Genomic DNA, 57671 nt, shown 5'->3' with positions numbered 1-57671 from the left:
ATTTATTTTATAAAATGATACTATTTATTAAATAATCTGTCAAGTCAAGGATCTCTAACAACATAGAAAACTATCATAATTTCGCTAATCAATTAGTTGACCCCTAATGCTGAAGTGGTTTAGTATCAAGTGGATTGGTCAGGTTCAAAAAAACGACCACGCATTTGTAAATTAAACCGACTGATTTCTAGCTCAAGGGCGGTTTATTTCTTTTATTCCTGGAAAATTACCTTCACTTCAGGATAGGGGGAGGACGGTCTGTCAAATAGGGTGTCTGTTTTTCCTTTTAAATGTTTGTCGAAAAAAGCTAGTGTGTAGTCATTGATGATACTATGTGCCTGACGCGGAGGCATTTGATGATTCCATGAAAAAAATGGCGACAGTAAATACAAATCTGTAAAACTCAGATGATCTATCTTGTCTATCATCACACTGTAACCATCGTTTTTGAGTAGATTGTTTTTGCGCATCGGAATTTCTTTAGCTATAAAGTCATAATCCTCACGGGTCATCCCTATCCTTAGCAACTCCTCTTCGTTCGGTTCATCGGCGCTGTTAACTTCTGGTGTTTTCACGTTCATCATTAAAAACGGCTGTTTAAGTCCGTCTTTCAAATCCCCTTTTCCGAACAGCGTTCCATCCATATTCATCCCCGCCTTAAACCGCGGATCCGCTAGCAGCGTTTGTGCTGCAGCCGCACCGCCGAAAGAGTGCCCAAACATCCCCACACTTTTAAGATTGATTTTCCCCTTCAAAATGCCGTTTGGATCTTTGGTGTTTAGCTGTTCTATTTGATCCAGCACAAATTTTGAATCTGGAACCCAAGTATCGGTGACTATTTGATCCCAACTATCCCAATCATTCATCTCAGGTAGATTGTCGCTTAATAAAACAAGCTTTCCATCAGGAAACACAGTCTCTATAGAGTGATAGGTGTAGTCGATACATGCGACGATATAACCGTGACTGACCAACTCCTCCACTTGCGACGTATTCGTATAGCGAGTTCCCGGAAAACCATGTGCAAACAGCAGCAGCGGATAGTTCTGCTGAGCATTGGAAATTTTCGCTTTAATGCTGGCGTGAGTGTTTACGTTGCGAAGGTAGTCTAGGAAGAAACCAGGTACCCCGTACTTTTGTTGAACAGCCATCTTCAAACCGGACAAGTCTGGAATGTAGGGAGCAATCTTTTCATCTCCGGACGTTTCTGCTGGATACCAAATTTGCACCATCAGCTGTCTTTTGTCTACAGGATCTTTAGTCAGCTTTTCCTCCCTTTTAACATCTATCCAATGATAAGTGGCTGTTCCGATCGCGTAGGGACCGCTTGGCTTAGCTGTTTCAAAAACAGGCAGCAACACCGGAAGTCCAACCGTAATAACGACGTATAACGCTCCAAAAATAGCAGCGGTAACCTTTAAGGCACGATGGCGCAACCTGTATGTATGACTACGCAACTGCATGGCAGACCATAAAAGCAAAAGAAACGTTAGCACATAAGCAGGCACTATCTGCCATCGGAAATGCTCAACGGCAAACTGCAGAACTAAGAGAATTAGAGCTACTCCGCTTAACGCAACGAGCAACTTTTTTGCTTTTCCCCTTTTCCATAGGAGTATGACCAGTGTCAGTACATTGAGGCTGAGCAATAAGATTTCAAAGATTCTCATTGGACTTAGAGCACTCTCCTTATACTTCTGATTGTTTGGAACACAGTTTCTCTGCCACATACATTTGCAAATTTGGCTTCGAGAGATGGCTCGTTGCTTTATGTTGTGAAGATCTTGCTATAGCAGTATCTTTAGTAAAAAAAGTCCTTTTAAAACTGCACAACATTTTCAATATATTACCTAAATATTGACTATGAATGACATTATTTTAAAAAGAGTGTAAATTTTACATGTATAGCTAAATTTTCAACTGTGTGAAGCTACAAATACGCCATTAAAGACTGACTTAAAAGGTCCTTGAAAACGACTTTTTGAGCCATCCTCTACACAAATATAGTTATTTTGAACTAAATCTTACCATAGATTTTGAATTAAATTACTTCTCCTTTGTCAATAAAAAAACCGAAATCCCAACCTTTTCGTTTTGAAGGACGATCAATTTCTTAACTTGATAACGATATGGCAGCTTCAGAGTAAAACCCTGTTTTCCAATATATTTTTTAAACAAATATGTGACTTTGAATGCCCCAGCTGCACAAGCGAATCTTGAAAAGCTGCAAGCTCCTCTACCGATGCAGTTTGTACCTTTAGGAGATAATTAAATTCTCCACTTATACGAAATAAATCGGTTACTTCCCTTGCCTCTTTACAAAAATCAACTAATGCTTGACAATGTTCAGTCTTTAATAGAATAAAAGAGGTCGTACCTCGGTTTAGCTCGCGCAAATTAAATACTGTACTATATTCGGAAATAATCTTTTTATCTTCCAGCTTTAAAATCCTTTCTTTAACGGAAGGTTGAGACATAGAGATTTGTTTACTTATTTCCGAAATAGGCATTCGCGCATTATGCTGAAGTAATTCCATAATCTTTTTATCAATGTCATCGATTTGATTAATCATATTCAGTATCCTCCCAAGTTCTATAAAAATAGGCTTTTTTCGTATAGATTGTTGTTATGTAACCCGCAGCCTGAATCCACTTCGCTTTCCGCGGACGAGTGCCGAGCCTCCTCGTCGCTATGCTCCTGTGGGGTCTCGTCTTTCTCGCTTTTCCCGCAGGAGTCTACGTGTATTCAGTCTGCTCAGTGCTTCAACCATGTTTATTGTTTTATTCAAAAACAACAAACTTTTAGAAAACAACCAAAAAATAAGATAATTATGATAAATAAACTTATATTTAATAAGTATTTTATCATTATCTCCTCATATTTCGTATGTATTTCGCTGATTAATATTACTATAATGAAAACAACTTATTTATAAGGGGAGAATCTATATGAGTGTAAACGGACTTGCCCATATTGCTATCCAAGCGAAAAATTACAAAACAACTATCGATTTTTATACTAAAGCCTTAGGATTTAAAGTAGGTCATCATTGGAGTCTACCTTCCTTTCAGATCAAAGAGGCTGCCATGCTTGTTTCACCTGACCAAAGAAGCTGCATTGAAATATTTGACAGCGAAGCGGTTATCCCTGCTCAAGGAAAAAAAGCCTTATCGGAAGAAGATATTGCTTACGGAGCGTTATTACATGTCGCATTTTATGTGGATAATGCAGAGGAAATGTATCAAAAAGCCCTTGCTCATGGAGCAAAGGCATATATTGAACCGAATCAACTTTCCCTTGGCGAACCACCTCTTGTGGTAAAAAATGCTTTAGTGTACAGTCCTAATGGAGAAGTTATCGAATTTATGGAAGATATCGATTTTAATATGCTATTTAATAAACATAAATGGAAACAATCATAAATGGCCAAAATAATGTGACACTTTTATTAAGAAAGCAATTTTATCTCTTCTAGGCCATTAATATGTTCACATGCTGGAGTAATTTTTGTAATAATTTTATCTTTAAAAATATGTTTTAGCTCGCATTTCTTTTGTTTAGCTAATGTTAATTGATTTTTATCAGAGAAGAAAATCAATGATTGATTTTTAAATTGCTGACCTTTTCTAGTTGTTGGGTCATGTAAGTCAAAAAATAATTCTAATAATTCATTATAGGATACTTTCCAGGGATTAAACCATATTTCTACTACATCTAGATTTGTCCCGCTTAGATGTCCTATTCGAACATTTTCAATACCACGAGAACCTGTAATAAAAGCTTTTTGACTAAAAAACTCGCTTGCACCAAACACTGCTCTTTCCATATAATTTCGCTCCTCCTGAGCGATAAGCCTCTATCCATTTAAAAAACCTCTCTTTGTTTAAAGAGAGGTTCGTATTATTACATACTTTCCTCTCATCTTTCAAAGGTTAACACCTTTGCAGGAATTAGCACCGTTCAAGACAATATTTTGACTTGATGGTTGCCGGGTTTCATAGGGCCTGTCCCTCTACCACTCTGGATAAGAAGTTATCGCTATTTATTTTTGTTTAATTACTTTATTGTTACTGATACTATCATTCTATTATCTAAAATTCAAGTATTATTTTGAAAATAATTGAATTTATCTATTATTCTTTTTCAACAATTCTTACTTCCGAATATGGCAATTTAGTAAAATAACAATAATTTCACTGTAAATGTAACAACTTTATTAATTTATCTTTTATATGAACATTGAAACCTAAGAGAACCGATTCTCATAGCGTAAGGCTGTTTTCGTATAGATTGTTGCTTTTAGTCTCACAGCCTGAATACACTTCGTCCGTTTAGCGAGCGTCGAGCCTCCTCGTCGCATACGCTCCTGTGGGTCTCGTCTTTCTTGCATTCCCACAGGAGTCTACGTGTATTCCGTCTGCTGAGTACTTCGTCTCCAATTTTTCATGTGAAAAACAACAAACTTTGAGAAAACAGCCTAGCGTAAAAACAAATGAAAAATCGGATTTTCGTCTTACTTAAACAGAATTTCCAGATTATAAATGAGATCCGCCTGTAGCGTCGAGCATTTGTGCTGTAACCCATCGACCATCAGAGGATGCAAGAAACGCAACAATGTCTGCAATATCTGAGGGTTCCCCAACTCGTCCTAGTGCAGATATTTCCGTTGCATGTTTTTGTCCTTCAGGAGTATAGAGCCATGAAGCGTTGACGTCTGTATCGACGATGCCAGGAAGAACTGCATTCACGGTAATCCCTCTTGGTCCAAGCAGCTTTGCAAGATGGAGAGTGAACGTATTGATTGCTCCTTTTGTAAGGTTATAAACCATAATATGTGGATAGGCAATCCGCGTCACACCAGACGATATATTGATAATCCGTCCCTCATCGCGTAGACGGGATAATGATTTCTGAACAAGAAAAAACGGTGCTTTCACATTGACAGCAAATATCTCGTCAAAAGAATCCTCTGTTGTTTCTTCCAACGTTTTTGAAGTACCGATTCCAGCATTGTTAATCAAAATATCAAATTGGTTGCTGCCAGTTCGTTGATTGAGTTGCTTATCCAGCGATTGAATCAATTCTTCAACACTTGCAATCGAGTTAAGACTTGCACCTATAGCAAATGCTTGACCCCCATTTGCTTTAATTGTACTAACAACTTCCTCCGCTGCGGCAAAGCGACTACCATAATGGACCGCAATCAGCGCTCCTTCTTCCGCCAATCGTAATGCAATTCCTCGACCGATTCCTCGACTTCCACCTGTCACTAATGCAATTTTTCCTACTAAACGATTCATTTTTTTCACTCCTTGTTGATTGATTGATTTGACTTTACACCTTCAACCATAGGGGAGAGTCAACATACATAACAAAAAAATCTTTCATTATCCCATTCGAAATGGAATGATGAAAGATTTTTTTGTTTTTTAAATATTTTCAACAGGGATAAGCAATTCAGCCATTCGAAGTTTCCCATACAGATCTTTATCCACTGTTAGATAAATTTCTCGGATTGGTTCCGTATTGCTGGGTCGAAATCCATTAGATGATATCCATGCTGCCAACTCAGATAAGGCTGGACAAGAAGAATGATACGGATCACAATGGTGCACAAGTGAGGCAGCTTTTTTTAACTCAGGCCAGACGTGAATTTTCACTCGATTACTACTTGGAATTTCTTTTGTAATGGGTAAAGCGACCTCTACATCGATCGCATCATCTTCGAGTTCACTATTATGCCATTGAATACTCAATGGCCGATTTTCGTCCTCACCATGCAGACGTACATATTGTCTGATTTCGTCCAATAGCAGACATAGGTGTGTACGTGGGATAATATCTCGAATCGAAGCAACAAATTGAGACTTTACATCCCGTAGAACGATTGAATAAGTCGAAGATAAATTGTTCAAATCTCCAACACGCTCTAGTCCTGAATTAATTTCCTTTAACTGACGCTGTGCTTCCTCAATTGTATGTTGAAGCTCCAATTGTTTTATGATCAAAGATTTTTTAACATCCTCAGGCAATGCATCTTCCGCTAATAATAACTTGATCTCCTCTAGTGTAAATCCCTGTTTTTTTAAAGCGATGATACGTTGTATGGTCAACAGTTGTTCCGCCGAATAATATCGATAACCAGAAAATTTATCAGTTGTAGATGGTTTTAACAAACCTCGTTTATCATAATAACGCAGTGTTTTGATTGACACTTTACTTAGTTTAGAAAATTCGCCGATTTTAAACATTCTTCAAAGCCCCCTCTAATACCAGTGCTCACCCTTTTTTAATCTATTTCTCAACTTCAAATCTTCTTCTTTTGAACATAAAAACACCCTTTTAGATAATCATACCTAAAAGGGTGAAACATGGCGACTTTCTTTAAAGCTGCTTCTCTTTTTTATAAACGTATTAACTTTATCTCTATTATTATGAAATGTATACGTTAACAGATACTATACCTTCATTTTTCATTCAGTATTATGTTTAGCGCTGCAGCCGCTTTAGGCCATCCAACGTAAAAGGCCATATGTGTGATCAAAGCAATTATTTCCTTTTCGTTCAGTCCATTCTTTTCAGCCAATTGCAGATGAAATGGTAGTTGCTCCGTATTGCCAATACTAATTAGAGCAGAAAGTGTAATTAAACTTCTTTCTTTTGATGTTAAAGTAGGCTCTCTCCATACTTTTTCGAATAATATATTTTCACTATAATCAACAAAATCGGTAGCATTATCTCTCATTTTCTTTGGTATATTTAATTCAATACGATCATTCACTATTCTTTTTCCTCCTTCTTATTAACCATTTGTGCTATTCCTTGACCAAATGACCAGTTTTCAGCAGATGTCTCGTTTAATGTAATAAAAATATCAGTTGTAGAGATGTTTAAATGATGATAAAAAGCTTTCGCGATGGATTGATACAAGTTCCTCTTCTGAATTATTGTTCTTCCAGGTGCACATGTAATGGAAACATGTATCAAATGATCTGTTCTTTTTTTCTCTCCTTCTAACAGATAATGCGGGTCGTAAAAAAATTGATTAGATGGGTAGGGTAAACACATGTGAAAGTAATCGTTTTCTGGAATGTGAAAATGTTCAATTAATGAATGATGAATACTATTGCTTATTATTTTTAACCCTTCTTTATTCCATTGCCTTTCTGGATAATAAACATGAACAAACGGCATCTATTCACTCCCTTTCTTATAACTTTATTGTACTTCCGTGATTTTGATTTGTATAATTGAAAAAATATTATATAATTATCAAAAAAACCGATAGAGATTAGGTGTAAAAATGGAAATAAAAGAGTTAAATACTTTTAAAATGATTGTAGAAGAAGGTACTTTTTCACTTGCGGCAAAAAAATTAAACTATGCTCAGTCAACCGTAACTACACATATAAAAAAACTAGAAAATGAACTTGGTTTTCTTTTGTTTGAACGAGGGTGGGATGCCAGGTTAACAGATGAAGGTACTTTATTTGCAGAGGAAGTAGATAATTTGTTAATGCATTGGGATTATTCAATATCTCAAGCGCAGCGTATAAGCAATGAGGAGAAAGGAACATTAAGAATAGGACTAACAGAATCTGTTGCAGAAAAATTAATTCCGTCTATATTAAACTTTTTAAACAATGAGAAGCCTTATATACATTGTGATTTTGTTGTTGGAAACACAGCCCTTTTATCACAAATATTAGATCAAAATAAACTTGATTTTGCTGTTTGTGGAAACAACAAAAATAGTTCTAATGTTAAATTTACTACCCTTTTCAAAGAACAAATCGAATTTATCGTCAATAATCCTCATCATCCAATTTTGAAAAAGGAGTCAGTTGAAATATCTGATATTATTGATTACCCCATTTTGATTGGAGAGAATAGTTGTTATTATAATCAATCTGTGAATGCTTTCTTATCAGAAAACAATTTATCCTTTAAAAGAGTCTACAATTGTAGTGCACTCCATCTTATTCCACAAATGGTTTTTGAGAATGCAATAGGCATCATCCCTAAGGGAACTAACTTAAAACAAAGTAATATATCATTTAAGGTTAAGGGATTTAATCCCGAAATACCTATAGGATTATTAATTTCTTCTAAAAAAAGAAACTATTTAAGCCAGACAAAACAACAGCTTATGAAATTGATTGAATCGTTGTTATAATTTTTCGATTTCTATTTATCAAAATAAATAAGATCAAAAGTCTTTATAAATAAGATTAATAAAAAGAAATAGTTAATCTATTATTAGCAATGAACAAAAAACCTCTATTTTGAAATAAGCGTTTTTTATTGAATATATCTCTGGGTAAGGATCGATATTATCAGTTGAATACTTAATGAGGATCTATAAATTAGCGATCGAGCACAAAGGCAATTATAATCCGGTATCGATTCTACGACTGCGAACTGCTCTTTTTTTCAGTTTATTGACCATGGACACCTGGATAACCATCATCGCAAGTACTGTGAAAAAGGTTACAATGTACATGGAAAAAATCCAGATATTTTTCGTGTCTGTGCCGCCCATCATTCCATGGGAAAACGCAAGCAGGTAAAGAATATAAGCCGAAAGATGAAAGGTGCGCCAAAGTTTAACAGACATTTTTTTCTTCAGATCGGTCGTAATTAACAAACAGCAGTCCGTAGAGTGTAATGGTGCCGAGCCCGTAAAGAAACGGTTCTTTCGGAGCAGTAAACGGAATAAGCAGCTGTGTCCAGGAAAAAGTTACATAGGCATCAATAACAAGCAGCATCGGGTGAAGTGCCCCTATAAAAACACCGCACGTATTAGCGAAAAAATGGAGGGACATAATATGGGAACGTTGCTTTTGTTTCCCCTTCCAGATGGGCATTCCATAAAATATCCCGAGACAAATGCCGAAAAAAAGCAGGAGATACGCAGTAATTCCAAGCGTTCTCGTAATCAGCCATGTCGGAACGGCTGCAAGCGGTGATCCAGACCGGCGAATCACTTCAATAAAAGCAGCATAAATGAGAATCAAAACGATGCCAATGACCCATTTTAACCGTTTATGTTTTTGCTCTATAATGAAACACCCCTTTCATCTAATGGTATGGTAATTTGTTCTACCAACTCTGCTTTATGGCAAAATTGATCAAGGTTTGCAGATGCAAATACTCGCCCCTGTCTATTAACAAAAATATAAGCAAGATCCGGTCTGTGTGAGGTTAACCAGTCAGGCCCATTTTTGCAGCCAATGATGATAAAGCACTTGGCATAAATCTCACAAGGAAGAAGTGTCCGGCCAATTACCGTCACCTGCAGACAATCCGATTGTACAGGAAGACCGGTACGCGGATCGATAATATGATGCATGTTGTGGCCATTTAGTTTCCAGCTTCGTTTTATGATGCTGCTTGTCGCAGCACAAGTCCAGTCATTCAGCCATAGTTTTGCAATGTTTTCATTATCCGAAAAAGGATGTGAGACACCGATCAGCCAAGGTTCTCCGGATGACTGCCATGACATAAGGTCACCCCCAGCATCAATTAGTCCCTTTGCTCGTCCTCTTTTTATCAACGATTCGGCAATTTGCTGTACACTCCAACCTTTGGCAATCCCTCCGAAATCAAGTAAATTAGCCGGATTGATTTTTACTGTGCGGTGATCAAGATCAAACACGATTGGATGTTTCGTATCAGTGGAGGGAAACGGTTGATTATGCGGCTCGACATTATCCCGGTTTATTTTTTCAAAGGATTCCCGGTAGCCTGATTGTTCGAGTTCATTTCTCAGAAAAGGTGTGAAAATGCCGCCTGTTTCATTAAAATAATAGAGCGATTCATAGAAAAGCTGGGCGAAAAGCTGCGATACCTTCGTTTCTTTATCTGCATTCCTGTTAACTAGACAAAGCTCACTTCCAGGTAGAAAGCGCGAAAATTTTTCTTCGACGGTTGTGAGCCATTGAAACACTTCTTGTGCATCGGCAGCACTGAGTCCCGCTGTAAGAATATCCGTATTCATCGCTTTGCTTTTATAAATTTCCATTTTTACGACCCTCTAGTATTGGTGATGGTTTCCTGTTCGACAGATGCAATACTTTTTCCAGGTGCAAATCCGGCACTTACACTTTCAAGAAGCGTGCCTTCAGATTTAGCATTTTCCGGTATGTATTCAGCAGTGGCATCCTTCTGGTTTTGCTCACTTCCAACAGAAATTTCACCGCTATAAATGACACGGTTCTCCCAAAGAATATTTCCTTCTATTTTATACACATAAGTTCCCGGCTGAACAGGCTGACCGGAAGCATCCGTACAGTCCCAATAAACGACATGCATACCTGTCTCCTGCTCTGGAAGACTGACCCTCTGTATTTCTTCTTCTGATGCATTCTCCAAATTAGCGGCCTCGCGCCATTCCGGGTGGCTCTCTGGTCTTTTTTTATAGCCGCCGTTCGCAGTAAAACTTGATGCTCGCAAAGTTTTAATATAGTTTCCATTATTGTCTTCAATCCATATCGCGATCTGGTTGCTGGCAAGTCTGTTAAGATGATAGAGTTGGTAGTGGATATCAACAAGGCCTAGTGTAGTTACTTCCGGATTGATTGATACTCCGGAAGAAGCGGTATTAGAAGCGGTGCTAGAATTAGGTTGGGAAGCAGAAAAAGGATTATCTGCTTGGGCAAAATGGGACATACCTGAAATGATGATAACACCTGTACCGAGCGTTCCGACAACAGGTATTAATACTTTTTTAATATCTTTCATAAGTATCACTCCAACCAATGCTTTAAGAAAGCAATTTTTATAGGAAGATGTGAAAATAAATATTGTGCTTCATTCATTATACTGCTAGCGTAAATTTTTTTCAAAAGAAAAACTGAATTGCGCAAATTTTCTTATCATGTGGGAAAATAGCATTTTGGCGAATTATCATCATCCTTTTCCAACACATGCAATCATTAATGTATCAGGCTTTCCCTTGCATTTAATCAATCGTTTGTTTAAACAACATGCCAACGATTCGCCTAATAGGCAGACACCATTTTAAAGTATTGAATAACTAATCGTATAAAAAGTGTTACTATCCTACATTAATGTGCGTACTTTTAAAATTACTTCCAAATGTATAAGATTTATTTGTAACATTTTATTCTATAAAAATACGAGGTGAAAATGGATGAAAAAGGTAGCAATACTAGTGGGAGAAATGTATCATCAAGAAGAACTGCAGGTTCCTGCTGCAGCTATGCAAGAAATTGGATACGAGACAGTATTAATAGGAACGGAAGCAAACATAACTCTGCAAGGGGTTTATGGAGGCAGCATTAAAACGGATGTAGGAATTGATGAAGCAAATCCAGATGATTTTAATGCCCTTTTTATTCCTGGAGGATTCTCACCAGATATTTTGAGAGCTGATAATAGATTTGTGTCATTCGTTAAGAAAATTTCGTATTCAAACAAACCAATATTCGCCATTTGCCACGGACCACAACTGTTGATTACTGCTGAGGTTTTGCAAGGCAAAAACATTACAGGATATAAATCCATCCAGGTAGATTTACGTAATGCTGGTGCTACTGTTTTTGATGAACCTGCAGTAATCTGGAATGACTTGCTTGTTACAAGCAGAACGCCAGATGATCTACCTCAATTTACACAAGCTATTCTAAAAGTATTAAAAAAACAAACGGAGCTACAATTATCATAGTTTTTTCATTCAGATTATAAAAAGGATGTTTACAACCTATCGTAAACATCCTTTGTTTTTTCAATGGTTTCTTTTATTTAGGCTGTTTTCTAAATGTTTGTTGTTTTTTACGTAAAAAAATGAGAGAAAAGTATCCAGCAGACTGAATACACGTAGACTCCTGTGGGAATGCGAGAAAGACGAGACCCCACAGGAGCGTATGCGACGAGGAGGCTCGACGCTCGCTAAACGGACGAAGTGTATTCAGGCTGCGAGTTTAAAAGCAACAAACTATACGAAAACAGCCTTTATTTAATAATCTCCAATAGGAATACTTAAAAACTTTACAAAAGAGAAGGACATATTTCTATGAACGATAAATCCCTCTCTTTTTACATTTATATTTATACCGTTACAAGATCACGCTTTAAGGATTAAATAGCTTTTTGGATAGACAAAAGATGTTCAGATAACTTTTCATAATCTTGATTATTTATTGCTTTTTGTAAGCTAATAGCAGCCTCTTTCCATTTGTTCTTATCTTTCAATTTTTGAGCAGCAATGCAAGCAGTATCAGCAGAAAGCAGACGCTGAGCCCATCCAACTAGGGGGTGAGAACGATCAATAGGCATAACAGCAATATGATCTAATTCTTGAATAGTATTAGCTAATTCATCTACTTTATCGTCTCTTAATTGTGTAAAGAGTAAATTACGCTTCTCATTATCTTCAGGTGTTATACTCGTTTCAAAGTACATGCGATCTAATCTACTTAACAGCATAGAGGCTTGTCCTTTCACGCTGTTCATCGCCTCTTCTCTAATTTCTATTATCTCAGAAATATTTTCTTCCTTAAAAGGACCATGATATCCAGTATCTTTATCCATGTATCGAAGAATTTGCGCTCCGCCTAATCCTATACCATCAGTACCTGTATAAATAACCTGCGGCAAGTGATGAAATCTAAAACCTGCGGAGAAATAGGTGAGCAATCCTTTTTCATGCGCCTTATGAACTAATGTCAAGGCTTCAGAAAAAGTCAGTTGTTCAATGACACATTTACTTGGATAAGTATTCGCTGTACCATCCCAGGTCACTTTATCAAATCCGCCTTCTTTAACTAATTCAATTCCTAACAATCCAATCTCAAAGCGATCTGTAATCAACTTTGGCTTACCATTATTCTCTTTCAGTGTTTTCTCACGATCGTCTAAAATAGGTGTATTAATATTGAAGGCAGCTGCAAGTGCCTGGGTATGTTGATTTCTCCGAATATTTCCTGCCATATATTTCATAAATTTAATCGCTTCAACTGCTGTCATACGTTCTATGGCCAATTTACACTCCGTTAAACCATCCATAAAAATAGCTGAGCATGCTGCAGCCCAAGTATGAATCGTTTTTACTGCAGATGGTTTAAAATCACTTTCAAAGATCGGCCTGCCTACATATGAGGAAGAGGGAGCATCTTTTCCAACACCCAATTTTACTTTTCCTATTATGTTAAAGTTAGGGATGCGATATGGCTCTACTGCTTCACGATCTTGATCGCTTCCTCTTTCAAGATGTTCAATATGAACAATAACACCTTTTAAAAACTTGTTGGATTTCAGCGTTCCATATAAGTGCCCAATTCCAGGATCTGTAATAGAAGCGTATGTTTGAATATCGCGGAAACCTGAGTTCCCCCACGGAATGATTGATCCATCGTATCGATGGCCTTTCGATAATAATTCATAAGCTAAACGAATCGCAATTCTTTCCTCACAAGTCGGCAATCGTTCTTGCTTTCTTAAATCTGCTAAAAGCTCACTAATTACATTTAAATAATCAGACTTTGTTAATTTTTCTGTTTCAGTGAAATCAGAATTTTCGCCTTGTAATTGTAATTGTATACGCAGATAATAAACATCATCTTCTACATATAACTTACAAGTGTTATATGCACTATCCTCCCATGATCCTAAATAAAGGTTTACTATCGAAAAAATTTGATTGTAATGATCTAATAACTGATTAGAAGCTGTTGTTAATTCTAATAATTTATTTAATTCAGGAATAAGGAGCGTTTTAAATCCTTTTAAATCTGGGAATTCCTGAACTAATAACTCAAGTTCACTTTGAATCCGTTCAAATAATTCATTAAGATTATAAAATTCACCAATATCATAAGGTATAGTTTTTACAAATTCGTCATCTGTTGGAGATTGCTCTTTTATTTTTTTTATTCTAAGTTCTTCCATAGCATCCAATAGTTCAGTAAAAATAGCTCGTTTAAAGGTGCCCTCATGAAAGCCTAAATACCCATGTTTTAAAGAAGAAATACTTAATATAGGGTTGAGAATAGTTTTTGTTGTAGCCATAAATCCAACCTCCAGATTTTTGAATTATTTAAATATTCAGGTGTTTAGTGAAACAAAAATCTTGCAACAGCGTATTGAAAGTAATAAAATAAAACTAACACAATAAAAGAAAACGCTTCCATTTGTCGTTGTCTCTCATGCGGCCAAACATTCAGAGATAACGGCATAACCAACTATTCTTTCATTAAACCTCTAAAAAATTTTATCCCTCCTTATTATATTTTTCGCCTTCCTTGCATTACCTAATTGGAATTTTTTATTTAATCAGGTAATGTATACCTATTATATTATTATTAAATTTTTTTGAGAAGTAGTTACATTCTCTTATGATAACCACATGCATTATACATAGTTACCTATTAGTAAGTTGGAAACAGTAGAAAGATGGATACGTCAATTAATCGCTTCCTGCTCATCTATATATTATACTTTTACATGAAGTGCTTATTTAACATTAAACAAAATTATAGGCTGTTTTCTCAAAGTTTGTTGTTTTTTACATAAAATTATATTTGGAAAAGCGTTTCTTAGCAGCCAGAATACACGTAGACTCCTGTGGGAATGCGAGAAAGACGAGACCCCGCAGGAGCGTATGCGACGAGCGACGAGGAGGCTCGACGCTCGCCCACGGAAAGCGAAGTGTATTCTGGCTGCGGGTTAAATAACAACAATCTATACGAAAACAGCCAAATTATATTACGTAGTTTTTAAAAAGCTGCCGTAATTGAATGCTAATTAATAGAGTATTCGTTAATAAGAAACGAATACTCTATTAAAGCTCTCCCATTTTTTGTTTAAAGATGTAAAGACTAGTAACTTTATTTAGTTTTCCAAATGCATATAAATTCTTTTTATGAAAAATTCTTCAAGATAAATTCAAGAATATAATTTTAGGATTTTTTTGTTGTTTTGTTAATAGGAGGGATTTTATGGACGATGAGAAAAAAAGCATTGATTTACTAAGTGTAGAAAATAAGTGCCCAATCAACAGTGTATTAGAAGTAATTGGAGGGAAATGGAATTATAAGGTTATTTTATGTTTAAGTAATGGATGCAAGAGATTCAATGAATTATTAAGATGTCTTGATGGTATAAGTGCGAAGACATTAACTTGTTGTTTAAAAAGATTAGAAAAAAAGAACATCATTAAGAAAACTATTTACCCTGTTGTACCTATGCATGTGGAATATAAATTAACTAAAAAAGGTAATGAATTGCAAAAAATTTTTGAAGAGATGCGAAAATTAGGAAAAGAATGGGACGATTAATCACTAATTATATAGTTATCATGTACCAATACAATAGCTTAAATTTCGACATAGAGGTTAAACAAGTATGAGAGTACCTACAAGACAACAGCTTATCCTCTATGTCCATTTGAAATGAAAATGCTAAAAATACATGGGGTGCATACACCATTGTCTATCATTATAAAAAAGAACTATATGATCATAATATAACTATCTCTTAATCTTTTAATAGGATGTTACTAAACGACGTTTCTTATTATTTTGCTTCCATTTTTTTAACTGATTTTTTATAATTTTCCCCCCAATCTCTCATTAACAAAATAATAGGCTCCAGAGTTTTTCCAAACTCGGTTAGTGAATATTCAACTTTAGGTGGAACTTCGGGATATACTTTTCGTTGAATAACACCGTCTTTTTCTAGCTCCCTTAATTGAAGTGTCAACATTCTTTGTGTAACACCCGGCATTAAATTTCTCAACTCATTAAATCTCTTTTTGCCTTCGATAAGGTAAAACAAAATGACCCCTTTCCATTTGCCGCCTATGACATCTAGAGTTGATTCTACTGGGCAGCCTTCTGGACAGCCATATCCACTTTTCCTGTTTCTCATCGTTTAGTACACCTCACTATAAAGATTGTTATTCCCTAAAATATAAATAACATAAATGGTACCATAATACAATAATGTGCCTACTTACCAGTTCTTTTATCCCTCTCTATAATAATAACTGTAACTCAATTATTAGGAGGAAGATAAAAATGAAAGCGATAGGATTATACAAATATTTACCAATCAATCATAAGGAAAGCCTTCTTGATGTAGATTTGGAGAAACCAGTACCTACCCAAAGTGATTTACTTGTTAAAATTAAAGCTATTTCCATTAATCCTGTTGACGTTAAGGTTCGTGCACCAAAAGATAAACAGGAAGAGACACCTAAAATTCTTGGATGGGATGCTTGTGGTGTAGTGGAAGCGGTAGGACCAGACTGCACTTTATTTAAAGTTGGAGATGAAGTTTATTATGCAGGGAGTATTACAAGACCTGGTACATATAGCGAATACCATTTAGTAAACGAAAAAATTGTCGGTAAAAAACCTCAATCATTAAATGATGCCGAGGCAGCTGCACTGCCACTAACTGCTATCACAGCATGGGAAGGACTATTTGATCGCCTAGAAATTGATTTTAGTAATATAGAAGAAAATAAAAAGAAAACCATTCTTATTATTGGGGGAGCAGGTGGAGTCGGATCGATCGCTATTCAATTAGCCAAATTAGCAGGTCTAACTGTTATTGCAACTGCTTCTAGGGAAGAAAGCATAAAATGGGTAGAAGAGCTTGGAGCAGATTATGTAGTAAATCACCACCAACCATTCCTTCCACAATTACAATTAATTAATTTTAATGATGTAGATTATATTTTCTGCCTTAATAATACTGATCAACATTGGAATAGCATGGGGGAAATCATTGTTCCACAAGGAAAAATTTGCTCTATAGTAGAAAATAGTGAACCTCTTGATCTCAATGTTTTAAAAAGTAAAAGCGCTACATTTGTGTGGGAATTTATGTTTACTCGTTCCATGTATCATACTTCCGATATGATTAAGCAGCATGAACTTTTAGAAAAGGTTGGCAAATTAATTGATGAAGGTAAAGTTCGTACCACTTTAAAAGAGGTTTTATCCCCTATTAATACAGATAACTTAAGAAAAGCACATGAGATGGTAGAAACAGGGAACATGATTGGCAAGATTGTATTAGAAAAATTCTAGTTTTCTAAGTTCTTTTTAAACATAGTGCCATCTCTAATTCTAGCATCTTAAATATAAGCTATTCTTAGTATCAAGATATTAGCCAATTAAAATGTATTTGTTATGCTAAAGAGGAAAAGTCTATTGAAATACACAAGCAACTCATTCAAATCAATTTTTAGATAATGAATCAAAAGCTTTAATAGAGCCTATACACATTGAGAAGTATTTCAGCTAAACCCGTGTATATCAGCCTTGAAAAGCCACAGTCAAAAATTTTGCAGCTGTGGCTTTCTTAATCATTGTATTTGTTAGGAGAGAATTGATTTTGGATAAAAGACAGATTATTACAGGAACTATACTGTGTTTCATTACTGTTCTTTCTTGGGGAGGACAGTTTCCTATTATGCGAAATGCACTCGAACAAATTGATCCATTTTCTTTTACTGCTATGCGATATACATTAGCTTCCATCATTTTTGTGCTGCTCCTTGTCCTTATTGAAGGAAAACAAACATTAAATTTTGATGGGAAACTTAAAACTTTATGGATTTATGGTACGATCGGCTTTGTTGGTTTTAATTTCTTAATGTTTTCAGGTCAACAATTAGCAGGCAGTTCTGGCGCTTTATTAGCGTCTATTATTTTAGGATTGATGCCAATCATTAGTATATTTGTTATCTGGATTATGGAGAAAAAACGACCGCCTTTCTTTGTCATCGGGGTTGTCTTATTTTCATTATTTGGTACTCTGCTAGTCATTACAAAAGGAGACTTTAAAGCATTCTCTTCAAAAGGTAGTAGCTTATTACCCATTTTCTGTATGTTAATAGGGGTTACTTGTTGGGTTGTGTACACAATGGGAGCGAGAAAGTTTAATGATTGGTCTCCTTTACGTTATACAGCGTTAAGTTGTATTTTGGGTACATTTTCAATAAATATTATTGTAGCTTTTTTGTATATAATCGGATCCTTAACAGTGCCAGAGCTTTCTATCATTAAAAGCATTACTTTAGAATTAGGATATATGATTGTATTTGCTGGAGTTTTAGCTGTTTTTTGCTGGAATGCCGGCAATAAAGCACTAACACCTGCAAACGGAGTACTTTTTATTAATCTTGTTCCAATCACTACTATTGTCATTTCTGTTTTTCAAGGCTATCAAATAACAGGATTAGAACTATTAGGAACACTTATTATTATTAGTTCGCTTATCATGAACAATTTCTATCAAAGAAAAATTGTCCAAAAACCATTCGTAAAGCTTGATAGCCATCCATATAAACAATTAAAGTAAAAACATAGTAAAACAAATATATATACGCAAAAATGAAATGATCATTATTTATAGCTAAACGTTTTTTACCGTTAATTCTGTTTTACTAAAATTAATAACTTTAATTCTTTTAAATAATGAATGGCTATATTATTTACCTACCGCGTAGTGCAACTGAACGACACCACTGCCAAGGGGCTTGCAATCTAACAACTGGACATCCTTGTATTGGTAGTTGGATGTGTCAAGCAAAAGGTTGAGCCCCTTACCCTCCAATACAGGTACAACATTGAATATAATCTCGTCAACAAGTGCTTGCTCTAAAAATGCATTATGCAGATCGGCACCGCCTGAAAGGAGTACTGTTTTATAGCCTTTTTCCTGCAAGTAATTTAGGGCTTCTTGAGGCGATCCTACAATCTTAATGCCAGGAATTTTTTTAACACTCTTAGAAACTACAACTATATCAATATCGGTAAAATTGCCACTGCCACTTGCCTGAAATCCCTCAAATGTTTTACGTCCTACTATAAAGTTGCCTGCAGCTTTTGCATGTGCAGCAAAGTCGGCTAGTGCTTCTTTTTTAGGCGGGTGCTCAGCGCTTGACTGTGCATAGTTGCCATTTCCAGTCAATGTTGCCCAAAGAATTGTTTTCATCAATAACTCCTCCTAATTTACTTATATGGTTATAATAAATACACGTTGATCTTACAGAAAAACACTCTTTTTTAAGCATAACTTCCTTTATTTCTGAGAGGTTCTTTCAAAAATTCTTCGAATGGCTGCTGCAACTCGATCCGGCCGATCCTCTTGAACATAGTGGGAGGCATCACTTAAGGGCTCTGTTTCATTCAATTTAAGGTAGCTCTGCCATTTTTCCATTTCTTCATACGGAAAGCCTGCGCTATCTTTCGTTCCCCAAAGTATTTGCGCGGGTAAATCAGATAGCACTAGCAGTTTCGATTCAATTTCCGCGAGCCACGATCGCGCCTTCAGAATCTGTCTAGGGAAAATCCATGTCGGTATTCTTGATTTTGGTGTTGGAAACGGGTCGATATAGGCCTTTCTCAAGCTTTTCGTGACTTTTTCAGAATGGTAAATTCCGTGTGGAACAATGTTTTTGGCGAAGAAATTGCGCTGTGTCTGAAGCCAGTATCCGAGAGGCCATCCCCCCATTGCCAAAGAAAAGAGCTTCATTGGAAGAAGAGTCGCTGGCCATGCCCAGGTGTTCATAATGACAATGCCGCGTAAGTTTTCTCGATGCCGAACTGCGTAATTTACTCCGATGGGTCCGCCCCAATCCTGGACCACTAAAACAAAATCCTTTAGTTCCAAGCGATGGATTAAATCTGCGACCACATCCGATTGCTCTTGTGGCGTAAAACCATAGTGAGAAGGCGCTTTTGACATACCAAATCCAGGGTAATCCAAAGCAATAAGACGATAGTCGCTATGAAGCTCCTTAATGACATTTCGATAGAGGTACGACCACGTGGGATTCCCGTGAAGGAGAAGAACCGTCGGCCCTTGCCCTTCATCAATGTAGTGAATATATCCGTCACGATAAGGAAGCCAATGGTCCTTAAATGGATACTCCGATAAATCCACTTCAAATGGTCTTTTCATTTCCTCCTCCAAGTTTTTCACTCTCCTTTATTATTGATAAATATTTCCGTTTTTCAGCTAGATTTTGGTGCACTTACCTCTATCAAACTGAAAATAGTAATCCAACAGACATAACAGCAAATTTCCCACCTATTGATTCTGTTGATGGTGCTGAATCACAGCTTCTTCTCTCTTTGGCGAACCTGTTCGTTCATGTTGTACAGCATCTTTTTTAGCAGGGTAAGCATAAGCTCATATTCCTCGTCATCTATACCAACCCGGCTTTTTCGACTGATATCGTGCAATACTGCCGCTACTTTCGGCAAAACTTCTCTGCCTAATTCCGTCAAATAAAGTAGATGATAGCGGTTATCAGCAGGATTTGTTTCCCTTCGCACATACCCTTCTGCTTCCAGTTTTTTGATCGCCTTCGTCGTCGTTGTCTTGTCAATCAAAAGCTCCTCGCTTAACGCTTTTTGCGAAATCCCTTCTTTTTTCGCAATCGTCAACAAAAAGATATACTGCCCACTTCCAATTCGGAACGGCTGAAGCTGAGCTGTTATAAGGATTTGCAGATGACGGTATATAGCTGAAATATATTTCCCAGGCGGCGCCCCAGTGCCCATAGAGGGCCTATTCATATCGTTTTCCATAAAAACATCAACTCCAAATAAGATGTTATTGCAACTATTTATAGAATAATCCATATAGGATGCTATTGCAACTATTTATTTTAAAAAAACAAATGATTATATTTTTATATCATGATAGCATTCGGAATGTAGTAAAGATTAATACAGAAAGGAAAAAGAAAAATGAATATTAAGATTGAAGTTCTTCCAAAATATCGTATCGCATACGTGCAACAAGTTGGTCCATACGGTCCTGCCAACGTTCAACTAATGCAAAAGTTGAAGAAATGGGCTGCGGCAAAAAATCTACTCTCCAAAACATCAATAATCCTTGGAATTTCACATGACAACCCTGAAACAACTCTGCCTAATAACTGCCGCTATGATGCCGGCATCGTCATTTCAAACGATTATCAAATTGACGATTTCGTTGGCGAAAGCGAAATTTCCGGCGGAAAATATGCCATTTTCAAAGTCAAACACACAGCGGAAGACATTCAAAAAGCGTGGAGCGAAATTTTTTATACGCTGTCAAACTGTGGTTATCAGATTGACAGCCGGCCAATTTTTGAAAGATACATTAAAGAGATGGTTTCCAATCATTATTGCGAAATCTGCGTGCCCATAAAATAATTTTTTATTATTTGAATTATTTTCCAACTTATTAACCTTTGATTGAGCCTCAAAGCAAGAGCAATCTACTTCCATATAGGTTTGGATAAGTAATATACTGTTTTTGTATCGATAAAAAGAAAGGGAGAGTAGCAATGGGAAAACAAGTATATATTATCCATGGATACGGAGCTTCACCAGCCAATCATTGGTTCCCATGGTTAAAAGAAAAATTAATAGCAGATGATTATCAAGTTTTGGTTCTTCACATGCCAAATTCGTCTGACCCCAAGAAAGAAGAATGGTTGGAAACATTAGCTAATAAAATAAAAAATTTAGATAACAACACTTATTTTGTAACACATAGCTTAGGGTCTATCACACTATTGAACTATCTAGATCAATTAAATCCGCTACCTAGCTTTGGAGGCTTTATTCTTGTTTCTGGCTTTTCTGAACCATTATCATTCTTACCTTCTATAGATCCTTTTACAGTTAAAAAAGTGGATGATAAAAAAATAATTTCTGCAGCTAATTCACGTGCTGTTATTGCTGCAAAAGATGACGGTATTGTTCCTTTTCAATTAAGTCAAAATTTATCAAAACAATTGGATGCATCATTTTATCCTGTTGAAAAGGGCGGTCATTTTTTAGAAGATGATGGTTTCAATACTTTCCCATTGGTTTATGATATTTTAAAAAATATGATGAAAACTGTATAAATAATGAAGGTGTCACCTTTTTGTGACACCTTAAAACTAAAAATGTTCCTTAAACAATCTGGCCCGTTTGCAAGAAAAACTCTGCATTTCATACAGGATTTTTGATCAAACTTTTTTTAAAACGGCTCAACTTTTTATCAGTTCTAAATCCTCTTTTGATGTTATTCACCTTAAAAAGCGGATATAAGACTTTTGAACATTTAGTTTGACTGATTGAAATATGCAGCGGGATTGAATATTGAACTGGTGATCATTTGTTCTGGATCTTGAATATGCTGCCCATCGGTATATGACAATATTTCCTTGTCTATTTTTCTTAAGTCTTCCTCTATTAATTGGTATGATTGATTGTTCTGTTGTAGTTCCTGTAATTTACTTTGGAGCATCTGCCTAGTCTCCATTAATATATATAAATTTTCAACCTTTTCAATATAGGTTAATGGCTTTTGTTTCATTGAATTAACCTCCACAGTCAAACATTATAATCCAGCTCAATGGTTATTCGATTGTTTATCTATCATTTCGTTCCTTTCTCCTCCATCTGAAAGCTCCTCAGAAAACTCATGATTTCTTTGTTTTTTTATATCTGGATTGTTGCTTTCATTTTCATTTAAATAGCTATTTTCACCTGGTGCGTATGAAATATTTTGAAGACTGAATTCATCCTGTCCTGAATATTTCATTTGATCCTCTTTTTTTATTTCTCTTTTATTTTTTCCGCTTTTGTTTTCTTTCATTTCATTTACACTCCTGCCAAATATAAATACTTTCCTTATTAATTTGTTCTTTCTTTTTCATCATATTCACAATGAGTTATATTTTAACTTAAAAATGAACCAAGAAAGTTCACCATATTTTTGAGCTAATTAAAATGATTAATGTGGAGAATAAAGTGACCCCCATTTCTTATGAAGTAAATGAGGATTATTATTGAATATTATCTCTTTTTTTAAAACGACTTTATTGTACTTAACAACGCAATGCAGTTGTTGTTGGATAAAAAAGACTCTTCCTACTAGAAGAACCATCTATTTTCTTATTTAATATTTCTAGGTAGTTATTACAATTATTTGCTACTTTCAACTTAGTTGTCCTTAGAATGTTTTTCTACAAAATCCAAGATTCTAGCATTAACTTCGTTAGAGAATTCACCGTTGATCGCGTGAGATGCATTTTTCCAGTTAACGATATCGATATCTTTAACATATTTTTCCCCAGTTTCAACTGCTTTTGCTGCATCGTGCATTGTACTTTTTTCAGCAATTAATGCAAGTACTGGAACATTGATATTTTTTAGTTCCTCTTTAGTAAATAAATCAGGAGCTGGTGTTTTAAGTTTATAATTACTCATACCCGACTCGATTAATTTAGAAATAGGCTCATCGTCATTTGCTTCTGCTTCTCCAGAGACATAACTTAACATTTTTTCTCTTATAAACTTAGGTACAATAGGGACCGATGCTGGAATAGATGCTAGAATCATCTTTACGGGCATTTGCGCAAAAACAAAGACAGGGTCCAATAAACTAGCCGAAGCAATATGCTCAGGATTATATCTGGCTAAATTCATTGTTGTCCAACCACCAACTGAGACACCTACGATGTGTACTTTTTCTAAACCTAATCCTTCAATCACTTCATTTAACCATTCTGCTTGTTGCTTTTGGTTTTCAATCATCTTTGTTTGTACACTCATTCCAGGTTCACCAAGTAAATCTATCGTATAGACAGGTCTTTCCTCTCTTAGTCCTTCTAAATTTGGTACCCACATTGGAGTAGATGCACCACGTCCAGGTAAGTAAGAGTATTGGTTCCTTATGTTTGTTTTCTTCTTTAGTAAAGTAATAAGCACGAACTGTGCCATATTTAGTTTTAATATCTTTGGTATCATTAGGCTTTGGAAGAAGTGCCATTGATTCATCGTAGGCAATTTGAAAGTCTTCCTTGCCTTTTTTAGATGTAAAGTGACCAAGCTTGTTATCATCCCTAAAAATAAGGAAATCTCCACTACATATTACAAAAATTGATAAAATAATTATCATAATTCTCTTCCTTCTCTTCATTTTAATTCCTCCTCTTATTGAAAAAAATATTGATGAGCTTTATCAATATAATCATCACAATAATTTATTAATAAATTATCTTCAGCATTTCATTTTGTTGATCAAAATACTTTCACTTTAATTTAGTAAATTATTACAATCTTTCCTTTTAGTACAAGTAATCCAATCCAGTCAAATTATGTCCTATAGTGGCCCCAGTAATATTGCCAATAAACTTACTAAGAAGTAAGTTTATTTCAATTACTCACCTCCTAAATTGATTAAATCACACGACGTAACGTCACGTGCAAGGGTAAATTATATTTCTATTTTTATCCATCTCCTTACTCCATCTCTTACCCCATATTCTTAAAAGCTGGAAAAGTAATCATCTTTTGTTGAAACTATTATGGAGCTGCTACACAAAAAAAAAGCGTTCCTTCATATTGAAGAACGCTCAAATTCACAATTAGTGTAATAAAGACTTCAACTGAGACTTTAATTAAACATTGCGTTAGTAGAATAAGAGAATGATTTTTTACGCAAAATAAAAACCCCTAATACTTAATAGCATTAGAGGTTACCTTATAGTCTTAGTAAAGAACTTTTTTATCCATTTACTGTTTAATGACAATCTTTTGTAGCTTTAAAATAAAGTTTGATCATTTTCTACCTTTGATCTTAAACAATATCTGCGGAAGACTTCCTTATTTTTATTTAGCGAATTCCTTTTCAGGCAACCCCAATATGTCTGTATTTTTAGGTATATAGCCAAGTAGACGTAGCATTGCTACAATTTGCCCTTTATGATGCGATTCATGAGTAATTGAATGGATTAGTAATTGATGTGGCGTTTTTCTTACAAACCCACTGCCTGCTTTCCAAGAAGGCTCTTTTTCGATAAACTCATCAAATTTGTTTTTGAATTGTTCAAGTACACTCTCTACATATACATCAGCTTGTTGAAAATAGCGTTGAATATCATCTATCTTCATATTATTAATTACTTCCTTCGTAAATAATGGTGATGATGTTTCTGAAAGTACAAAAGAGCCTAGCCAAGCATGATAGCAACCTGCCACAAGAACTAAAGAATCTCTAATACTCAGAAAACCAAATTCAAACTCTTTAGTAAAGTCATCTTCATTCAATTCTCTACACTGGTCTAATAAAATCTGACGTGTTTGTTTTACCCATTCATATTCTAGCTTTTCCATAGCATCCTCCCACCCCTTAGATATAAAGGGAAATTTTTCTTTTTACTATACACCAAGTTACAATTTCATTTTACCTAATTAGTTTTTTTATTGAGCTACCCTAAAGGTTAATAACACTCCTTCACAATCCCTTCCTACTTTAGCAAAATATTCTTCATTCGTTATGCTACAATCTGGCCCGTTTACTGAAAAAAAATTCCTGCATATCAATACAGGAATTTTAACCAAACTTTATTATAAATTATCGAACTTTTTTACAAATTATCAGACTTTATTTTAAATTAACAAAATTTGTCGTTTGGAATAAAGTTTGATCAAAAATGTTCGACAAACCCATATCTTGCGGAAAAATAAAAAAATCCATTTTGAAAAAAGATTGATCAAAATGGATTCTTATCCAGTAGATTTAAGTTTAGTTTTTATAAAAAAGTTTGATCATTTCTGTGATCCTTCCTCCATTAAAGCGCCCCATTGTTGAAAGATTAAAATCATTTAATGATGGAATAAACGGACTCCTGAGAAGGCCATTACTATACCATATTCGTTTGCCGCATCAATTACTTCCTTATCACGGAATGATCCGCCAGTTTGTGAGATATATTTGACGCCTACTTGTACAGCACAATCAATATTATCTCTGAAAGGTAAAAACGCATCAGAAGAAAAAGATACATTTTTAAGTCCATTTAGGTATTCTCGTTTTTCATCTCGAGTAAGCCTATGTGGAATTTCCTCAAAACACTCTTCCCAAGCTTTCCTTTCTGGCATTGTGAGATCATCCGTAAGCCACATATCGATTGCATTATTTTGTACAGTACGTGAAATACTGTCACGGAATTTCATCGTCAGAGCTATTGGGTGCTGCCTTAAGTACCAGTTTTCTGCTTTTGTTGCAGCTAGTCTCGTACAATGAATGCGAGATTGTTGTCCTGCTCCTACCCCAATCGTCTGTCCATCTTTTGCAAAACATACAGAATTGGAGTGCGTATACTTTAGTGTTATTGCAGAAACTAATAGATCCCTCTTTGCTGAATTGGGCAAAAATTTGTTTTCAGTCACTATATTGTTTAATATCTTTTCAGTTATTAGCACATTGTTTCTTTCCTGAACAAGGTTAACCCCAAATAAAGTTCTTTCCTCTAATGGCTCAGGCTCATAATCCGGATCAATCTCAATAATTAGATACTTTCCATTTTTCTTGGACTTTAGCATTTCCAAGGCATCCTCATCATATCCTGGTGCTACAACCATATCAGAGACTTCTCTTTTTAAAATTTTTGAAACAGAAAGATCCACGTTATCACTCAGAGCAGCACAATCACCAAATGAAGACATTCGATCTGTTCCTCTTGCCCTGGCATAAGCAATAGCAAGTGGAGATAATTCCAAATCATCTACAAAATAAGACCTAGCCAGTTCATTACTTAATGGATTATACACTGCTGCCCCCGAAGGACTTACGTGTTTAAAAGAAGCAGCTGCTGGTTCTCCTATTGCTAACTTAAGTTCTCTTACAAGTTGATAAGAGTTAAAAGCATCAAGTAAGTTGATATAGCTTGGCTCTCCATTAAGAATTTTAAAAGGTAATTTTTCAAAGGATTTAACCTTGGCATTTCCTTGATGAGGATTAATGCCATACCGTATTGTTACTTCTTCCATCTACACATTCACCCTTCCATATAAATAAAAAAAGCGTTTGATTCATTCAAACACTTTGCCCAGGCGAACGGCTTATATACCAATGTGTTCCCTCGTGGTTATCCACGTTTAATCGCCAGTACACATTGTAATGTTACTCATGTAAATTTTACCAAAACACCCTTCTACCTACAAGAAAATAATGCTTTTACTTCAAGTTTCGAGAGGTTTAAATTAATAACCTTATCGAATTTAATAATCTCTTAGCTATAGTAAAAACCCTCACAATATACCGATTTTCTTTAAATGTGTTATTCCAGAAAATGGCCCGTTTGCTGAATAAAAAAAATCCTGCAATACAGGATTTTTGATCAAACATTTACAGGTTTATAATCCGAGCTTATCCCAGCCCCTCGTCCCTCTTTAATCCATTTATCAACTTTAGATTTTCTCGTTCTTTTGGACATAAAAACACCCCTTTAGACAATCATATCCAAAGGGGTGAAACGGTTTAACTTTTTTATAAACGGTTCAACTTTATTTCAAATCTAAAAAATTGTAGCTTTATAAATAAGATTGATCAAAAATAATCTATAAACGTTGATTTATTAACCTTCATAATATTAGTTTTTGAAAAAAAGATTGATCAAAACTTTAGGTTAGCTATATTTTAGAACACGCATTTTAAAATAAAGTTTGATCAAAAATGTTATAGAAACCTTGATTTATCAATATCCTCATAAAAAAAAGATTGTATTTTAATCAAACTTTTTTACAAACGGTTAAACTTTATTTCAAATCAACAATCTTATTCAACAAACGCCCCCTTTACTTTAAGTGCATTTTTTCACAAATTAGTACCTTTTTGTAGTAGTTCTTTTATTAAAGGAATGCTGAAGCGTTTGTCACATACAAAGACAGTTACCTTATTGGCAACTGCTTTGTAAGGAAAGCATATTAATGTGTAAAAAAGAGTTTTTCCGCTCACTTAAATTCTAGATTCGAAAGCTAATATAACTTTACCTTGTGAGTGTCCTGAAGATACTTTTTTAACGCTTCGTTAATATCAGTAAATTTATATATTGAGTCTATAAAAGACTTAATATTTTCTTTTTCAATAAGTGTTGTGATTTTTTGTAATTGGCTGCCAATACTTTACACAAATAAAAAATGATATTCCTTTATAATATTTTCGTACTAAGAAATCCACACGAGCACCAACTAATCCAAATAATAAAACTTTATCAACTTAAGAATGTTATTACAATTTCGACAAACTCTTTTGGATATTGAAATAAGGACCCATGTCCTGCATGGTCAAATATTTTCAACTTACTATCAGGGATTCTATTTGCCAAGTCATATGAATTTTCTATTGGAACCATGCGATCATGATTTCCGTTTATTATTAGTGTTGGCTGAACGATTTTGGATAGATCCGAAGGCTTCTCTTTTCCCCATTTAATGATTGCATCTAATTGCATTCTATACGCTCTTAAACTGATTGTTTTATCTCGATGTTTTTTCCTTTTTTTTATTTGAATTAGAAATTCTTTAGCCTTTTTCTTACCATTCTCTGTGTTTGGAAAAAAAAGATAGGTCTTGACGTCTTTGAAAGTCAAAGTTGCACGGACAAGATCAAGATTAGTAATATGCATGACATTGGAAATACCTTTTCCTCCTCGAGGTCCCGTACCAACTAATACCAGCTTTCTAACTAAGCTTGGTTCCTTTAAGATTAATTCTTGAGCAATCATTCCTCCCATTGACAAAGCTATCAAATCAATCTTTAAAAATCCTAATAGTTTAATAAATGTGATTGCATCATTTGCCATTTGAGGGATGTTATTTGGTACTTTACCATTGGATAGTCCTACCCCTATGTTATCAAATGCGATGACCCAATGGCTTTTAGCAAGACCATCGATAATCCTAGGATCCCAATTATCAAGATTAGCTGAAAGATGTGTCAATAAAATAATAGGGATTCCTTTTTTTTTCTCCCAATTCTCTATAAGCATACCGTTTACCATTCTGATGCTGAATGAATAAGTTAGGTGCGTCAATGTAAGAATAATGAATTGACATTGCTACTTCCACTCCTACTTTCCTTTAAAATTTAATAACTACTTTTCCTTTTGTCTTTCCTTTTACTACTAAATTTAATGCATCATTAATGTCATAAATTGTAAAGTTGGTAGGGTCAATAGCTGGAACAATATTGTTTTCTTCAATGATTTTTGTAATTTTTTCTAATTGTTTTCCATCAGCTCTTACGAAAATGAAGCGATATTGAACGCCTTTTTTCTTTGCTTTCTTATCAAATTTCGAGCCAACTATTCCAAAAATAATTTGCTTCCATTTAGGAAGACCTTGATCTATTGCAAACTGTTTATTTGGTGCAGTACGAAGACTTAGTAACCGACCGCCTGGTTTTATAATGGATAACTCCCGTTCGAATTCATCAGCACCTAGAGTATCGATTACAAAATCAACTTCGTCTAGTATTTCCCAATAATTTTCCTTTGTATAATCAATATATTGATCTGCACCAGCATTCAACGTTCTCTCTTTAGCGGAAGGACTACCAGAAACAATAACCTTTAATCCCATTGCTTTAGCTATAGGAACAGCCATTTGGCCAAAACTTCCTGATCCTCCTGGAATAAACACTGTTTGTCCCTTTTTTGCTTCTAACTCTTCTATTAAGCCTTGATATGCCGTCAAACCAGTTAAAGGTGCACCAGCTCCAGTAACGAAATCTAAATTTTTCGGCAAATGCCATATGGATTTAGCATCAACTGCAACATATTCTGCAAATGCCCCAATTTTTTCAATAGGGAGTCTTGTATAAATAGGATCTCCAACCTTAAAACCATATACATGATTACCCACTTTTTCGACAATCCCTGTTAGTTCATTTCCTAATACAAGAGGCATATCATAGTCTTGTATTAATTTTACACTTCCTGTAATATTTAATATTTCAAGTGGATTTATTGCAGCAACTTTTACCTTTACCAGTACTTCATTATCTTTAATACTTGGTATAGGGATATCAACAATCTGCGCTTCAATGTTTTTCGAGTATTTTTGTATTTGAGCAGCTTTCATATTCTTAATCTCCTTCTAAAAAACCACCAATTCTTACATTGATGGTTTTTTATCATTCGTTTATTTCATTCATTGATAGTCTAGTCTGTGTATCCTAAAGCACCATTATTAACCTAAAATGTTTTGTCGATTCCGTTAACTGTTAAACCTTGCCTGTTTTATTCTTTTAAGAACGGATAGTCTGTATACCCTTCCGCTCCTCCTGCATAAATCGTATTTCTATCCGGAGTATTTAGTGGGGCATCCAATTTCAATCGCTCGACAAAATCTGGGTTGGCTATCATCCAAGTCCCTACAGTTATAACGTCCGCAAGTTCATTATCCAAGTCTACAGTAAGTTGGTCTAAAGTACGTCCTGCTCGGTTAATAAGAAGTGCTTGTGACCAAAGTTGACGGATATCTTGTAATAATGATTCGTTTCCGAAGTGCATGATGTGTAGATATGCAAGGTTGAGCTTATCTAACTCGCTGATTAAATAGCGGTACATTTCACTACTTGATTCTCCCTCTTCTATTCCATTTAGTGTTCCTTGAGGAGAGAAGCGTATGCCTGTTCGTTCTGGACCAATCTCATCAACAACTGCTTTTGCTACTTCAATGGCAAATCGCGAGCGATTTTCAATCGTTCCACCGTACGCATCCTGACGTTGATTAGCATTTTCACTTAAGAACTGTTGAATAATGTAACCATTTGCTCCGTGGATTTCAACCCCATCTGCACCAGCTTCTACCGCTGCTCGTGCTGCTAAGCGAAACTCATTTATAACGTCCTTTATTTCTCCTTCACTCAACGCTCTAGGTGTAGGAATCTCCTTCATCCCTTGTGCTGTAAATATTTCTGTATTAGGCGCAATAGCAGAAGGCGCAACAGCTTGACGGTGATGAGGCGTATTGTCAGGATGTGATACACGGCCTACATGCATAAGTTGAACAAAGATTCTTCCTCCTTCGTTATGCACTTTTGATGTAACCTTTTTCCACCCCTCAATGTGTGATTCTGTATAAATACCAGGTGTATTAGAATACCCCTGACCATCATCTGAGGGTTGAGTGCCTTCACTTATTATTAAACCAACAGATGCACGTTGGCCGTAATACTCTGCTGCCAAATCACTAGGTGTGCCATCTGGCAGTGCTCTACTCCTTGTCATTGGTGCCATACCTAAACGGTTTTTTAGCTCTATGTTTCCAATTTTGACTGATTCAAATAACTTGCTCATATAACTTCCTCCTTTTTAATCGTTATCAATTTTTTATAGAGATGTTGAATTCAGGAACGAATTGACGTTCTCAGCAAATAGTTCTGGAAATTGGAATAGGTGTCCGTGACCAGAATCAGGATATATAATGAGTTGTGCTTTTGGTAAGCGCTCAGCTAAAATATAACTATTTTTGGTTGGAACCATAACATCGTTATCACCATTTGTCACAAGCACAGGGTGTTTAATGTTCTGTAACCAATTGTAATCATTATTGGATTTTGGTTGAGACCACTTTGCCAAAGCCTTTAATTGGGCATGTTGTACTTGGTCAGAACTTTCAACCTTTTTCTGATTGATAATTCTTTGTAAAGATGCCATTCCAGCAGATTTACTTGTTTCAGTTGAACGGTAGAAGAAAAACATGAAGTCATCTAAAGCATTCTCTGCATTCCCACCGTGTCGATTCATCCTTTCAAATATTTCCATATCAGGATTAATTCCAGATTCTGGTCCAGTACCTGCCATGATGATTCGTCTAATTAAATTCCCTTCTTGTAATGCCAATTCTTGTGCAACCATTCCACCAATTGAAAAACCGAGAATATCGACTTGATTTAAACCAAGTGCTTTAATAAATTTCCCTGCATCTTGTGCCATCTCAGCTATCGTAGCAGGTGTTTGCCCATTCGTCTCACCAACCCCTTTGTTATCAAATAGGATAACTGGACGTTCCTTCGCTATTGGACCAACCATATTAGGATCCCAATTTTCCATCGTTCCTCTAAAGTGAACTAGAAATACGACAGGTACTCCCGTTTTTTCACCAAACCTTCTATAAGCATAACTAGTACCTTCAACTTCAATAAATTCTGATTGAGATGGTATGGTAAATGTTGTCATTTAAGTTGCTTCTCCTTCGAACATTGAGTTCTAAATTTTTTAATATAAATTAGCTGAATGACATACCTTTTTTAGAATGAACATTCTAAAAATTCATGTGGAAAGAAAGCTAACACAGCATTTAAAGGGTCAGATTATAACCCTTTCTATTTTTGTAGTTATAAGGAGTCTTTACTAAGACCCTCAAACCTACAAGGATGTTTTGAAGATAAAGGGAGCAAACCCAAGGTTATGTTCATTCGAGATTTCAAGTTTATACTGTCCTTGTTATTAGTAGATTAAACTAAAAGATTATCTGTACTGCTGAAATATATTTGTGATTATTTGGGCAACAACGGCTAAGTTAACAGTCAGACACCCTTCCAAATATTAGAATCTAAAGGTTATTAAAAACTTAACCTCCAATTATTGGATAAATTTGATTTCTTATTTTAAATTCATAATTTTGGTCTACAATACCTACGACCGCATTACTATCATATATTTCCATCATAAATCCAGCTACTTGCTTAGCTGTGTGGTACATAGGCAAATTTTCTTTGTAATTGAAATTATCCAAATTAGTTGCATTTTTAGCAAATTCTGTTTCCGTCATAGCTGGTGCTATAACTTTTGCTTTTAATTTTGCACCTTTCAATTCTAGTTCTTTTGCAAGACCTTCAGTGAAGGCACTAACATAATATTTAGATGCAGAATAAGTTATAGTCCCAACAGCAATTGCATATCCGAGTGCCGATGATACGTTAATTAACTGAGTTCCCTCTTTCTCTGCATAATCTCGAACAAATAATGTAGAAAGGATTGTCAAAGATTCTATGTTAACCCGTAACAGTGTTTCAACTTTGCTTAAATTTTGATCTGCTACAAATGCGGATTCACCAAGACCAGCATTATTAATCCAAGTCTCAATTTCATACCCTTTTAATTTGTTGTACAGGTTATATGCCTGATCTGTTACAGATAAGTCAATTGAGCAAATAATAACATCTAATTCAGGATTTATATTATGAATTGTGGATTTTAGTTCCTCTAATTTATCTAATCTTCTAGCAACTATAATTAAGTTTTTCCCCCGAGCAGCAAATGCTAATGCTGTCTCATATCCTATACCTGAGCTTGCTCCTGTAATAACTGTGTATTTCATATTATCTCTCCTTAAATTAAAGTAATTTGAATTATCATTTAGTTTTTTTCTGTTTTATTGAATTTTTGAATAAATATCAAGGCAAGCTTTGCTTGATAGCTGACAAGTGAAGTTCAGCTAGATTGATTACTAACTTTTTCGGGAATGAACGTTCTTAAAAGGGTAAAAAAATTAATCTAATACAGAGAGTGTTATATCAATAATATTATTTAATTTTTCTATATCATCGGTAGTTTTGGTCATAACACGTAGTCCTACTAAGGAATTATGAAGAAATTCCGATATTTTTTTTGCATCATGATGTCTAGATATTTCTCCAGATTTTTGACCACTCAACACTAGATTGTTTAGCAGTAATTCGGTCTTAGAAAAACTCTCCACAACCTTTTCTGCTGCTTGATCATCATGTAAAGACAACTCAACTGCCGTATTTACCGTCAAACATCCAATAAGTTGTTGTTTATCCCTGACAATTACCATTTCAAATAATTGCCTGATAGCATCCTTTACCGATTCCAGCTGGTTTACTTCATTCTCTATTCTAGTTCTTATTATTTCATTATAATGATCCAACGCTTTTATAAACAAAGTATGTTTGTCGCCAAACGTATCATATAAGCTACGACGATGGATACCCATATACTTCACTAAATCTTGCATGGAGGTTTTTTCATAGCCTTGTATCCAAAAAAGTTCCATAGCTTTTCGTAATACTTCATTTTCATCAAATTCTTTATTTCTAGCCATACTATCATTTCCTTTGAGTAATCTTAGAGTAACCAGAAAATCTTAATGATAACTTCAAAGATATCCATCATTCAACAAGGTGAAGAATATTGATTTTCTCGTTCCTCGCCAATAATATCATTTTAAGAATGAACAGTAAATATCAGCTTAAAGAGTTACTACCAATTTTACCGATTGTGTGTATGAACCATACGTTTTAACAGCTTCAGCTCCTTTAAAAAAGAATTTTCAATATGTTTCTGTAAACTTAAGATAGTGCTAAGTGATGTTTTTAGAATGAACATTCTCATTATGACAAAAATTAGCTAATAACCTTACAAATCTATAGTATCATTTCGAGAACGATTGGTAAAGAAAAAGTTTTGGATTTTTTTTAACATTAGGCGAGATAAAAGTGCATAATTTTAAATTCTATATTACGGTTTAATAATTCATTCTATAACATGTGAACAATAAACCTTTTTATTTTTAATTTGAAAGAATAGTTTAAATCCTTATTCAACAAACCTGCCCTGATAGTTCCAGAAGAAACCCGCGAATCCTTCTTGAATCAAAGCTCCCGTTAGTGGAATAAGAACCTTTCAAAAATAATAAAAGACTACCCAGTTATGAGCAGTCCTTTTCAATATTTGTATATGTTTAACAAGGCACATGCAGCATTAGTAACGATGTTTGAAGAACTCGAATCTTAAATTTTGTTTATTGGCAGGGCTAGCCCTACCAATAAATAAAATCAATCCTTCGAGCACAGTTATTATTATACCAAAGGTGACATTCTATCTAAACAGGTTGAAAAGTCATTTACACAAAAATATTGACAGTACCATTTTTTAACTCTAGGTCACAGTGACGCCCCGAAATATGGCAATTAATCGCTTCCTGGTCATCTATATATTATACTTTTACATGAAGTGCTGATTATTTAACATTAGACAAAATTATCTTATGTATGAAATATTACGGAGTTTTTAAAAAAGCTGCCGTAATTGAATGCTAATCAATAGAGTATTCATTAATAAAAAACGAATACTCTATTTAAGCTCTCCTTTTTTTGTTTAAAGATGTAAAGACTAGTAACTTTTATGAAAAATTCTCCAAGATAAATTCAAGAATATAATTTTAGGATTTTTTTAATTGTTTTGTTACAATAGGAGGGATTTTATGGGCGAAGAGAAAAAAAAGCTTTGATTTACTAAGTGTAGAAAATAAGTGCCCAATTAACAGTGTATTAGAAGCAATTGGAGGAAAATGGAATTACAAGATTATTTTATGTTTAAGTAATGGATGCATGAGATTCAATGAATTATTAAAATGTCTTGACGGTATAAGTGCGAAGACATTAACTTGTTGTTTAAAAAAATTAGAAAAAAAGAACATCATTAAGAAAACTATTTACCCTGTTGTACCTATACATGTGGAATATAAATGTAAGCGTCAAATTTCTCCCACATATTAATCAACAATAGATTATGAGATAATCTCTTCAAATAAAAGTTTGAGGAGGTTTAGTTTGAAAGAGTGGTGAACTTTCCATCAAACCCGTTGTAATAGGAAGGAAAAATTGGTTATTTAGTAATACACCAAGAGGTGCGCAAGCTAGCGCAATTCTTTATAGTATCGTGGAAACAGCAAAGGCTAATGGATTAAATCCCTATTACTATCTTCGTTATCTATTAGAGCAGCTTCCCAATTTGGATAGGACAGATGAAAATGCCATTGATCAATTACTTCCTTGGTCAACGACTCTTCCTGTCACTTGCATCGTATTTAACAAGTTATCTAAATAATACGCCAATTCCCCGCCAGAATACAGGTGGGGACTATTTACCGCTTACGTTCCATAAACGGTCGTTTTTAGAACTTGTTAATTGAATATATTTTATTGAAAAATTACAGTTGACTATAAAACCAATATCCGATATATTGGTTTTACGGAAAAGGATGTTATTAAACCCATTATACGTATGTCATTTAGAGATGAAGTATATCTAACTTTGAAAAAAGCAATTGTTACATTAGAGCTACAACCAGAGCTACGCTTAAATGACAAAGAGTTAGCAGAAGAATTGGGAATTAGCCGTACTCCGGTTAGAGAGGCGTTGAAACGTCTTGAAGATGAAGGACTAGTTGAATCTATTCCTGGCTCAGTTACACGCGTTGCACCATTAAACCTTGAGGAGGCGAAACACGCATTTACCGTGATAGCAGTTTTACATTCGTTAGCTGCTCGATTAGCAGTGCCATTATTAAAAGAGTCGGTTATTCAAGAATTAGAGTTCAGTAATAAAGCCTTACTATTATCTATTGAAAAAAAAGATATTATAAAAGCAATTGAAGCCGATGAGTTATTCCACAATGTTTTTTTAGATGTGGCAGGAAATCCTGAAATTATTCGTGCGTTAGAACAAAGTATATCTAAGATTCAACGTCTCGAAATTTCTTAGTTCACTTCTATAAATGGTTTAAAATCAGTAGAACAACATCAGCAAATTATAGAGGCGTGCAAAAATAAAGATAAAGAAACAACAGCACATCTTGTAGACAAAACTGGTTAAGTCTGGGGAATTTGCTGACTTATGAGACAGATTGAGGTGAGGAATTTGCGCCCTATTTTTTTAGGTATATGTGCTGCTTTCTTTTTTGCTTTCACGTTTATATTGAATCGAGCAATGGAATTATCAGGTGGTAGCTGGATATGGAGTGCCTCACTAAGGTTTATTTTCATGCTTCCATTCCTTTTACTTCTTGTTATGAGTCGAAAAAAATTAAAAGTATTATTACAAGTTATGAGAGAGGATTTAAGAACATGGTTTTTATGGAGTTTTGTAGGATTTGGTCTATTTTACGCTCCATTATGCTTTGCCGCTGCACATGCACCAGGATGGATAATTGCTGGGACATGGCAAATTACTATTATATCAGGATCTTTGTTAGCTCCTCTTTTTATTCAAACCGTTCAAATACCAAATGGAATTCTTAAGAAAAGAGGAAAAATCCCAATGAAGGGTATGGGTATGTCATTGATTATTCTTCTTGGTATTTTCCTTATGCAAATGGAACAAGCAAAATCGCTTGCTGTAAAGGATATTTTGTTAGGTATTATCCCTGTTATTGTAGCTTCTTTTGCTTACCCGCTTGGGAATCGTAAGATGATGGAGGTTTGTGGAGATCGTCTAGATGCTTATCAACGTGTCCTTGGAATGACATTAGCTAGCTTACCATTTTGGTTTTTACTATCCTTGTACGGTCTTTTTACAGCAGGAGTGCCTAGTAAAGAACAAACTATGCAATCTATTTTAGTTGCTATTTGTTCGGGTGTAATTGCAACTATCTTATTTTTTAAAGCGACTGATATGGTTAAAGGAGATATGCAGAAACTTGCAACTGTTGAAGCAACACAATCCATGGAGGTTCTTTTTGCTGTTATCGGAGAACTAATTTTATTACATTCTTCATTCCCCTCTATTTTATCTTGGTGTGGTATGTTTGTAATAATGTTAGGAATGATAGCACATAGTTATGTTTCTCATAAAGGTGAAACAGCGCATAACCAAAATATTAGTGCTTAATTGGTATTTTAAAATGTACAGTATGAACCCTTTTCTAGTTAATATAGGTAATTTTATTACTTTTTTTAAAATGTATTATTATAAGTTTCATGTCAGAAATTGATTAAGTAAAAGAATATGAACAAAAGCCGATGCCCTTAATATATAGGGAAATCGGCTTTTTCTTTATAAAATTTTGCTTAGTATACGAAATTCGCGTTTTGTTGATGCTCCCCCATATACCCTGTCTAATAGATCGTAGAATTTTAGATATCAAGCACTTTCACATAAAAACTTTTGATCCTTTTCTTTATCATTTTCATGAAGGATCATCAATGGATTCATTTTCCATATATATACCAGATAATTACGGCTAATAATAATGATTGATCATTACATTTCCCAAGAAAAAACCGGTACTTTACTCTTAGAATTATGGTAAATGGTGATCAGACAATTTGCACTTAAAGGATGGTTTTATGTGGAAAACAATCATTTCCTATCTTCCAGACTGGGAAATCTTCATTCAAGGTTTGATTGTATTATTCGTCCCGTTAGCCATTTCAAGATTTTTTAATTGGTTCCGTACATTTGAGGAAGAGTGATGAGAATGAAATGGATGAAATCAAACTGGAAAAAACAGTTTTCAACCACTCAAGGTGAAAACAAGCAAGATTTTTCATATGATCAAGCAACAATAGGTCAACAAATAACAGGGAATTTAGACAGAGATTTGAAACATATTAAGCAAGTAATCGGCCATAATTCAGATGTCCATTTTCGGGAGTTTCACATAGGCTTTACAGGCGTCAGAGCTACTATTATTTTTGTTGAAGGATTATCCGATAAAGATTTCATCAACAAACAGATTATGAAACCGTTGATGTCAGAACTAGCAAAAGAGTATAATCAGGAGCAAACTTTTGTAAAAGGAAACTTATCAAAAGAGTTTTTAAAAAATCATATTTTTTCAATAAGTGACTTAAAAGAAGTACACAGCATAAACAATGTAGTGTCAGAGGTATTGATTGGATCGACTGCACTAATGATCAATGGAACACTTGATGTCTTCATTTTTGATACCACAAACGTAAAAGCGCGGAATTTTGAAGAACCAGTATCAGAGGCATTAGTAAGAGGTCCACGGATTGGCTTTAACGAAAAGTTAAGCGATAATACCGCCCTTTTACGAAGCCTTGGCAAAAATGAGAGTTTATCAATCATTAATTTCCAAGTAGGAAGCCGGGCAAAAAAAGAGCTGGTCATTGTCTATATGGATGGGATCGCAGATCCGGATTTGATGGAAGAGGTAAAGAAACGAATCAAGAAAATTGAGATGGATAATTTGGCTGATTCAGGTTACATAGAGCAGTTTATTGAAGATAATTACCTTAGTCCTTTTCCGCAAGTGCAGAGTACAGAGCGCCCAGATCGCGTAATAAGTGCCCTGATGGAGGGACGAGTGGCTATTTTGTTGGACGGAACACCATTTGCTTTGATTGTTCCGGTTACATTTAGCATGATGCTACAATCACCCGAAGATTATTATGAACGTTGGATTCCCGGAACACTCATCCGTCAATTGCGTTTTGGAGCAGCCCTTATTTCTTTATTGGGGCCTTCCTTGTTTATTTCGTTTATTTCGTTTCATCCCGGATTGATCCCAACCAAGCTAGCCATTTCAATTATTGGTACGAGGGAAGGCGTTCCATTTCCTGCACTTATTGAAGCGCTTTTTATGGAAGTAGCTATTGAAATCATGCGGGAAGCAGGACTTCGACTGCCTAAACCGATTGGTCCAGCAATTGGGATTGTCGGAGGACTGATCATTGGAGAAGCTGCTGTACAAGCAGGGATTGTAAGCCCCATCATGGTAATCGTCGTGGCCATTACCGCTATATCCTCCTTTGCAATTCCACAGTACAGTGCAGGGATTTCATTACGCTTCCTTCGTTTTGGTGCCATGTTTTGCGCAGCTGTATTTGGATTGTACGGGGTCCTTTTGTTTTTTCTCTTGCTTTGTAGTCATTTGGTAAGACTTAAAAGCTTTGGTATACCTTATGTCAGTCCGGCAGTTTCATATCGCTTAAGTGACTGGAAAGATTTTATTGTACGCATGCCGTTCCAGATGATGAAACGCCGTCCAAAAATGCTGCATCCAACAGATTCCCTGCGCAAAAAATAGTATTAGACGAAAGGATATGAACCAGCGGGCGATGATCGGGCCAAAAGAACAAATTACCACACAGCAAGTTGCTGTCATCCTCATTAATACTTTACTTGCTGTAGGAATCCTCACTCTGCCTAGAACTTCTGTTGAGAAGGTAAAAACACCAGATGTGTGGATATCCGTCATATTGGGCGGATTAATAACGATACTGGCAGGAATCGTCATGGTGAAGTTAAGTCAGCAATTCCCCAAAAAAACTGTTTATCAATATAGTGAAGACATCGTCGGAAAATGGGTAGGTAGGTTGGTTAGTCTTGTAATGGATATTTACTTTTTTACGGTTTCTGCATTTGAAGTCAGAACACTTGCAGAAGTAACCGGCTTCTTGTTGCTGGAAGGCACTCCTTCATGGGCTGTTATCATGCCATTCATATGGGGCGGTCTCTATCTCATCATAGGCGGCATTAATCCGATGGCCCAGTTGTTTGAAATGATACTACCTGTTACTGTTATCCTTTTTTTGCTGATTGCGATGATGAGCTTCAAACTTTTTGAAATTGATCATTTACGCCCTGTATTAGGAGCAGGAATTATCTCTGTACTAAAAGGCGTAAAGACAACTACACTTGCATTTACCGGACTAGAATAAATGCTCTTCCTTGTGGCGTTTATGCAAAAGCCGGACAAGGCCGTAAAAGTAATGTTAGTTGGCATTGCAATTCCCATGTTCTTTTATGTAATAACCGTAGTGATGGTCATTGGAGCATTTTCTATCGACGGAATGGTCTCTAGAACATGGCCTACTATTGATCTCATGAGGAGTTTTGAAATTCCGGGACTGATCTTTGAGAGGTTTGAGTCGTTACTGCTCGTGATCTGGATTATGCAGATTTTTACTTCCTTTACATTTGTCTTTTATGTTGCTGTTTAGGACTTGCTCAACTTTTTAAGAAGAGCATTAATCCTTTTATATATGGTTTAATTCCGGTTATCTACATCATTTCCGCAATTCCAAGAAGTATCGATGAGTTATTTAAATTAGGCGATATCATCGGCAATGCTGCATTGTACTTATTTGGTCTGATTCTTCTCATTATTTCAAAATGGAGGGGTAGAAAGCATGAAGCATAATAAAAAGGTTCGTTTCATTTTAAGCACTCTATATGTTTTTTCCTTCCTTACACTAACTGGATGCTGGAGCAGCCATGAACTTGAAGAAGTCGGCTTAAGTGTGGGCTTGGCATTAGATCAAGGAAAGGAATCCTCTTTTGAGAAAAAGCTCAAGGAACAGGAAGGATTATACCCCAAAAGGGATATTCTAACCTTGACCTATCAATTTGTTAATCCTCTTGGAACGGGATCAAATAGTGAAGGGAAAGGTCAGCAAAAAGCATTTATTAATATTTCTGAAACTGGTGATTCCGTTCATCAAATGACTCGGGAATTTTCATTAAGAAGCCAGCTTCCGGTTTTTAGCCCGCATCTTAAAGTCATTGTCATAAGTGAGAACCTAGCACGAAAATATCGTTTAGAACAATTACTTGATCAGTTTCTCCGTAATAATGAGATTAGGCCCAGCTGTTTATTGGTCATAAGTAAAGGCCAGGCCAGCGATACACTGGAATCAAAAGATGCCAAAGAAATTCCAGCGTTTCGACTCATTGGTATTTCTGATAATGAATATCGAACAACAAGGATTTTAGCTCCGGTAACACTTGCAAAATTAATGGGAAAACTGCAATCAGATTCCAGCTTTCTGGTGCAAAATGTGATTTCAGCAAACGGAGAGGTGAAATTTTCAGGAGCAGCAGTGATTGAAGCAAAAAGCAGCAAGCTTCGAGGGTTTTTGAATGAAGAGGAATTGGAGGGCTTAACATGGATTACTGGCAAAGGCAAAGGCGGTCTAGTAAAAACCTATGATAAAGAGACTGATCAGCAAATCATCTATGAAGTAAAAACGATGAAAAGTAAAATCACCCCCCATATTAAAGGCAACACCATCTCTTTTGATGTGAACATAGAATCTGAGGGGCGCATATCTGAAAATTGGACAGTTTCTGAAAAAACGTCTTTAAAAACTGCTGAAAAAGCAGTCGAAGAAGAGGTGAATAGATTGGTAGACCATGTATTAAAACTTATGCAAGAAGATTACAAAGTTGATGTTGCCGGGTTTGGAAATGAGTTGAGAATACATAATCCCAAGATGTGGGAGAAAGTCAAAAAAGATTGGGAGCAAACCTTTAGAGAGGCATCAATCAAGTATAATGTGCAATTAACGATAACAGATTATGGATCTTCAGAATTTAGCAAATAAATACCGGGCTAAACGCCCGGTCAGATTGAAAGTAGTAATCCTGAATTGTGAATAAGGAAGTGACCATCAATGATTACCAGTTCAAAAGACCGAATTACGACCGGGCAGGCAACTGTTATCGTGATCAATAGTATATTCGGAGTAGGAATCCTCACTTTGCCCAGAACAGCGGTAGAGAAGGTGAAAACTCCAGATATATGGATCACCGTTATTTTAGGCGGTCTGATCACGATGATCGCAGGAGTGTTCATTGTTAAATTAAGCCAACAGTTTCCCGGAAAAACCTTTTATGAATACAGTCAAGAAATTGTTGGTAAATGGGTTGGAGGGTTACTTAGTCTGCTTATTGTATGTTATTTTTTTACAGCTTGTGGGTTTCAAGTCCGAGCGCTAGCAGAAGTATTGACATTTTTTTTGTTGGAAGGCACCCCTACCTGGGCAATCATCATGACATTTATGTGGGTAGGTCTGTATCTGATAATTGGCGGAATAAATCCGATCGCCCGAATGTTTGAAATTATCTTGCCTATTACCGTCATCTTTTTTATAATTGTTGCCTTTATGAGCTTCAAACTATTTGAAATTGATAATCTACGCCCGGTACTAGGGCTGGGAGTGATACCGGTACTAAAAGGAGTAAAGACAACTGGTCTATCATACACTGGTTTTGAAACCATTTTGTTCCTTTTGCCATTTATGAAAGAACCAATGAAAGCAGTAAAAGCCGTTCTAATTGGAATTGCTTTTCCGTTGATTTTTTATTTGATAACGGTCGTAATGGTTATCGGAGCATTATCTGTTGATGGAGTGGTCACGAGAACATGGCCGACACTTGATCTTATACGAAGTTTTGAAGTCACCGGTTTGATCTTTGAACGATATGAGTCTTTGTTGCTCGTAATATGGATTATGCAAATGTTTTCTTCCTTTACGATCTTCTACTATGGTGGTGCTTTAGGACTGGCTCAACTCTTCAAAAAGAGCATTCGTCCATTTATGTATGGCTTGCTTCCGGTTATCTACATCATTGCCATGATTCCGAAAAATATCAATGACATGTTTAAATTAGGGGTTTTACAGGGCAATGTCGCGTTGTATTTATTCGGTTTACTGCCACTGGTGCTTCTAATGGTCTCGCGATGGAAGGTTAGAAAACATGAAGAAAAGTCATAACAATTTACGGTTTCTTTTGGTTTCGCTGTTGGTTCTTTTGCTTTAAGAAAAAGGGATCTTCACGTATCCTTCATTCGCCCATAAGCTAAAACTGGGGTGATGCCACATTTAAAAGTATCAAGACAGAATTTATAAAAGGAATGTATTTTGATAGTTTGGAACAGTTGAAATTAGAATTAGATGATTACGTTCATTGGTTTAATCACATCAGAATTCATGGAACACTCGGGTATTTAAGCCCAATTGAATACAAAAAAGAACACCTTAAAAAAATTGTCTAGTTTAGTGTTGACATACCAGTTCCAGAATGTGGAATATTAATTAAGATATTTTTTCCTTTTAAATCCCCTTTTAATAATTTCAATACAGCTACAGCATTTGCTACTTAATTGAGGCTGGAGAACATTTAAATGATCATATGATGAAGGGTTCATTTCCAAGAGTCTAGCGCTAAATTGAAGGAACCGAAGTTCTGGGTATTTTAATGGAATAAAGGATTGAGTTAAATGCCGATCTTTGAATAGGGAGCGATTGCAGAAAAAGTAGTAAACAAGTGATACATATTATACATGACTAATATGTATCACTCCTTATTTTTTATGACTTTTTATGAATTAGATCTTGGTAAATTTTAAATCTATAACAAAACATAATGCAGTATCCTTTAACTCCAAAAAATTTATGCTTACTTCTCTTTTTAAAAAAATCTGAACTCCAAAAGGTCGTTTTAAACTCCTTTTTAGTCAGCTTCTTATTTCTTTTTATATTAATCAAAGCAATAATGTATCTTCTGGTAAGCTTTACGGAAATCAATAATTTCTTTGCGAACTTCTTCAGTTGATTTTTTGTTTTTCAAGACATCTAGAATAAAGTCTGCTATAATTTCCATTTGTTCTTCCTTCATACCTAATCTTGTTACCTCTGTTGTTCCGATGCGCAATCCACTTGGATAATCCCAATCTTCTGGTTTATCACTTGGAATAAGGTTCTTGTTGGTTATAATGTTTGCCCGACCTAATTTTTTGGCTATTTGAAGTCCATTGCCAAATGCACGGACATCAGCAATCACTTGGTGTGTTCGGGTAAAACCTTTATGAGCACCAAGCATTGTTAAACCTCTTTCTTGAAGAGCTTTACCTAATGCCTGAGCGTTCTTTACGATTTGCGCCATATATTCTTGACCAAACGCAAGAAACTCTGCACAAGCTGCAGCAAGTGCCGCAACACGATTAACTTGGTGAGTAGCTGCAAGCGCAGGAAAGATTGCATCTGTTACTGATTTATTGATTTCAGGATCATTCCATACAATGATACCACTTTGCGGACCGCTAAAAGTTTTTCCGGCAGAACCTGTCATAATGCAAGCTCCTTCACGAAGGGGATCTTGAAATTGTCCTCCACCAATTAATCCAAGCTGATGAGCACCATCAAAGAAAATTTTTCCTCCCCATTCTTGTACGATTGCGGTCATTTCTTTTAGTGGAAAAGGGAATAAAGTCATTGATGCCCCAAGAGCTACAAGGCGTGGTTTAATTTCACGGGCTGTCTTAGCAAAGGCATCTAAATCCACAGTCAATTCTTTTGCATCCATCGGTACATCAAATATATTTAAGCCTCTGATTCCTGCTGGTCCATCATAACGATTGCTAGAGTGTCCGCCTGTTGGTTGAGGAATGGTCATAATGTTATCACCAGGTTTTGTCAGAGCTGAATACACAGTGAGGTTACCAACCATACTCGCTATCAAGCGGTGATCGGCATAATTAGACTTGAATACTTTTTTTAGAAGCTCTACACATAGTGATTCAATCTCATCTATATAAGTAGTTCCAGCAAACCATCTTTGCGTAGGGCCAATATGTCCTTCTGCAGCTCTTGTTCCAACTTCAGAAGCTAAAAGATTTCTAACAGTCGGGCTTGTTGGCGCCTCTGGAGCTAATAGATTAAGGCATTCTTTACCTCTCCATACGTCATTTCTCTTAACAGCATTAATAACTTCTTGTTGCATCATCCGTGGTGATGAGCATTTATCAATTAATTCGCGTGCTGTGCGTAAAACATCTGGATCGTGAACTTCATGCTTTGTAATCTCTTCTGAAACATTAACCATTAAACTTTCCCCTCTCTTAAGAAAAAATTAAAAATCAATAACCAATATATCGGTTTTAAAAAAGAAGTATATCAACTTCTTTTTTACCATATCATGAGCAAATTGGTTATACAACTATATTGTTAGAATATATGACAGTTATTTTTCGAAAAGGAGGTTACTTTGTCTTACGAGTCTTCTGTAAGAAGTTGAGAGAGACTTAACCAGTTTTCTTCTAAGAGGTCGGCTAATTCTTTTTTATCTTGTTGACCTATACATTCAATTATTCTCTGATGTTGTTTTACAGAAGTTATTCCATCAACTGAGTTAAATTTAAATAACTCAAGTCGTCTAATCTTTGGCATAAGTCTCTCCAACGCTACAGAGATCTCTGGGTTTCCAGATGCTTTCAAAATTACCTCATGAAACTCATTATCTTTTTTGATAGCTTCTTTTGCATTCCTTTGCTTAATTGCTATCTCAAATTCAGAATTAATTCTTTCCATTTCATGGCAATTTTCTGTTTTTAAATGAGGAATCGCTAGTCTAGCTGCAAGAGAATGAAGCGATGCTACTACAGTAAAGGCATTTTTCGCTTGATGGGTATCGATTAAACTAACCTTTGTCTCAGAACCAGGAGAAGATACAATTAAGTTTTCATCTTCTAACCTTTTAAGGGCTTCTCTCACAGGAGTTCTGCTGACACCAAATTCTTCAGCTAAGAGTTTATCATTAATTCGTTGATTAGGCTCTAATTCTAGATTTATAATGGCAGATTTTAATCTTTTATATACCTGATCTCTCAAAGAAGAACGATTGATTTGACTAATATTTTTCATGTAAATCTTCACTACCTTTCAGCTAGAGTTTGTTTTCTACTTTCATTAGTTAATTTTTAATCGCTTAATCATACGTTAACCTAGATAAATAAAATCTACAAGAATCTTTTAATCAATTACAAACTATTTACATCAAGATTTTGCAGACCTAACCTTTTGTTACTATTTAGGACTAAAACTTAAATTTATGTAGAACTTTAAATTAGGAAGAGAATATAACGATGTGATAACTCATTCCTTTCCTAAAAAATAGTTATTAGTCTTTCACAATTTTTTAGGACTGTAATACAAATGATGTTTATATATTTATAATATTTTCTTCAAAAATTAAATGTCATATTTTCTAACAAATTATTTGTATAAGAGATTTACTCATGATAATATCAAACAAAGCTGATATATTGGTTTTTGTATTTAGTATTTATATTATGGTGAATCTATTTAGATATTGCGATGTTTGGAGGAAACACAATGAAAACGGGTACAGATCGAGTTAAACGCGGAATGGCCGAGATGCAAAAAGGCGGCGTTATTATGGACGTTGTCAATGCAGAGCAGGCCAAAATTGCAGAAGAAGCAGGAGCAGTTGCTGTTATGGCTCTAGAAAGAGTACCATCAGATATTCGTGCAGCTGGCGGAGTAGCAAGAATGGCTGATCCACGTATTGTTGAAGAAGTATTAAATGCTGTAACGATTCCTGTTATGGCTAAAGCAAGAATCGGTCATATTGTAGAAGCTCGTGTATTGGAAGCGATGGGAGTAGACTACATTGATGAAAGTGAAGTATTAACTCCTGCTGATGAAGAGTACCATTTACTTAAAAAAGAATTTACCGTTCCATTTGTTTGCGGCTGCCGTGATCTTGGTGAAGCAGCTCGCCGCATTGGAGAAGGTTCAGCAATGCTTCGTACAAAAGGGGAGCCGGGTACAGGAAACATTGTTGAAGCTGTAAGACATATTCGTAAAGTAAATGCTCAAGTGCGCAAAGTCGTACATATGAATGAAGATGAGTTAATGACTGAAGCTAAGCTTCTTGGTGCTCCTTATGAAGTTCTTCTTGAAATTAAAAAATTAGGTCGTCTTCCAGTTGTAAACTTTGCTGCAGGCGGAGTAGCAACTCCTGCTGATGCTGCTTTAATGATGCAGCTTGGAGCAGATGGTGTATTTGTTGGATCTGGTATTTTTAAATCTGAGAATCCAGCAAAATATGCAAGAGCGATTGTAGAAGCAACAACTCATTATCAAGACTACAAGCTTATTGCTGAATTATCAAAAGATCTTGGAACAGCGATGAAGGGAATTGAAATTTCTTCTTTATCTCCTGAAGCTCGTATGCAAGATCGCGGATGGTAATTAAGAGAAACAATAGTTGAAAAAGACGTAGTACTTTAGGGAAGGAGATATATGGATTTCTAGTTTGAATAAATACTAAATATAAATTAGGAATCTTATTATCTTCTTTCATTTAGTTTCATTATATCCTCATCTATACTGACCTTCGGAGTTTAACAATCCTCCTTTATCGTTACTAGAGTTTCACCTGAATTAGGAGGATATGGAAACCCATCACCTTTAACGGCATATGGAGTATACAAAAGGGTAAAAGCTGCAGCTCTAAAAGCTTTTGGTTCAGAAGATTTAACTGGTAAAGTGATTGCAGTCCAAGGAGTAGGCAGTCTAGCCTACAATTTATGTCGTCACCTGCATGAAGAAGGATCTAATTTAATTGTTACTGATATTAACGCTGAAAATGTAAAAAAGCTGTAAATGAATTTGGAGCTAAAGAAGTAGCTGTTGATGAAATTTATGATGTAGAATGCTATATCTTCTCTCCTTGTGCAATAGGGGCTATTATTAATGATGACACCATCAATCGTCTAAAAACACGTGTAATAGCAGGTGCAGCAAATAATCAGCTAAAGGAAGAATACCACGGAGATATGCTAAAAGAGAAAGGGATTATATATGCACCTGATTATGTAATTAATGCTGGTGGATTAATTGCTGGAGAAGATGGACTTCACGGTTTTAATCGTGAACGTACTATCAATAAGATTGATGCTATATACACTAATCTCCAAAAAATATTTAAAATTGCTGAACTTGAAAATATATCGACTCATCGTGCTGCAGATAAACTTGCTGAAAAAAGATTGTTGGATAGGAAAAATTCTAACATGCGGTATTAATCAGTAAAAATAATTTTTTGAGTGAAAACTTTATAATAGATATTCATACTAGATTCGAAAAATCCCTCCTTGGCACACATCACTTCTACATTTCCAAGGGGGCAACAAAAAAATTTTTTATCATTTATATTCTGAAAATTTATACAAAAACAATAGAATTATTTTTATCCTATCTAAGCAGAAATTACAAAATATATGGTATTTGATGGATATCCAATGTAAGCGGAATATCTTCATTATTGATATCCATCATCTAACATATAAATAATATTAATGGAGAAATGTACATGAATTTTTTTCGAAAGAAGTCAATTAATTTATTATTATCTCAATCAGACAACAAGAAGCTTCAGCTAAAAAAAGACTTGGGTGCATTTGATTTAACCATGCTCGGAATCGGTGCCATTATTGGAACAGGCATCTTCGTTTTAACAGGAGTAGCAGCCGCTGAACATGCAGGTCCTGCCTTAATTATTTCGTTTATTTTATCCGGTTTAGCGTGTATTTTTGCTGCACTTTGTTATGCGGAATTTGCTTCAAGTGTACCTGTCTCGGGAAGCGCCTATACGTATAGCTATGCAACGTTTGGAGAATTAATTGCCTGGATTTTAGGCTGGGATTTAATATTAGAATACGGACTTGCCTCATCAGCTGTTGCAAGTGGATGGTCTGGGTACTTTCAAGGTTTATTAGCGGGATTGGGGATTCATTTTCCGACAGCTTTAACAAGCGCATACGACCCAGCTAAGGGAACGTATATTGATGTACCTGCTATTATGATTGTTTTTCTCCTTACATTTCTATTAACCCAAGGTGTAAAAAAATCAGCTCGCTTTAATGCAGTGCTAGTTATTATAAAAATTGCTGTTGTTTTATTATTTATTGGTGTAGGCGTATGGTACGTAAAACCAGAAAATTGGACTCCGTTTATGCCGTTTGGTTTTTCTGGTGTTGCAACTGGTGCAGCAACGGTATTCTTTGCTTATATTGGTTTTGATGCAGTAGCAACAGCTGCTGAGGAGGTACGTAATCCACAAAAAAATATGCCGATCGGTATTATTGCTTCTTTATTTGTATGTACAGCATTGTATATTATCGTTTCGCTTATTTTAACAGGAATTGTACCTTATGATCAGTTAAATGTAAAAAATCCAGTAGCATTTGCATTAAATTACATTAACCAGGACTGGGCGGCTGGATTTATTTCTCTAGGTGCAATTGGAGGGATTACAACAGTATTACTCGTTATGATATATGGACAAACTCGTTTATTTTATGCCATTAGTCGAGATGGCTTATTACCAAAAGTATTTTCAAAAGTTAATAAAAAGAAACAAACACCTGTTTTGAATTCTTGGATTACATGTGTATTAGTTTCAATCTTTGCAGGTTTCATTCCATTAGGTAGATTAGCTGAATTAACGAATATCGGAACATTATTTGCGTTCATGACGGTTTCAATTGGAATTTTATTTTTACGTAAATCTAAAATAGCAAATACAGCTGGTTTCCGCGTTCCATTTGTACCAATAATACCAATTTTAGCATGTGTATTTTGTTTATATTTAGCTCTTCAATTGCCAGGTTTAACTTGGATTAGTTTTGCTGTCTGGCTTGTAATAGGATTAATTATTTATTTTATATATGGATATAAACATAGCAAATTGGCAAGATCAGATAAAAACAATCACGTAGCATAAATAATATAAAATTTGATGAATATTCATTTTGATGTGTTTAATTTGTATTATCATTAAAAGGATTTGCTGAGGTAAGTAGTTATATGTTTGGTGATGAGATTGCCAAACAAGAAGGATACCAACCTGTAGGTCTTTCTTTTTGTGCTGGATATGCAGTAGGTTATGAGGTTGTTCAATCTTTCATGAAAAGCATAATAAAACGATATATGAAACAACGTTAATTTCTAGTGATGATAATTAATGGATCTAGCTTATTTTCTTCTTGATGGAGTGAATACTTAGTTGAATAAGAAATGAAGAAAAATTCACCATTAATAGAATAAGAGCATGTTTTTAATACACTTCTTTAAAACATGCTCTTTAAGTTTGTTCGCTGTTAATAATTTTTTGATGTTCTACAGCAACAGCCGATAAGTCATGATTTTATGGGCACGCAGATTTCACAATAAGGATTGTTAATCATATCACCAGTGTATTTTTCCAAAATAGGTTTATTATCAATTTGATATCCATTACTTTGTAGAGATGAAAAAATATCAGCATATGCTATTTGAATATCTTCTGCCGTATGTTTGACTTCGTAAATAAGGTATTTTCCACCAGAGAGTTTACCTTCATAAATTGAATCATCCATTTGATAATCCTTTGAAATCACAATACAAGCATCAAATCTACAATTTTCAGGCAGTGTTGTCTCAGGGTTATCTTAACACGTGCATATCCTACCTTCATTTATTTCATCCTTTGTTTTTTAATTTTTCTGTTTTATCGTGATAAAAGACAAGAATTGGAAGAAGACCTTAGATTTGTACGCTCTGGTGACACGATAGTAGTATGGCGGCGCTTAGGTCGTTTAGGAAGAAATATGCAACATTTAATAAAAATAGTGAATGACCTTAACGATTGTGGTATTAGCTTCCATAGCTTACAGGAAAACATCACCATGGACAAAGCCAGTGCAACGGGACAACTTATGTTCCATCTTTTTGCTGCATTTGAGCGTAATCTTATCCAAGAGCGTTTAGCAGCTGGTCGTGCTGCAGCAAGAGCCAGAGGATGATTAGGAGGAAGACCGGAGAAATTAGATAAAAAAGAATTGAAATGTTGAAAACATTGGTGGCAAATGGGACGTCCATTACGGATATCGCTCAAAGGTGGGGTGTGTCCCGGACAACTGTTTATCGATATCTGGAAAAATAGAAATAATCTATGTTTTTGAAGGGATGGTGGAAATATGGTATCAAGAGGGAAAGAATTACTAACAAAAGACCAAAGAGCTGAATTTGTACGAATTCCAGCTAATATAACCGAACGTTCTGCTTTACTACTTTCAGAAGAAGTTTGCTTTTTCTCTTTAACTGCTTGTTTAATAATGGAGTCAATCGCTGCATCTGCATTAAGTGTATTTTCTTTTTGCTTAGTACTTTATCGTAATTTTATTTCTTGTAAGAGCTGCTGATAAAATTCAATTTCTTCTAAAGAGTTATTTTTATATTGATGACTGCTATCTAAGAGATAACATATATCGAAATTACGACCATCAGAATGTGGGATATATATTTGGTTCATTTCTCGTGGATCAAAAACTACCTCAATACTTTTATTTTTCATCTTTAAATACCACTGCTCATTTATAGCCTTTTCCGAGCCATAAGACAATCCTTTAAATTTAATGCCTGCTCTTGTGATACGAGCTTTACCTTTAGGTAGTAAATTCAACCTCAATATATTTTTATCGCTAATTGTCTGTAATCTACCTTTTTTATTTTCAATTCCCCAAGTCCATAAATTAATTGGGGTATCCGCTAATCCTGCGGTTATCATTTCTTTTTCTAATGGATATTTATTAATAATTTTTTTATTATGATGCAGGACAAGATGAATCACGATTTTAGTAAATTCTTCTAGATTCAAACTGGCATCTAGTCGATAATCCCGGTCTCCTCTTTCACGATACTCTTTTGCATATGGATCTGGGATAGGAAGTAAAATATCATTTTGTATTTCATTCTCCATATCTGAAAGTAAAATTTTTTTAGGCATCGAAGTATCTCCATGAAGATCAACCAAGTATGCTGCATTATCATTTATTTCAATAACACGAATACGATTCTCTTCTTCTCTATCAGTATATTGATAGACTTGGTTATAAAAGATCATATCGCTCTCACCTTCTCTGAAAAATCTTTTCTGACTTTATTAACGTGTAAAATCTCGTTAATCTTTTAGAAACCTCTAACTCTGTAACAATTCCCCAATCTATATTCTGCCGTTCCCAATAGATACGCTCTATTTCAAACTACTCTAACACTCTTTTATTCATAAGTTCATCTTTATATTTCAAAGTTCTAGCTCTGATACTGCTGATTTTTACTTACCGTTACTAAAAAGTCTGTTGTCATTACTACTGGTTCGCCTGTATTAGGATCTGTGGGGTGTTTAATCCCTAATTCTTCTGCGATGATAATTGTTTCTTCAATTGGTAATAAAGGAAACTGTTCACGAATATCCACAATAAAACCTGAATATTCCAATAAATAAAAGTAGTTTCGTTTTAATCTGAGAGAAATTCAAACTGTCTTTTTACTTTTATCCCTTTTAATCGAGTTGAACGTCCTAAAGATGGTACATCTTGAATAGTAACCCATGGTTTGTAATCAATGCCCATTCCTTGCCCAAAACCATCTTTTAATTTTTTGTCAATTGATACTGAACGTTTGCGTTTAGACATAAATTCACCTCTTTTTTATTTAGAAACACAAAAATAGCCTCTTACGGATATCAAACCCGAAGAGGCTATTTTTTATCAAATTTTATTATAAATGATCAATCTTTTTTAGAAATAATCAATCTTTGTTACAAATGATCAAACTTTATTATAAATCCACAAAAATTTGTAGCTTTGAAATAAAGTTTGATCAAAAGTGAGCTGCAAACGTTGATTTTATAATAGAAGAAACCCACTCATTTTGAAAAAAGATTGATCAAAATGTATGAGATCGGTTTTAATGTACAGTTAGTTTTTATAAAAAAGTTTGATCAAAAGTTACAATTCTAAATAGCTATTTCAACTTCACCGGACATCAAACGTTGTACAATACTGTTATGGATAATTCCTACAAATGTCTTTACTGTATTTGGCGTTACATTAATTGTTTTGTTTGTATCATCAAAAGTAACTCTAATTGACGAGTCCAGTTTATTAACAGCTTCTTTAATTTGTTCAATAGAATAGTTTGTTTCCCGTAATGTGTAAAACCTAGTAAGTATATCGTTTCTAATTTCTTCCTTTTTTTCTGTGCATGTTTACTGGTAAAACGATCAGACTCTACTAACCTAGTCTTATTAGGCTCAAGCTCTAATGAAAATTTCCTTAATCTTTTCATAAGGACTTTCTCAAACCTTATTGCATATGATGTAGATTTAAAATAAAGTTTAACCAAAAACGTTCCGAACAGGCACAACTAATTTATTGTACTTGCTATCATATGTAAAAAAGCCCCTATGTTGTTAAAAACATAAGAGCAAAAAGAAATGTTATTTACTAGACACTATTCACATATAAAGAAGAAAGCTATCTCATAAGTAATATGACTTATGAAACAGCCCCCTATACAGTATTATTCTTAAAACTATTATGTTAGAAATCTATCTTTAAAAGTTAAATTAATTTCCCTATTTACTTTCCATTCCAGCTGCCCCTTGCAAATAATAAAGACCAGCTTCACCAGTCCATTTTGCTCTTACATAATAATCATCTTTATCTACTATCCAAATATTAGATTCATAAATTTCTTGATTATCACCAACTGTTCGAGTATGAACTGATTTATTAGGACCTGTTATTTCTTGCATAATATAAGCGTAATAATCTATACTACTATCGTTATTTGCCCAGAATGAATCCATCACATGATCACCACAGTAGACTTGTGAACCAGAAGCGTCTGGATTACTACTATCTATTTGGGCAAAAGAACTTGATGCATAAGCATTAAAGCCAAATAACATTAACACTCCAAAAGTTAAAATTCCTCCTAAAGCTTTTTTAATTTTCATTTTTTCCCCTCCACAAATTAATTCAACAAGTCAATATTACCATATTTACCTATAAAAAAGTTAAAATTTTTCATTTTTATTATTTTATTTCCTTTTTTGTAGTAAAATAATATCATATATTATTTATTTCTAAGTGAGGGGAAAATATTGCATATTATAATTAACAGTATAGTTTTATTATGGTTACAGTTTAAAAGACAGCTATTATTTTGGTTGCTTTTACTAGGGTTCTTTAGCTATGAAATACTTGCCTTGTATGACATACAATCACCTGGACAAATGTTAACCTCTACAAGTTTTCTAGTTCAAGGAGGTATTTTAGCTTTTTTGCTATTTGGCGTCATGGTAATGCGTTCAGAGGACAAGCATCAATTAACTGATTTATTCTTAACCATCAAAGATGCATTATTATATAAAATAATTTCTAATATCTTATATGGTGCAATTGTTGCTTTTGGTTTAAGTATATTATCGTACCTTCTTTTTTTAAGTTATTACTTTTTAAAAGGATGGCCAGTTACGCATTTTTATTTAAGTGCGTTTCTCTATTTTTTGCTCTATTTTTGTATACCTTTTTTTATTAGCTACTGTATTGGCTATCTATTAGCAATCATTATTAAAAGTAAACTCATTTTCCCATTAACTTTAATTATTTGGGCGTTAATAGGGCCAATGAATACAGCTTTTATTGGAACACAATGGAAACAAGTTACAAGGTGGTTAAATTTAGGAGATCCAAATCCTTATGGAGTATATAATAGTCATTATGGATTTTCCATAGATATCTTCTATTGGTTAACCCATCTATTGTGGATAATAATTTTAGTTGTTACGTATACCCTTTATTTATATAAAGGTAAAAATTTACTAGAAAAAAAATTTGCTTGGTTAATTTTATCTATTTCATCTCTATTAATAATGACAATTGCTTATCCTCTAAGTTTAAAATGGCAGTTATATGTAAGTGGAGACGAGAGTAAAAAATCCAGAGAATTTTATGATATTTCTTATTATGAAAAAAAATCTAACTATATAGAGAATAATAACTTAACAATTTTATCCTATGATATTGATTTAGATATTGATAGACTATTAAAGTCTCGTGTAAAAATGGTTTTGATGAATGATAGTAATAAAGACTTAAAAGATTTTACTCTTTCTTTATACCATGATTTAAAAATAAAAAGTATTAGGGTTGGAAATGAAGAATTAAAGTTTAAGCAAGATCAAGATTCTATTCAAATCTTTTTAAAAAAAGTATGGAAATCTAAAACAAAGTGGTCTCTTGAATTAGAATATGAGGGTAGTAGCTCCCCTTTATTTTATGCCAATCAGAGAGCTATCTACCTCCCTTTTTACTTTAACTGGCTTCCATCGGTTGATAATAAACCATCCTTTATTATCAATAAATATGGACAATTAGTAAGAACAAACCATCAAGTAAACAACTTTGTATCATATAAACTTAAATATAGTGGAAAAAAACCGTTATACACAAACTTAGAAAAAGAAGGAGAAAACAAATGGGAAGGTACTTCCTCTTTTGGCTTAACATTAACAACCGGAGAATTGCAAAGTAAAAAGAATGGAAAATCATTGCTAGTTTTCCCTGGTGATATAAAAGGACTTAAATATAATGAATTTGAATTTGCAACTAAATCATTGATGGATAAAATTTCAAAAGATTTTAATTTATCTCTACCTTATCCTTCAAAAGTTATGATGGTTCCAACATTATCTATTTCAGATAATTCTCTACAATATCAGTTTGTTTGGTATTCACCAGAGATCTTGTTGTTAAATTATTCTGATGATTCTTGGCTAATTGATATTCCTTATATATATACATATTGGCTTGTTCCCGCACTAACTTGGAAGTATCTAGATATAGTGGTGGAAGACCCTGACTTTTTGCAAGCTTTTGAAATTATGTATGGATATATATATAATAAGCAAAATAATATTATTGATGAGGGAAATAAAATAGAATGGTATAATTCGGTACCTAGCACTGGGACTAAAAAGAAAGTATTAATGACATTATCCGATTGGCTAAAAGAAGAAAGTAATCTCGACAAGAAAAATAAGTTTTGTATCGAATGGTTTACTATGATAAGAAGTGGAAAAGTGTCATGGGAAGATGTTCAAATTTTATTAAAGAAATATAGGGTAGGTGAAAATGTTGAGTAATTTAGTATTAAATAATATAAATAAAAGCTTTAGAGGAAAGCAAGTCTTAAACAATGTTTCTCTCCAAATAAAAGGATCATTTGGTCTTCTTGGACCAAATGGTGCCGGAAAAACTACGCTGATGCGAATTATTGCAACACTTGAAAAACAAGATAACGGAAGTATACATTTAGAGGATATTTCATGGGAAAATGTAAAAAAAGTGAGAAACCATATTGGTTACCTGCCACAACATTTTTCTATTTATAAAAACTTAACTATTAAAGAGGTCATGAATCATTTCGCAATCTTAAAAGGTTTAACAATAAAAACAAATAGAAACACTACTATAGATAACATTCTTTCTGCGGTCAATTTAATGAATGAAAGAGAAAAGAAAATAAAAAATCTCTCAGGTGGTATGTTAAGACGTCTGGGAATAGCACAAGCTTTATTGGGAAATCCAAAAATTATTATTGTAGATGAACCTACAGCTGGTTTAGATATTGAAGAACGCGTACGCTTTAGACAACTCTTAAGAAAATTATCAGAAGACCGAATAATCATTATTTCAAGTCATATTGTGGAAGACTTAGAATCTACTTGTAATAATATTGCTATTATGAAACAAGGAAAGGTCTTACAAACTGGAAGTAGAAAAGAATTAATAGAAATAACTACGGGGATGGTATGGGAAATAGAAATCCCTATTGAAAAAAAATTAGCAATAAACGAAGAAGATATTATTTCAACAAAACAATTAAGCGATTCTTATTTAGTTAGATTTTTCTCAGAATCCTATATTCCTAATGCAAAATTGGTAGAAACAACGTTAGAAGATACCTATTTATATTTGACGAAAAGGGTAAATGTAGTATGTTAAAAAAACTAAACCTTCCTTTTGAAATAAAAGCTCTAGGATATTCCTTTTATTTACCTATTCTACTTCAAATCATTTTTCTTTTTCAAATGGTATTATTGGATAACAAGCTTAATTTTATTCTTTTAAAAGAAATGGAATTTTTAGTTGTTCCTTTTTCAGCATGGTGGATAATATTTCTTTATTATGATTATTTTGAAGAGGATGGAAATACTGTTCTGTTTACCTATCCTCTTACCATTTTTCAGCATGGTATACTAAGAGTTAGTATTTTTACATTATTATATGAAATACTTCTTATTATTGATTGTTTAATATTGAATTTAATACATTATAAAAATTATTTTTTTAATTTATTGCTGCCATATTTATTTCAGTCTCTTTTATATATAGCTATTGCCTTTTTTATAGTACTTTTTTCAAAAAAAGTAATGGTTCCTATTATAGTCATTGGAGGTTATGTATCAACGGAATATTTAACAGGTGGTAATATAATACCATTTTTTCATATTATTACGTTTAATATTGAACCTATTACTTTTAGAGAATCAGAATACGGCCTAATTCTTAATTTCTCTTTATCTTTTTTTCTTTTTTTTATAAGTCATATACTCTTAAAATGGACGATTAATAAGCGTTTATTAAAGTAG

The 57671-nt window shown here is 34.6% G+C and carries 53 protein-coding genes, 9 pseudogenes and 2 riboswitches; of the genes and pseudogenes, 28 read left to right on the top strand and 34 right to left on the bottom strand.

The window, feature by feature from the left end; all coding sequences use genetic code 11:
• Positions 1–212 precede the first annotated feature (212 nt).
• Positions 213–1670, bottom strand: coding sequence for an alpha/beta hydrolase (locus tag ACTXGU_RS05465; RefSeq protein WP_443480489.1), 1458 nt, complete (start codon positions 1668–1670; stop codon positions 213–215).
• 468 nt (positions 1671–2138) lie between these two features.
• Positions 2139–2573 (bottom strand): Lrp/AsnC family transcriptional regulator, encoded by a 435-nt coding sequence (locus ACTXGU_RS05460; RefSeq protein WP_443480488.1) that lies wholly within the window; start codon positions 2571–2573, stop codon positions 2139–2141.
• 376 nt (positions 2574–2949) lie between these two features.
• Here ACTXGU_RS05460 and ACTXGU_RS05455 point away from each other — a divergent pair, with 376 nt between their 5' ends.
• Positions 2950–3423, top strand: a complete 474-nt coding sequence (locus ACTXGU_RS05455; RefSeq protein WP_443480487.1) for a VOC family protein — start codon at positions 2950–2952, stop codon at positions 3421–3423.
• Between the two features lie 26 nt (positions 3424–3449).
• Here ACTXGU_RS05455 and ACTXGU_RS05450 read toward each other — a convergent pair whose 3' ends face one another.
• The 5 genes from ACTXGU_RS05450 to ACTXGU_RS05430 all read right to left on the bottom strand — a co-directional run bounded on the left by ACTXGU_RS05450 (position 3450) and on the right by ACTXGU_RS05430 (position 7195).
• Complete coding sequence (locus tag ACTXGU_RS05450) at positions 3450–3827, bottom strand: peptide-methionine (S)-S-oxide reductase (protein ID WP_443480486.1); 378 nt, start codon at positions 3825–3827, stop codon at positions 3450–3452.
• Positions 3828–3916: 89 nt separating this feature from the next.
• Positions 3917–4032: riboswitch (SAM riboswitch) on the bottom strand.
• A 504-nt stretch (positions 4033–4536) separates the two neighbouring features.
• Positions 4537–5301, bottom strand: a complete 765-nt coding sequence (locus ACTXGU_RS05445; protein WP_443480485.1) for an SDR family oxidoreductase — start codon at positions 5299–5301, stop codon at positions 4537–4539.
• A 129-nt stretch (positions 5302–5430) separates the two neighbouring features.
• The gene (locus ACTXGU_RS05440; protein WP_443480484.1) at positions 5431–6252 is read right to left on the bottom strand and encodes a MerR family transcriptional regulator; all 822 of its coding nucleotides are present in this window, start codon (positions 6250–6252) and stop codon (positions 5431–5433) included.
• A gap of 215 nt (positions 6253–6467) precedes the next feature.
• Complete coding sequence (locus ACTXGU_RS05435) at positions 6468–6782, bottom strand: carboxymuconolactone decarboxylase family protein (protein ID WP_443480483.1); 315 nt, start codon at positions 6780–6782, stop codon at positions 6468–6470.
• Complete coding sequence (locus tag ACTXGU_RS05430; RefSeq protein ID WP_443480482.1) at positions 6782–7195, bottom strand: tautomerase family protein; 414 nt, start codon at positions 7193–7195, stop codon at positions 6782–6784. Before ACTXGU_RS05430 ends, ACTXGU_RS05435 begins: the two co-directional genes overlap by 1 nt.
• Positions 7196–7304: 109 nt before the next feature.
• Here ACTXGU_RS05430 and ACTXGU_RS05425 point away from each other — a divergent pair, with 109 nt between their 5' ends.
• The gene (locus ACTXGU_RS05425) at positions 7305–8177 is read left to right on the top strand and encodes a LysR family transcriptional regulator (RefSeq protein ID WP_443480481.1); all 873 of its coding nucleotides are present in this window, start codon (positions 7305–7307) and stop codon (positions 8175–8177) included.
• Positions 8178–8607: 430 nt separating this feature from the next.
• On the opposite strand, the gene ACTXGU_RS05420 is transcribed toward ACTXGU_RS05425, so the two are convergent.
• Genes ACTXGU_RS05420 through ACTXGU_RS05410 form a run of 3 tightly spaced genes read right to left on the bottom strand, consistent with a single transcriptional unit; the run spans position 8608 to position 10744 of the window.
• Positions 8608–9018 carry a hypothetical protein gene (locus ACTXGU_RS05420; RefSeq protein ID WP_443480480.1) on the bottom strand — a complete coding sequence of 137 codons (411 nt, stop codon included), beginning with the start codon at positions 9016–9018 and terminating at the stop codon, positions 8608–8610.
• Positions 9019–9059: 41 nt separating this feature from the next.
• Positions 9060–10025 carry an FAD:protein FMN transferase gene (locus ACTXGU_RS05415; RefSeq protein ID WP_443480479.1) on the bottom strand — a complete coding sequence of 322 codons (966 nt, stop codon included), beginning with the start codon at positions 10023–10025 and terminating at the stop codon, positions 9060–9062.
• 2 nt (positions 10026–10027) lie between these two features.
• On the bottom strand, positions 10028–10744 hold the full coding sequence (locus ACTXGU_RS05410; protein ID WP_443480478.1) for a DUF2271 domain-containing protein: 717 nt from the start codon (positions 10742–10744) through the stop codon (positions 10028–10030).
• Between the two features lie 154 nt (positions 10745–10898).
• Between ACTXGU_RS05410 and ACTXGU_RS05405 the strand changes: the two genes are divergently transcribed.
• Positions 10899–11027, top strand: a complete 129-nt coding sequence (locus ACTXGU_RS05405; protein WP_443480477.1) for a hypothetical protein — start codon at positions 10899–10901, stop codon at positions 11025–11027.
• Between the two features lie 129 nt (positions 11028–11156).
• The gene (locus ACTXGU_RS05400) at positions 11157–11690 is read left to right on the top strand and encodes a type 1 glutamine amidotransferase domain-containing protein (RefSeq protein ID WP_443480476.1); all 534 of its coding nucleotides are present in this window, start codon (positions 11157–11159) and stop codon (positions 11688–11690) included.
• Positions 11691–12103: 413 nt separating this feature from the next.
• Here ACTXGU_RS05400 and ACTXGU_RS05395 read toward each other — a convergent pair whose 3' ends face one another.
• The gene (locus tag ACTXGU_RS05395; protein ID WP_443480475.1) at positions 12104–14032 is read right to left on the bottom strand and encodes a hypothetical protein; all 1929 of its coding nucleotides are present in this window, start codon (positions 14030–14032) and stop codon (positions 12104–12106) included.
• 929 nt (positions 14033–14961) lie between these two features.
• Between ACTXGU_RS05395 and ACTXGU_RS05390 the strand changes: the two genes are divergently transcribed.
• Positions 14962–15300, top strand: coding sequence for a winged helix-turn-helix transcriptional regulator (locus ACTXGU_RS05390; protein ID WP_443480474.1), 339 nt, complete (start codon positions 14962–14964; stop codon positions 15298–15300).
• Positions 15301–15538: 238 nt separating this feature from the next.
• Here ACTXGU_RS05390 and ACTXGU_RS05385 read toward each other — a convergent pair whose 3' ends face one another.
• A complete protein-coding gene (locus ACTXGU_RS05385) occupies positions 15539–15892 on the bottom strand; it encodes a winged helix-turn-helix transcriptional regulator (RefSeq protein ID WP_443480473.1) in 354 nt (117 codons plus the stop codon).
• 149 nt (positions 15893–16041) lie between these two features.
• Between ACTXGU_RS05385 and ACTXGU_RS05380 the strand changes: the two genes are divergently transcribed.
• Positions 16042–17061 (top strand): zinc-binding alcohol dehydrogenase family protein, encoded by a 1020-nt coding sequence (locus ACTXGU_RS05380; RefSeq protein WP_443480472.1) that lies wholly within the window; start codon positions 16042–16044, stop codon positions 17059–17061.
• A 307-nt stretch (positions 17062–17368) separates the two neighbouring features.
• Positions 17369–18337 (top strand): DMT family transporter, encoded by a 969-nt coding sequence (locus ACTXGU_RS05375; RefSeq protein WP_443480471.1) that lies wholly within the window; start codon positions 17369–17371, stop codon positions 18335–18337.
• 129 nt (positions 18338–18466) lie between these two features.
• Here the strand turns inward: ACTXGU_RS05375 and ACTXGU_RS05370 are convergent, their stop codons facing one another.
• From ACTXGU_RS05370 to ACTXGU_RS05360, 3 genes are all read right to left on the bottom strand, one after another.
• Positions 18467–18973, bottom strand: coding sequence for a dihydrofolate reductase family protein (locus ACTXGU_RS05370; protein WP_443480470.1), 507 nt, complete (start codon positions 18971–18973; stop codon positions 18467–18469).
• A gap of 87 nt (positions 18974–19060) precedes the next feature.
• Positions 19061–19942 carry an alpha/beta fold hydrolase gene (locus tag ACTXGU_RS05365; RefSeq protein ID WP_443480469.1) on the bottom strand — a complete coding sequence of 294 codons (882 nt, stop codon included), beginning with the start codon at positions 19940–19942 and terminating at the stop codon, positions 19061–19063.
• Between the two features lie 155 nt (positions 19943–20097).
• Entirely contained in the window at positions 20098–20574 is a 477-nt protein-coding gene (locus ACTXGU_RS05360) for a MarR family winged helix-turn-helix transcriptional regulator (RefSeq protein WP_443480468.1), read from the bottom strand.
• A 162-nt stretch (positions 20575–20736) separates the two neighbouring features.
• Between ACTXGU_RS05360 and ACTXGU_RS05355 the strand changes: the two genes are divergently transcribed.
• Both ACTXGU_RS05355 and ACTXGU_RS05350 read left to right on the top strand, forming a co-directional pair.
• Positions 20737–21186 carry an AraC family transcriptional regulator gene (locus ACTXGU_RS05355; RefSeq protein ID WP_443480467.1) on the top strand — a complete coding sequence of 150 codons (450 nt, stop codon included), beginning with the start codon at positions 20737–20739 and terminating at the stop codon, positions 21184–21186.
• A 134-nt stretch (positions 21187–21320) separates the two neighbouring features.
• On the top strand, positions 21321–21887 hold the full coding sequence (locus ACTXGU_RS05350) for an RBBP9/YdeN family alpha/beta hydrolase (RefSeq protein WP_443480466.1): 567 nt from the start codon (positions 21321–21323) through the stop codon (positions 21885–21887).
• Between the two features lie 200 nt (positions 21888–22087).
• On the opposite strand, the gene ACTXGU_RS05345 is transcribed toward ACTXGU_RS05350, so the two are convergent.
• The 11 genes and pseudogenes from ACTXGU_RS05345 to ACTXGU_RS05295 all read right to left on the bottom strand — a co-directional run bounded on the left by ACTXGU_RS05345 (position 22088) and on the right by ACTXGU_RS05295 (position 33891).
• Positions 22088–22342: a hypothetical protein gene (locus tag ACTXGU_RS05345; RefSeq protein ID WP_443480465.1), complete on the bottom strand. Its 255-nt coding sequence runs from the start codon at positions 22340–22342 to the stop codon at positions 22088–22090.
• Between the two features lie 36 nt (positions 22343–22378).
• The gene (locus ACTXGU_RS05340) at positions 22379–22624 is read right to left on the bottom strand and encodes a hypothetical protein (protein WP_443480464.1); all 246 of its coding nucleotides are present in this window, start codon (positions 22622–22624) and stop codon (positions 22379–22381) included.
• A 347-nt stretch (positions 22625–22971) separates the two neighbouring features.
• A pseudogene (locus tag ACTXGU_RS05335) lies at positions 22972–23881 on the bottom strand (alpha/beta fold hydrolase).
• Positions 23882–24642: 761 nt separating this feature from the next.
• On the bottom strand, positions 24643–25146 hold the full coding sequence (locus tag ACTXGU_RS05330; protein WP_443480463.1) for a DinB family protein: 504 nt from the start codon (positions 25144–25146) through the stop codon (positions 24643–24645).
• Between the two features lie 492 nt (positions 25147–25638).
• Complete coding sequence (locus ACTXGU_RS05325; RefSeq protein WP_443480462.1) at positions 25639–26805, bottom strand: phosphoribosylaminoimidazolecarboxamide formyltransferase; 1167 nt, start codon at positions 26803–26805, stop codon at positions 25639–25641.
• 50 nt (positions 26806–26855) lie between these two features.
• Positions 26856–26937, bottom strand: a riboswitch (ZMP/ZTP riboswitch).
• Positions 26938–28028: 1091 nt separating this feature from the next.
• Positions 28029–28805 carry an alpha/beta fold hydrolase gene (locus tag ACTXGU_RS05320; RefSeq protein WP_443480461.1) on the bottom strand — a complete coding sequence of 259 codons (777 nt, stop codon included), beginning with the start codon at positions 28803–28805 and terminating at the stop codon, positions 28029–28031.
• Between the two features lie 91 nt (positions 28806–28896).
• Positions 28897–29898, bottom strand: a complete 1002-nt coding sequence (locus ACTXGU_RS05315; protein WP_443480460.1) for an NADP-dependent oxidoreductase — start codon at positions 29896–29898, stop codon at positions 28897–28899.
• Between the two features lie 158 nt (positions 29899–30056).
• Positions 30057–31118 carry an alkene reductase gene (locus ACTXGU_RS05310; protein ID WP_443480459.1) on the bottom strand — a complete coding sequence of 354 codons (1062 nt, stop codon included), beginning with the start codon at positions 31116–31118 and terminating at the stop codon, positions 30057–30059.
• 33 nt (positions 31119–31151) lie between these two features.
• Positions 31152–32000: an alpha/beta fold hydrolase gene (locus tag ACTXGU_RS05305; protein WP_443480458.1), complete on the bottom strand. Its 849-nt coding sequence runs from the start codon at positions 31998–32000 to the stop codon at positions 31152–31154.
• Between the two features lie 394 nt (positions 32001–32394).
• Complete coding sequence (locus ACTXGU_RS05300; RefSeq protein ID WP_443480457.1) at positions 32395–33144, bottom strand: SDR family NAD(P)-dependent oxidoreductase; 750 nt, start codon at positions 33142–33144, stop codon at positions 32395–32397.
• Between the two features lie 171 nt (positions 33145–33315).
• Complete coding sequence (locus tag ACTXGU_RS05295) at positions 33316–33891, bottom strand: TetR/AcrR family transcriptional regulator (protein WP_443480456.1); 576 nt, start codon at positions 33889–33891, stop codon at positions 33316–33318.
• A 1147-nt stretch (positions 33892–35038) separates the two neighbouring features.
• Between ACTXGU_RS05295 and ACTXGU_RS05290 the strand changes: the two genes are divergently transcribed.
• The 10 genes and pseudogenes from ACTXGU_RS05290 to ACTXGU_RS05245 all read left to right on the top strand — a co-directional run.
• A complete protein-coding gene (locus ACTXGU_RS05290; RefSeq protein ID WP_443480615.1) occupies positions 35039–35347 on the top strand; it encodes a winged helix-turn-helix transcriptional regulator in 309 nt (102 codons plus the stop codon).
• 67 nt (positions 35348–35414) lie between these two features.
• Positions 35415–35678 (top strand): annotated as a pseudogene (locus tag ACTXGU_RS05285) (transposase domain-containing protein); the annotation flags it as partial.
• Between the two features lie 177 nt (positions 35679–35855).
• A pseudogene (locus tag ACTXGU_RS05280) lies at positions 35856–36481 on the top strand (GntR family transcriptional regulator).
• Complete coding sequence (locus tag ACTXGU_RS05275; RefSeq protein WP_443480455.1) at positions 36468–37460, top strand: DMT family transporter; 993 nt, start codon at positions 36468–36470, stop codon at positions 37458–37460. Before ACTXGU_RS05280 ends, ACTXGU_RS05275 begins: the two are co-directional and overlap by 14 nt.
• A gap of 458 nt (positions 37461–37918) precedes the next feature.
• Positions 37919–38044, top strand: a complete 126-nt coding sequence (locus ACTXGU_RS05270; RefSeq protein ID WP_443480454.1) for a hypothetical protein — start codon at positions 37919–37921, stop codon at positions 38042–38044.
• Between the two features lie 5 nt (positions 38045–38049).
• On the top strand, positions 38050–39624 hold the full coding sequence (locus tag ACTXGU_RS05265; RefSeq protein ID WP_443480614.1) for a spore germination protein: 1575 nt from the start codon (positions 38050–38052) through the stop codon (positions 39622–39624).
• Between the two features lie 31 nt (positions 39625–39655).
• A pseudogene (locus ACTXGU_RS05260) lies at positions 39656–40740 on the top strand (spore germination protein).
• On the top strand, positions 40730–41923 hold the full coding sequence (locus ACTXGU_RS05255) for a Ger(x)C family spore germination protein (RefSeq protein WP_443480453.1): 1194 nt from the start codon (positions 40730–40732) through the stop codon (positions 41921–41923). Before ACTXGU_RS05260 ends, ACTXGU_RS05255 begins: the two are co-directional and overlap by 11 nt.
• A gap of 69 nt (positions 41924–41992) precedes the next feature.
• Positions 41993–43096 carry a spore germination protein gene (locus ACTXGU_RS05250; RefSeq protein ID WP_443480452.1) on the top strand — a complete coding sequence of 368 codons (1104 nt, stop codon included), beginning with the start codon at positions 41993–41995 and terminating at the stop codon, positions 43094–43096.
• A gap of 98 nt (positions 43097–43194) precedes the next feature.
• Positions 43195–43377 (top strand): annotated as a pseudogene (locus ACTXGU_RS05245) (IS3 family transposase); the annotation flags it as partial.
• A gap of 485 nt (positions 43378–43862) precedes the next feature.
• On the opposite strand, the gene glyA reads toward ACTXGU_RS05245, so the two are convergent.
• The gene (glyA, locus tag ACTXGU_RS05240) at positions 43863–45206 is read right to left on the bottom strand and encodes a serine hydroxymethyltransferase (RefSeq protein ID WP_443480451.1); all 1344 of its coding nucleotides are present in this window, start codon (positions 45204–45206) and stop codon (positions 43863–43865) included.
• Positions 45207–45373: 167 nt separating this feature from the next.
• Positions 45374–46024: a GntR family transcriptional regulator gene (locus ACTXGU_RS05235; protein WP_443480450.1), complete on the bottom strand. Its 651-nt coding sequence runs from the start codon at positions 46022–46024 to the stop codon at positions 45374–45376.
• 471 nt (positions 46025–46495) lie between these two features.
• Here ACTXGU_RS05235 and pdxS point away from each other — a divergent pair, with 471 nt between their 5' ends.
• The 4 genes and pseudogenes from pdxS to ACTXGU_RS05215 all read left to right on the top strand — a co-directional run.
• Positions 46496–47377 (top strand): pyridoxal 5'-phosphate synthase lyase subunit PdxS, encoded by an 882-nt coding sequence (pdxS, locus tag ACTXGU_RS05230; RefSeq protein WP_443480449.1) that lies wholly within the window; start codon positions 46496–46498, stop codon positions 47375–47377.
• A 156-nt stretch (positions 47378–47533) separates the two neighbouring features.
• Positions 47534–48213, top strand: a pseudogene (locus ACTXGU_RS05225) (Glu/Leu/Phe/Val dehydrogenase family protein); the annotation flags it as partial.
• A 287-nt stretch (positions 48214–48500) separates the two neighbouring features.
• Positions 48501–49913 (top strand): amino acid permease, encoded by a 1413-nt coding sequence (locus ACTXGU_RS05220; protein WP_443480448.1) that lies wholly within the window; start codon positions 48501–48503, stop codon positions 49911–49913.
• 47 nt (positions 49914–49960) lie between these two features.
• Positions 49961–50154, top strand: a pseudogene (locus ACTXGU_RS05215) (DUF2268 domain-containing putative Zn-dependent protease); the annotation flags it as partial.
• Positions 50155–50328: 174 nt separating this feature from the next.
• Here ACTXGU_RS05215 and ACTXGU_RS05210 read toward each other — a convergent pair.
• Positions 50329–50619: pseudogene (locus ACTXGU_RS05210) on the bottom strand (AraC family transcriptional regulator); the annotation flags it as partial.
• 63 nt (positions 50620–50682) lie between these two features.
• Between ACTXGU_RS05210 and ACTXGU_RS05205 the strand changes: the two are divergent.
• Both ACTXGU_RS05205 and ACTXGU_RS05200 read left to right on the top strand, forming a co-directional pair.
• Positions 50683–51113 (top strand): annotated as a pseudogene (locus tag ACTXGU_RS05205) (recombinase family protein); the annotation flags it as partial.
• A gap of 34 nt (positions 51114–51147) precedes the next feature.
• Entirely contained in the window at positions 51148–51372 is a 225-nt protein-coding gene (locus ACTXGU_RS05200; protein WP_443480447.1) for a hypothetical protein, read from the top strand.
• Here the strand turns inward: ACTXGU_RS05200 and ACTXGU_RS05195 are convergent.
• The 5 genes from ACTXGU_RS05195 to ACTXGU_RS05175 form a co-directional block, all read right to left on the bottom strand.
• Entirely contained in the window at positions 51339–52073 is a 735-nt protein-coding gene (locus ACTXGU_RS05195) for a Mu transposase C-terminal domain-containing protein (protein ID WP_443480446.1), read from the bottom strand. The two genes, ACTXGU_RS05200 and ACTXGU_RS05195, sit on opposite strands and share 34 nt — an antisense overlap.
• A 188-nt stretch (positions 52074–52261) precedes the next feature.
• On the bottom strand, positions 52262–52447 hold the full coding sequence (locus tag ACTXGU_RS05190) for a TnsA endonuclease N-terminal domain-containing protein (RefSeq protein WP_443480445.1): 186 nt from the start codon (positions 52445–52447) through the stop codon (positions 52262–52264).
• A 20-nt stretch (positions 52448–52467) separates the two neighbouring features.
• Positions 52468–52644 (bottom strand): hypothetical protein, encoded by a 177-nt coding sequence (locus tag ACTXGU_RS05185; protein WP_443480444.1) that lies wholly within the window; start codon positions 52642–52644, stop codon positions 52468–52470.
• A gap of 412 nt (positions 52645–53056) precedes the next feature.
• Positions 53057–53299 carry a hypothetical protein gene (locus ACTXGU_RS05180; protein WP_443480443.1) on the bottom strand — a complete coding sequence of 81 codons (243 nt, stop codon included), beginning with the start codon at positions 53297–53299 and terminating at the stop codon, positions 53057–53059.
• Positions 53300–53588: 289 nt separating this feature from the next.
• On the bottom strand, positions 53589–53972 hold the full coding sequence (locus ACTXGU_RS05175) for a hypothetical protein (protein WP_443480442.1): 384 nt from the start codon (positions 53970–53972) through the stop codon (positions 53589–53591).
• Positions 53973–54119: 147 nt separating this feature from the next.
• Here ACTXGU_RS05175 and ACTXGU_RS05170 point away from each other — a divergent pair, with 147 nt between their 5' ends.
• Genes ACTXGU_RS05170 through ACTXGU_RS05160 form a run of 3 tightly spaced genes read left to right on the top strand, consistent with a single transcriptional unit; the run spans position 54120 to position 57671 of the window.
• Positions 54120–56162 carry a hypothetical protein gene (locus ACTXGU_RS05170; protein ID WP_443480441.1) on the top strand — a complete coding sequence of 681 codons (2043 nt, stop codon included), beginning with the start codon at positions 54120–54122 and terminating at the stop codon, positions 56160–56162.
• A complete protein-coding gene (locus ACTXGU_RS05165) occupies positions 56152–57024 on the top strand; it encodes an ABC transporter ATP-binding protein (protein ID WP_443480440.1) in 873 nt (290 codons plus the stop codon). Before ACTXGU_RS05170 ends, ACTXGU_RS05165 begins: the two co-directional genes overlap by 11 nt.
• Positions 57018–57671 (top strand): hypothetical protein, encoded by a 654-nt coding sequence (locus ACTXGU_RS05160; protein WP_443480439.1) that lies wholly within the window; start codon positions 57018–57020, stop codon positions 57669–57671. Before ACTXGU_RS05165 ends, ACTXGU_RS05160 begins: the two co-directional genes overlap by 7 nt.

The sequence above is a fragment of the Niallia sp. 01092 genome (genome assembly GCF_052318935.1).
Taxonomy (GTDB): domain Bacteria; phylum Bacillota; class Bacilli; order Bacillales; family Cytobacillaceae; genus Niallia.
The sequence above is the reverse complement of the archived record's forward strand: the minus strand, read 5'-3'. Positions and strand labels throughout refer to the sequence as shown.

Excerpts from the sequence above, each read along its gene's own strand:
- ACTXGU_RS05465 (WP_443480489.1), bottom strand. The coding sequence starts at position 1,670 with ATGAGAATCTTTGAAATCTTATTGCTCAGCCTCAATGTACTGACACTG.
- ACTXGU_RS05460 (WP_443480488.1), bottom strand. The coding sequence starts at position 2,573 with ATGATTAATCAAATCGATGACATTGATAAAAAGATTATGGAATTACTT.
- ACTXGU_RS05455 (WP_443480487.1), top strand. The coding sequence starts at position 2,950 with ATGAGTGTAAACGGACTTGCCCATATTGCTATCCAAGCGAAAAATTAC.
- ACTXGU_RS05450 (WP_443480486.1), bottom strand. The coding sequence starts at position 3,827 with ATGGAAAGAGCAGTGTTTGGTGCAAGCGAGTTTTTTAGTCAAAAAGCT.
- ACTXGU_RS05445 (WP_443480485.1), bottom strand. The coding sequence starts at position 5,301 with ATGAATCGTTTAGTAGGAAAAATTGCATTAGTGACAGGTGGAAGTCGA.
- ACTXGU_RS05440 (WP_443480484.1), bottom strand. The coding sequence starts at position 6,252 with ATGTTTAAAATCGGCGAATTTTCTAAACTAAGTAAAGTGTCAATCAAA.
- ACTXGU_RS05430 (WP_443480482.1), bottom strand. The coding sequence starts at position 7,195 with ATGCCGTTTGTTCATGTTTATTATCCAGAAAGGCAATGGAATAAAGAA.
- ACTXGU_RS05425 (WP_443480481.1), top strand. The coding sequence starts at position 7,305 with ATGGAAATAAAAGAGTTAAATACTTTTAAAATGATTGTAGAAGAAGGT.
- ACTXGU_RS05415 (WP_443480479.1), bottom strand. The coding sequence starts at position 10,025 with ATGGAAATTTATAAAAGCAAAGCGATGAATACGGATATTCTTACAGCG.
- ACTXGU_RS05410 (WP_443480478.1), bottom strand. The coding sequence starts at position 10,744 with ATGAAAGATATTAAAAAAGTATTAATACCTGTTGTCGGAACGCTCGGT.
- ACTXGU_RS05400 (WP_443480476.1), top strand. The coding sequence starts at position 11,157 with ATGAAAAAGGTAGCAATACTAGTGGGAGAAATGTATCATCAAGAAGAA.
- ACTXGU_RS05395 (WP_443480475.1), bottom strand. The coding sequence starts at position 14,032 with ATGGCTACAACAAAAACTATTCTCAACCCTATATTAAGTATTTCTTCT.
- ACTXGU_RS05390 (WP_443480474.1), top strand. The coding sequence starts at position 14,962 with ATGGACGATGAGAAAAAAAGCATTGATTTACTAAGTGTAGAAAATAAG.
- ACTXGU_RS05385 (WP_443480473.1), bottom strand. The coding sequence starts at position 15,892 with ATGAGAAACAGGAAAAGTGGATATGGCTGTCCAGAAGGCTGCCCAGTA.
- ACTXGU_RS05380 (WP_443480472.1), top strand. The coding sequence starts at position 16,042 with ATGAAAGCGATAGGATTATACAAATATTTACCAATCAATCATAAGGAA.
- ACTXGU_RS05370 (WP_443480470.1), bottom strand. The coding sequence starts at position 18,973 with ATGAAAACAATTCTTTGGGCAACATTGACTGGAAATGGCAACTATGCA.
- ACTXGU_RS05365 (WP_443480469.1), bottom strand. The coding sequence starts at position 19,942 with ATGAAAAGACCATTTGAAGTGGATTTATCGGAGTATCCATTTAAGGAC.
- ACTXGU_RS05360 (WP_443480468.1), bottom strand. The coding sequence starts at position 20,574 with ATGGAAAACGATATGAATAGGCCCTCTATGGGCACTGGGGCGCCGCCT.
- ACTXGU_RS05355 (WP_443480467.1), top strand. The coding sequence starts at position 20,737 with ATGAATATTAAGATTGAAGTTCTTCCAAAATATCGTATCGCATACGTG.
- ACTXGU_RS05350 (WP_443480466.1), top strand. The coding sequence starts at position 21,321 with ATGGGAAAACAAGTATATATTATCCATGGATACGGAGCTTCACCAGCC.
- ACTXGU_RS05345 (WP_443480465.1), bottom strand. The coding sequence starts at position 22,342 with ATGAAACAAAAGCCATTAACCTATATTGAAAAGGTTGAAAATTTATAT.
- ACTXGU_RS05340 (WP_443480464.1), bottom strand. The coding sequence starts at position 22,624 with ATGAAAGAAAACAAAAGCGGAAAAAATAAAAGAGAAATAAAAAAAGAG.
- ACTXGU_RS05330 (WP_443480463.1), bottom strand. The coding sequence starts at position 25,146 with ATGGAAAAGCTAGAATATGAATGGGTAAAACAAACACGTCAGATTTTA.
- ACTXGU_RS05325 (WP_443480462.1), bottom strand. The coding sequence starts at position 26,805 with ATGGAAGAAGTAACAATACGGTATGGCATTAATCCTCATCAAGGAAAT.
- ACTXGU_RS05320 (WP_443480461.1), bottom strand. The coding sequence starts at position 28,805 with ATGCTTATAGAGAATTGGGAGAAAAAAAAAGGAATCCCTATTATTTTA.
- ACTXGU_RS05315 (WP_443480460.1), bottom strand. The coding sequence starts at position 29,898 with ATGAAAGCTGCTCAAATACAAAAATACTCGAAAAACATTGAAGCGCAG.
- ACTXGU_RS05310 (WP_443480459.1), bottom strand. The coding sequence starts at position 31,118 with ATGAGCAAGTTATTTGAATCAGTCAAAATTGGAAACATAGAGCTAAAA.
- ACTXGU_RS05305 (WP_443480458.1), bottom strand. The coding sequence starts at position 32,000 with ATGACAACATTTACCATACCATCTCAATCAGAATTTATTGAAGTTGAA.
- ACTXGU_RS05300 (WP_443480457.1), bottom strand. The coding sequence starts at position 33,144 with ATGAAATACACAGTTATTACAGGAGCAAGCTCAGGTATAGGATATGAG.
- ACTXGU_RS05295 (WP_443480456.1), bottom strand. The coding sequence starts at position 33,891 with ATGGCTAGAAATAAAGAATTTGATGAAAATGAAGTATTACGAAAAGCT.
- ACTXGU_RS05275 (WP_443480455.1), top strand. The coding sequence starts at position 36,468 with ATGAGACAGATTGAGGTGAGGAATTTGCGCCCTATTTTTTTAGGTATA.
- ACTXGU_RS05270 (WP_443480454.1), top strand. The coding sequence starts at position 37,919 with ATGTGGAAAACAATCATTTCCTATCTTCCAGACTGGGAAATCTTCATT.
- ACTXGU_RS05265 (WP_443480614.1), top strand. The coding sequence starts at position 38,050 with ATGAAATGGATGAAATCAAACTGGAAAAAACAGTTTTCAACCACTCAA.
- ACTXGU_RS05255 (WP_443480453.1), top strand. The coding sequence starts at position 40,730 with ATGAAGCATAATAAAAAGGTTCGTTTCATTTTAAGCACTCTATATGTT.
- ACTXGU_RS05250 (WP_443480452.1), top strand. The coding sequence starts at position 41,993 with ATGATTACCAGTTCAAAAGACCGAATTACGACCGGGCAGGCAACTGTT.
- glyA (WP_443480451.1), bottom strand. The coding sequence starts at position 45,206 with ATGGTTAATGTTTCAGAAGAGATTACAAAGCATGAAGTTCACGATCCA.
- ACTXGU_RS05235 (WP_443480450.1), bottom strand. The coding sequence starts at position 46,024 with ATGAAAAATATTAGTCAAATCAATCGTTCTTCTTTGAGAGATCAGGTA.
- pdxS (WP_443480449.1), top strand. The coding sequence starts at position 46,496 with ATGAAAACGGGTACAGATCGAGTTAAACGCGGAATGGCCGAGATGCAA.
- ACTXGU_RS05220 (WP_443480448.1), top strand. The coding sequence starts at position 48,501 with ATGAATTTTTTTCGAAAGAAGTCAATTAATTTATTATTATCTCAATCA.
- ACTXGU_RS05200 (WP_443480447.1), top strand. The coding sequence starts at position 51,148 with ATGGTATCAAGAGGGAAAGAATTACTAACAAAAGACCAAAGAGCTGAA.
- ACTXGU_RS05195 (WP_443480446.1), bottom strand. The coding sequence starts at position 52,073 with ATGATCTTTTATAACCAAGTCTATCAATATACTGATAGAGAAGAAGAG.
- ACTXGU_RS05185 (WP_443480444.1), bottom strand. The coding sequence starts at position 52,644 with ATGTCTAAACGCAAACGTTCAGTATCAATTGACAAAAAATTAAAAGAT.
- ACTXGU_RS05180 (WP_443480443.1), bottom strand. The coding sequence starts at position 53,299 with ATGAAAAGATTAAGGAAATTTTCATTAGAGCTTGAGCCTAATAAGACT.
- ACTXGU_RS05175 (WP_443480442.1), bottom strand. The coding sequence starts at position 53,972 with ATGAAAATTAAAAAAGCTTTAGGAGGAATTTTAACTTTTGGAGTGTTA.
- ACTXGU_RS05165 (WP_443480440.1), top strand. The coding sequence starts at position 56,152 with ATGTTGAGTAATTTAGTATTAAATAATATAAATAAAAGCTTTAGAGGA.
- ACTXGU_RS05160 (WP_443480439.1), top strand. The coding sequence starts at position 57,018 with ATGTTAAAAAAACTAAACCTTCCTTTTGAAATAAAAGCTCTAGGATAT.